The sequence below is a fragment of the Planotetraspora sp. A-T 1434 genome (assembly GCF_025420585.1).
GTDB lineage: Bacteria > Actinomycetota > Actinomycetes > Streptosporangiales > Streptosporangiaceae > JAOEGB01.
Genome location: NZ_JAOEGB010000042.1, coordinates 1 through 41,468, shown reverse-complemented (window position 1 = coordinate 41,468; position 41,468 = coordinate 1). Strand labels below are relative to the sequence as shown.

38 protein-coding genes are annotated in these 41,468 nt (G+C 69.3%); 13 read left to right on the top strand and 25 right to left on the bottom strand.

The window, feature by feature from the left end; all coding sequences use genetic code 11:
• Positions 1-18: 18 nt before the first annotated feature.
• The 11 genes from N5079_RS33585 to N5079_RS33535 form a co-directional block, all read right to left on the bottom strand.
• Positions 19-558 carry an AAA family ATPase gene (locus tag N5079_RS33585; RefSeq protein WP_261588247.1) on the bottom strand — a complete coding sequence of 180 codons (540 nt, stop codon included), beginning with the start codon at positions 556-558 and terminating at the stop codon, positions 19-21.
• A 102-nt stretch (positions 559-660) separates the two neighbouring features.
• Positions 661-1,014 carry a hypothetical protein gene (locus tag N5079_RS33580; RefSeq protein WP_261588246.1) on the bottom strand — a complete coding sequence of 118 codons (354 nt, stop codon included), beginning with the start codon at positions 1,012-1,014 and terminating at the stop codon, positions 661-663.
• Positions 1,015-1,272: 258 nt separating this feature from the next.
• A complete protein-coding gene (locus N5079_RS33575) occupies positions 1,273-3,567 on the bottom strand; it encodes a glycosyl hydrolase family 95 catalytic domain-containing protein (RefSeq protein WP_261588245.1) in 2,295 nt (764 codons plus the stop codon).
• Between the two features lie 280 nt (positions 3,568-3,847).
• The gene (locus N5079_RS33570; protein ID WP_261588244.1) at positions 3,848-5,485 is read right to left on the bottom strand and encodes an alpha/beta fold hydrolase; all 1,638 of its coding nucleotides are present in this window, start codon (positions 5,483-5,485) and stop codon (positions 3,848-3,850) included.
• On the bottom strand, positions 5,482-6,123 hold the full coding sequence (locus N5079_RS33565; protein ID WP_261588243.1) for a LysR family transcriptional regulator substrate-binding protein: 642 nt from the start codon (positions 6,121-6,123) through the stop codon (positions 5,482-5,484). The genes N5079_RS33570 and N5079_RS33565 overlap by 4 nt, the downstream gene beginning before the upstream one ends.
• 47 nt (positions 6,124-6,170) lie before the next feature.
• Positions 6,171-6,905 carry a DUF6182 family protein gene (locus N5079_RS33560; RefSeq protein WP_261588242.1) on the bottom strand — a complete coding sequence of 245 codons (735 nt, stop codon included), beginning with the start codon at positions 6,903-6,905 and terminating at the stop codon, positions 6,171-6,173.
• Entirely contained in the window at positions 6,902-8,017 is a 1,116-nt protein-coding gene (locus N5079_RS33555; RefSeq protein WP_261588241.1) for a hypothetical protein, read from the bottom strand. Before N5079_RS33555 ends, N5079_RS33560 begins: the two co-directional genes overlap by 4 nt.
• A complete protein-coding gene (locus tag N5079_RS33550) occupies positions 8,014-9,465 on the bottom strand; it encodes an NAD(P)/FAD-dependent oxidoreductase (RefSeq protein ID WP_261588240.1) in 1,452 nt (483 codons plus the stop codon). The genes N5079_RS33555 and N5079_RS33550 overlap by 4 nt, the downstream gene beginning before the upstream one ends.
• Complete coding sequence (locus N5079_RS33545) at positions 9,462-10,319, bottom strand: class I SAM-dependent methyltransferase (protein ID WP_261588239.1); 858 nt, start codon at positions 10,317-10,319, stop codon at positions 9,462-9,464. The genes N5079_RS33550 and N5079_RS33545 overlap by 4 nt, the downstream gene beginning before the upstream one ends.
• A gap of 13 nt (positions 10,320-10,332) precedes the next feature.
• Positions 10,333-12,018: a GH3 auxin-responsive promoter family protein gene (locus N5079_RS33540; RefSeq protein ID WP_261588238.1), complete on the bottom strand. Its 1,686-nt coding sequence runs from the start codon at positions 12,016-12,018 to the stop codon at positions 10,333-10,335.
• Positions 12,015-12,635 carry a hypothetical protein gene (locus N5079_RS33535; RefSeq protein WP_261588237.1) on the bottom strand — a complete coding sequence of 207 codons (621 nt, stop codon included), beginning with the start codon at positions 12,633-12,635 and terminating at the stop codon, positions 12,015-12,017. The genes N5079_RS33540 and N5079_RS33535 overlap by 4 nt, the downstream gene beginning before the upstream one ends.
• A 489-nt stretch (positions 12,636-13,124) precedes the next feature.
• Here N5079_RS33535 and N5079_RS33530 point away from each other — a divergent pair, with 489 nt between their 5' ends.
• From N5079_RS33530 to N5079_RS33515, 4 genes are all read left to right on the top strand, one after another.
• Positions 13,125-14,069, top strand: coding sequence for an RNA polymerase sigma-70 factor (locus N5079_RS33530; protein WP_261588236.1), 945 nt, complete (start codon positions 13,125-13,127; stop codon positions 14,067-14,069).
• Between the two features lie 93 nt (positions 14,070-14,162).
• On the top strand, positions 14,163-15,359 hold the full coding sequence (locus tag N5079_RS33525) for an NAD(P)/FAD-dependent oxidoreductase (protein WP_261588235.1): 1,197 nt from the start codon (positions 14,163-14,165) through the stop codon (positions 15,357-15,359).
• Between the two features lie 49 nt (positions 15,360-15,408).
• Positions 15,409-15,825: a hypothetical protein gene (locus tag N5079_RS33520; RefSeq protein WP_261588234.1), complete on the top strand. Its 417-nt coding sequence runs from the start codon at positions 15,409-15,411 to the stop codon at positions 15,823-15,825.
• 270 nt (positions 15,826-16,095) lie between these two features.
• Complete coding sequence (locus N5079_RS33515; RefSeq protein WP_315967904.1) at positions 16,096-17,475, top strand: pentapeptide repeat-containing protein; 1,380 nt, start codon at positions 16,096-16,098, stop codon at positions 17,473-17,475.
• A gap of 29 nt (positions 17,476-17,504) precedes the next feature.
• Here N5079_RS33515 and N5079_RS33510 read toward each other — a convergent pair whose 3' ends face one another.
• Both N5079_RS33510 and N5079_RS33505 read right to left on the bottom strand, forming a co-directional pair.
• Positions 17,505-18,281: a hypothetical protein gene (locus N5079_RS33510; protein WP_261588232.1), complete on the bottom strand. Its 777-nt coding sequence runs from the start codon at positions 18,279-18,281 to the stop codon at positions 17,505-17,507.
• A 9-nt stretch (positions 18,282-18,290) separates the two neighbouring features.
• Positions 18,291-20,162 carry a glycosyltransferase gene (locus N5079_RS33505; protein ID WP_261588231.1) on the bottom strand — a complete coding sequence of 624 codons (1,872 nt, stop codon included), beginning with the start codon at positions 20,160-20,162 and terminating at the stop codon, positions 18,291-18,293.
• 509 nt (positions 20,163-20,671) lie between these two features.
• On the opposite strand from N5079_RS33505, the gene N5079_RS33500 reads away from it, so the two are divergent.
• Positions 20,672-21,052 (top strand): YciI family protein, encoded by a 381-nt coding sequence (locus tag N5079_RS33500; RefSeq protein WP_261588230.1) that lies wholly within the window; start codon positions 20,672-20,674, stop codon positions 21,050-21,052.
• The gene (locus N5079_RS33495) at positions 21,052-22,266 is read left to right on the top strand and encodes an RNA polymerase sigma factor (RefSeq protein ID WP_261588229.1); all 1,215 of its coding nucleotides are present in this window, start codon (positions 21,052-21,054) and stop codon (positions 22,264-22,266) included. Before N5079_RS33500 ends, N5079_RS33495 begins: the two co-directional genes overlap by 1 nt.
• 253 nt (positions 22,267-22,519) lie before the next feature.
• Here N5079_RS33495 and N5079_RS33490 read toward each other — a convergent pair whose 3' ends face one another.
• The 5 genes from N5079_RS33490 to N5079_RS33470 all read right to left on the bottom strand — a co-directional run bounded on the left by N5079_RS33490 (position 22,520) and on the right by N5079_RS33470 (position 26,321).
• Positions 22,520-22,909, bottom strand: a complete 390-nt coding sequence (locus N5079_RS33490; RefSeq protein WP_261588228.1) for a signal peptidase I — start codon at positions 22,907-22,909, stop codon at positions 22,520-22,522.
• 17 nt (positions 22,910-22,926) lie between these two features.
• Complete coding sequence (locus N5079_RS33485; RefSeq protein WP_261588227.1) at positions 22,927-24,456, bottom strand: carboxylesterase/lipase family protein; 1,530 nt, start codon at positions 24,454-24,456, stop codon at positions 22,927-22,929.
• 255 nt (positions 24,457-24,711) lie between these two features.
• On the bottom strand, positions 24,712-25,344 hold the full coding sequence (locus N5079_RS33480; protein WP_261588226.1) for a hypothetical protein: 633 nt from the start codon (positions 25,342-25,344) through the stop codon (positions 24,712-24,714).
• 264 nt (positions 25,345-25,608) lie between these two features.
• Positions 25,609-25,830, bottom strand: a complete 222-nt coding sequence (locus tag N5079_RS33475; RefSeq protein ID WP_046086987.1) for a helix-turn-helix domain-containing protein — start codon at positions 25,828-25,830, stop codon at positions 25,609-25,611.
• Positions 25,830-26,321: a DUF2975 domain-containing protein gene (locus N5079_RS33470; RefSeq protein WP_261588225.1), complete on the bottom strand. Its 492-nt coding sequence runs from the start codon at positions 26,319-26,321 to the stop codon at positions 25,830-25,832. Before N5079_RS33470 ends, N5079_RS33475 begins: the two co-directional genes overlap by 1 nt.
• 326 nt (positions 26,322-26,647) lie before the next feature.
• On the opposite strand from N5079_RS33470, the gene N5079_RS33465 reads away from it, so the two are divergent.
• The gene (locus N5079_RS33465) at positions 26,648-29,758 is read left to right on the top strand and encodes an ATP-binding protein (RefSeq protein ID WP_261588224.1); all 3,111 of its coding nucleotides are present in this window, start codon (positions 26,648-26,650) and stop codon (positions 29,756-29,758) included.
• 6 nt (positions 29,759-29,764) lie between these two features.
• Here N5079_RS33465 and N5079_RS33460 read toward each other — a convergent pair whose 3' ends face one another.
• Together N5079_RS33460 and N5079_RS33455 are read right to left on the bottom strand one after the other, a co-directional pair.
• Complete coding sequence (locus N5079_RS33460; protein WP_261588223.1) at positions 29,765-30,616, bottom strand: ABC transporter permease; 852 nt, start codon at positions 30,614-30,616, stop codon at positions 29,765-29,767.
• Positions 30,613-31,581 (bottom strand): ATP-binding cassette domain-containing protein, encoded by a 969-nt coding sequence (locus N5079_RS33455; RefSeq protein ID WP_261588222.1) that lies wholly within the window; start codon positions 31,579-31,581, stop codon positions 30,613-30,615. Before N5079_RS33455 ends, N5079_RS33460 begins: the two co-directional genes overlap by 4 nt.
• A 266-nt stretch (positions 31,582-31,847) precedes the next feature.
• On the opposite strand from N5079_RS33455, the gene N5079_RS33450 reads away from it, so the two are divergent.
• Positions 31,848-32,834: an NAD-dependent epimerase/dehydratase family protein gene (locus N5079_RS33450; protein ID WP_261588221.1), complete on the top strand. Its 987-nt coding sequence runs from the start codon at positions 31,848-31,850 to the stop codon at positions 32,832-32,834.
• 13 nt (positions 32,835-32,847) lie between these two features.
• Here N5079_RS33450 and N5079_RS33445 read toward each other — a convergent pair whose 3' ends face one another.
• Positions 32,848-33,027: a hypothetical protein gene (locus N5079_RS33445; RefSeq protein WP_261588220.1), complete on the bottom strand. Its 180-nt coding sequence runs from the start codon at positions 33,025-33,027 to the stop codon at positions 32,848-32,850.
• Between the two features lie 120 nt (positions 33,028-33,147).
• Complete coding sequence (locus N5079_RS33440) at positions 33,148-34,473, bottom strand: hypothetical protein (RefSeq protein ID WP_261588219.1); 1,326 nt, start codon at positions 34,471-34,473, stop codon at positions 33,148-33,150.
• A gap of 103 nt (positions 34,474-34,576) precedes the next feature.
• Between N5079_RS33440 and N5079_RS33435 the strand changes: the two genes are divergently transcribed.
• Genes N5079_RS33435 through N5079_RS33415 form a run of 5 tightly spaced genes read left to right on the top strand, consistent with a single transcriptional unit; the run spans position 34,577 to position 37,989 of the window.
• Positions 34,577-35,227 carry a glycosyltransferase family 2 protein gene (locus tag N5079_RS33435; RefSeq protein WP_261588218.1) on the top strand — a complete coding sequence of 217 codons (651 nt, stop codon included), beginning with the start codon at positions 34,577-34,579 and terminating at the stop codon, positions 35,225-35,227.
• Positions 35,224-35,874 (top strand): TIGR04282 family arsenosugar biosynthesis glycosyltransferase, encoded by a 651-nt coding sequence (locus N5079_RS33430; protein WP_261588217.1) that lies wholly within the window; start codon positions 35,224-35,226, stop codon positions 35,872-35,874. Before N5079_RS33435 ends, N5079_RS33430 begins: the two co-directional genes overlap by 4 nt.
• Positions 35,871-36,488: a class I SAM-dependent methyltransferase gene (locus tag N5079_RS33425; protein ID WP_261588215.1), complete on the top strand. Its 618-nt coding sequence runs from the start codon at positions 35,871-35,873 to the stop codon at positions 36,486-36,488. Before N5079_RS33430 ends, N5079_RS33425 begins: the two co-directional genes overlap by 4 nt.
• Positions 36,485-37,582, top strand: a complete 1,098-nt coding sequence (locus N5079_RS33420) for a molybdopterin-dependent oxidoreductase (protein ID WP_261588214.1) — start codon at positions 36,485-36,487, stop codon at positions 37,580-37,582. The genes N5079_RS33425 and N5079_RS33420 overlap by 4 nt, the downstream gene beginning before the upstream one ends.
• Positions 37,579-37,989 (top strand): hypothetical protein, encoded by a 411-nt coding sequence (locus tag N5079_RS33415; protein WP_261588213.1) that lies wholly within the window; start codon positions 37,579-37,581, stop codon positions 37,987-37,989. Before N5079_RS33420 ends, N5079_RS33415 begins: the two co-directional genes overlap by 4 nt.
• Before the next feature lie 528 nt (positions 37,990-38,517).
• Here the strand turns inward: N5079_RS33415 and N5079_RS33410 are convergent.
• The 3 genes from N5079_RS33410 to N5079_RS33400 all read right to left on the bottom strand — a co-directional run bounded on the left by N5079_RS33410 (position 38,518) and on the right by N5079_RS33400 (position 41,325).
• Positions 38,518-39,303, bottom strand: a complete 786-nt coding sequence (locus tag N5079_RS33410) for a hypothetical protein (protein WP_261588212.1) — start codon at positions 39,301-39,303, stop codon at positions 38,518-38,520.
• Between the two features lies 1 nt (position 39,304).
• Positions 39,305-40,597: a hypothetical protein gene (locus N5079_RS33405; RefSeq protein WP_261588211.1), complete on the bottom strand. Its 1,293-nt coding sequence runs from the start codon at positions 40,595-40,597 to the stop codon at positions 39,305-39,307.
• A 554-nt stretch (positions 40,598-41,151) separates the two neighbouring features.
• Positions 41,152-41,325, bottom strand: a complete 174-nt coding sequence (locus N5079_RS33400) for a hypothetical protein (protein WP_261588210.1) — start codon at positions 41,323-41,325, stop codon at positions 41,152-41,154.
• Positions 41,326-41,468 lie beyond the last annotated feature (143 nt).

Below are 41,468 nucleotides of genomic sequence, written 5' to 3'. Positions count from 1 at the left end.
GCCCCCGCCGGAGGCGTACTAATGACCCCGGCGTATCTGCTCTGCCAGGTCGGTGATATCCACGGCCTGGGTGGTGTTCACGCGGTAGACGGAGCCGAGGCCAAGTGGTTCGGCTTGGCGTGCCCATTCGTCCCACTGGTGGTCATCCGCCGAGGAGCCGCTGTGGATGGGATGTCGATCAGCGGCTCGTTCCTCATAGCGCTGACGAGCGAGGGGGAGAGGGGTGTCGCACCAAACCTCATGGACGTGATCGATGCCCGCCCGTTGCAGGCCACTGAGGACGATCGGCCGCAGATCGGCTAGCCAGGGGCTTTCGAGTACCGCACCTTGGGTTGCGTCGGCGAGCAGAGCCCAGAGGGTTTCGGCTGCTGCGGCGCCGAGTCGTTGACTCCATTGACGGGCTGTTATGCCCGGTGGTGCCTCGATGCCAAGGGTATCCGCCAGCGACTCCTTAACCCGGTCCTTACTGAACAGGGGTGATCCGAGAGCGTGGGCGAGGGCTTTGGCAAGGGTCGTCTTGCCCGAGCCGGGCAAGCCGTTCACAAGCACTATGGGCACGCGGTGATGGTAGGTCATCGCTCCCAGATGGTGGCGGCCCCTCTGTCCGTGCCACCACGCGACTGCGGTTACCCGCTGATATCAAGGGTAGCGAGGCTCCGATCAAAGATCCGAGTTGAGAAGGATCGCGCCGGTCCGTCCGGGTTTTTCCGCGGCCTCGATGGCCTCGGCGAAGCGGGCAAGGTCGTACTCGGCTGTGACGTTGAACTGCTCGGGCACCGATCGGGCTACTGCGAGCGCCTCGGCATAGCCGGCGCGTCGCCGCTCCCGCGAACTGGTCCTCACCCAGCGCCCAGCCGAAACGCCACGGAAAGTGAGCGCTCGGTGGGCGAGCCCGATCGACGGAAGCGACATCGGCTTGCCGGCCAGCCCGCCATAGAAGAGCAGGGTGCCGCCGTCCGCCAGGAGATCCATCAGCTCGTTCACCTGCTCGCCCCCGACAGGATCGAGGATCACATTGGCAGCACGGAGCAACAGGAGTGCGGTGATCGTGTTGGCCAGTGACTGGCACGCGATCGCATCGGGAATTCAGTTGCTCGAGGACAGCGGGCACGTAGGCAAAGTGCTGCTTTTGCCGCCGAGCTGATCCTCACGGATCCTCGGGCCGCCGACTTTGCAAACAACAGAGTGTCACGGATGGTCAAGACCCTCGCTGGAGTGTGGAAGATCGCCTAGATTCAGGCCGTCGTGTAGGACTACGAGTACAGTCGGCCGCTAGCCTGGCAGGCCCCAGCGGGCCTGGCTCGTTGGAGTAACTGGGCGGATCACCGCATCGCCTCGGGCCTGGATCAGGACCTCTTCGCCGCGGCGCAGGTCGAGCTCGATGTCCCCGCCGGGCAACGTCCGCCAGGACACCTTCCTGCCGTTGGAGCGTACGGTGAACGGGCCCTCGATGCCGGTGCGAACGCGGCACGGCGCCCCCGCCAGCGAGGCCAGCCGTACGAAGTCGGTGCGACCGCCGCGGCGGGCGGCCGAGAGCAGGAACGCGCCCTGGGTGAGGAAGTCGTGTACGGTCACGTCGGGCCAGGCGGCCGGCATGGCGGGCAGGACCCTGATGACTCCGTCCCAGCTCTGGCAGATCATGTCGTGCATGGACTGGGCGGCGGACAGCGGCGTCTCGATGACAGGGCCGCTCTCCTTGTACATGGTGTTGGGCTGGACGAAGCGGCGCAGCAGCTCGTCGAGGTAGAAGCGTGCGTCGTCGCCGCGCAGCATCTGTGCGGAGATCGAGGCCGCGCCGGTGAAGCTGTAGCCCTGCAGGGCGCCCTCGAAGCTGATCCAGTGCTTGAGCGACCTCTCGATCAGCTCACGCTGGTTCTCCTGCTCCCACGTGAGTAGATACAGGGGATAGATCATCAGGAGGTGGGAGTAGTGGCGGTGCGACTTGGCGAACGGCGCACCCGCTCCGATCATGAAACCGTTCTCGTCGACCGGGTAATCGGCCAGGTTCGCCAGCACCTCCTGCCACTTCGGCAGCAGCGGGTCCCGCACGCCGAGCAGAGCCGCCGACTCGACCAGCGTCCGGCAGCCCCAGCGGATCAGCGCCAGGTCGTAGTTCGTGTCCGGCGCGTTGACCCCGTACTCGGGGGAGAACGTGGCGGGCAGGTGCAGCTTCCCGTCCGAGCCCGGTGCCAGGAAGTGCAGGTAGTAGTTGATCGCCCGGCGCAGCAGCGGGAACAGCACGTCCCGCACGATCCGGGCGTCCATCGTGTGCCTGTAGGACAGCCAGACGTTGTGGAGCGCCCACGTCAGGTTGCCGACCTCGGGGACGGGCGTAGCCTGGCCGGGTATGCCCACCGGGTACCCGCTGTTGCCGATTCCGGCGCCGTTGTCGAGCGTCATGTCCGTGGTGCGCGGTATACCCGCGGAGTCCTCGGGGAACTTCACCTGGTCGATGAGGTTCCGCCGGTACTGCGACAGGCTCCTCGTGACCGCGTCCAGTTCCAGGTGGTTCGACCCGTGGATGAGCCAGTATTCGAGCTGCACGTTGAGGTTCCACCAGGTCGCGGGCCACGGCGTCGGTTCCAGCCACGGCCCTGTGGTCGCCATCGGTGGCGCGTCCCGGCGCGCGGCGGCGCCCACCTTGTAGAGCTGGATCCAGTAGAAGCTCTGCATCCGCTGATCGGGCAGCGACAGGAAGCTCTTGCGGTAGTAGCGGTGCCACCAGTGCCGGTGATCGGCGGACAGCGCCTCGATGGGCAGCCGCGCGGCCGAGCGCACCGATCTGACCGCGTCGTCGCCTGCCGCGTCGCCCGGGAACGACCAGGCGACCGCGGCGTAGAGGGTGCGGCGTGGGCCGCGCCGTACCTCTTGCCAGGCCGTCGCATGCCCGCCACCGGCCACCAGCGGCTGGGTGATCAGCTCCAGGTCGCCGTGGCGGGTCACGGCCGGAGTGGGGTTGGTGGTGTAGCCGGGCGGAGGTTGCTTGTTGAAGATCGGGTTGGCGCGGGGGCTGATGGCCTCCTCGGGGTGGAAGGTCCAGCGGAAGTCCCGCTCGCCGTCGCTGGGGACGACCTCGACGGCCAGCACGGAGCGGTCGTTGTGGATCAACGCCCTGATCTCCAGGCTGCCGGAGGAGGTGGTGATGGCGCCGGTCAGTTCGGCGTTCCACAGGTCGAGCCGCCAGTCGACGCCGGTGATCGCGCCGACGGGTTCCAACGTTAGGTGGCCGATGGGCAGGCGGGCGAGGCCGAACAGCGCGCCGTACTCGGGACGGTGGTCCTGAACCTCGCTGTGCTGCACGTTGAAGCGCACGGCGTTGGCGTCCTGCTGGGCGTAGATTCCGGAGCCGAGGAAGCCGTTGCCCAGGAACGGCCCCTCGTACCAGGTTTGTGGCATCCGCTTCCACACCAGGTCGGCGTCGGAGAGGAAGCGCTCCCAGTCGATCTCGTCGTGGAGCAGGGGAGCACCGCCCATGGCCCGCGCTGATGCCCGCCCAGATAAGCCGCCGCCCAGCAGCGCGCCACCGGTCAGGACGCCCCCCGCCTTTAGCAGGTCTCGCCGATCCATAGACTGTCCCTCATCCTGGATAGATCGGATGTCTTAGGCACCAATGACGGTATTTCCCGCCTGGATCAAGGTCAAGTCTTCCCAAAGATCCGATCGTCTCCCTGCTGCAACATGTGAGTACGGATGTCTGGGGCAGCGAGGAGGGTATCGATCATTGGCCGCCTGCATCCGTGCGGCCGATCAGCCGCCGGGCAGAGCCGGAACGGTGCTCGGCCTCGCTGGCGTCTCGCAGGGGTTTCCACATCGAAGGGGGAAGCTCAGATGATCGGCTCAGCCGGAACTATCTGGCCACCGTACCGACGGCCAGGACGCTGCCTTCGCTGACATATCCGTCCGGCCGGCGCAGCGGATGATTCGCACCGTGCGGATCGGCGAAGGGCTCCCAGCCGGCGCCGATACCTAATGCGGCTGCCTGCCGAGCCATGCCGGCGCAGGCTCTCGTGTAGAAGTCGAGCGCGGCTGGGGACAACGGTGCGTAGTGCTCCATCAACACGGTTTCCTGCCACACTTGCGCCAGCCCAGCTTTGACCAGTCGGCGATGCAGATCACGGGCCCTCAGCAGTTGAGCCGGATACCCGCCGGATCGGCCGGCCAGGCGGAAGAGGTCAACCGCCAGGAAGGGGTCGCCGGGGCGCACGCAGACGAGGTCGGCGGCCAGATCCTTGATGGCGACCAAGCCGCCTGGGCGCACCACCCGGGCCAGTTCCTGGAGTGCCCGAGCGAGGTCCGCGTCATCCAAATACTGCGTTGTGTTGGAGCACCACACGGCGTCGAAGGTGTTGTCCGCATACGGCAGGGCCAGCAAATCGGCTTGCCGGACATCTGCTCGTCCGCGGAGGCCCAGGGCCCATGCCCGCTGCGCGGCACGCGCCGCGTTTTCCGGCGCGAGGTCGATCGCGGAGATCCGGCCTGACTCACCTACCAGTTCGGCGAGCCAGGGTAGGAACAGGCCGCTGCCGCAGCCGGCGTCAAGCACGTGCCAGCCCGACTGGATGCCCACTTTGCCGAGAGCGGCTCGGTAATGGGAGGCGCAGGCGGCGAAGTGGGACGCGACGATGTCGTCGCTGGTGAAGGCGAGACCGCTGGAAGCGGTGTGGCCCCAGACCCGATGCTCGTCACCCGTAGCGGTCGCACGGTCCCGGTCACCACGTGGTAGTCCGGCGACCTCGGCAAGCAGACCGAGCAGGGCTTCGGTGACCGCTCCAGGTGCCTCTACCGGCTGCAAGTGACCCGAGCGGGGGATGGTGACCAGCCGTCCCCGCGGGGGCAGGGCGGCCAGCACAGCGGCCTCTTCCTGGGATACCAACTCGTCCTGCTCGCCCGCGATCACCATCACGGGCGCATCCAGCTTGGCCAGTTCGCCGCTGCTGTCAGGGCGGTCGGCAATGGCGTACTGGGCCCAGGCGACCGCGGCGGGTGACGCGGCGGCGACTTGTTCGGCGACGGCCGAAAGAACCGCGTGCTGCTCTTCCCTGGTGGCGGCGCCCACCAGTCGCGGCAGGCTCTGAGACACGACCACGGCACGCGAGGCGTCGTCCAGCATCATGGCGGCGAACGCCCTTCGCGCCTCCGCGGCGGCCGGCGTGTCCGCTTGCGCGCGCGTACCCAGGAGCGCCAGACCCCGGACCCGTTGGCGATACCGGCGCAGGAACGCGAGTGCCACATAGCCGCCCATCGAACTGCCGGCCAGGACCGCATCCTCCAGGTCGTGCTCATCCAGGAGGTGAGCGAGGTCGTCGGCAAGCAAGTCGAGGGAGGGCGTGGCGGCGTGCGGCGGGGCTGCCCCGAATCCGGCGAGGTCAGGGACTATGACGCGATACCCCCGAGCACGCAGCGCCTCGGCCTGCTTCGCCCACATCCAGGAGGACAGCGGTAGCGCGTGCAACAGCACGACGGCCGTGCCAGGAAGCGGGTTCACCGGTCGCCCCCCAGCTCGATGGCCGCGATCAGCCGCAAGGTGGCCGCAGGCAACGGTCGATCGCGCAGCCACGCGACCGACACAGGGGCCGGAGGGAGGTCGTGCACCGGCACCGCGACCGTGCCCGCCGGCAGCGACTCGGCAAGGGACAGGAACGACAGGTGAACTGAGCGCCCGTCGGCGAGGATCGCGGCCATCGCCTCGAGCGTGGTCATCGGGTGCACCCGGCGGATCGTCCGGCCGCCCGGGGTCACCCTGGGCACCACCAGGTCCCACACATAGGACGGGAACGTGCCCGGTTTTTCGAACGCCTCGTAATCGGCGGCCTCCTCGACCGACACCGTCCGTCGTTTCGCCAGCGGGTGTCCGGCACCGACGATCAGGGCCCGGGCATCCAGTTCCACCGCACGGCTGAACGCGATGTCCCGTTCGTGGAGCGTGTACTTCACCAGCATGGCGTCTGCCTGGCCGTCCCTCAAAGGCCCGAAGGGATCACGGACGTCGTACTGAACGAACTCGACCTCGCTGGGCGGCAGTCCGGCCCGGGTGAGGATCGATTCCGCAGGCCCGGACGAGCCGTGGATGCCGAGGCGGAGCGGGCGGGCCACGGGCACGGGGGCGTTCAGGAGATCTGGCATCGTTGGGTTCCTCTTCTGGTCTTCGCGTCGCCGTGCGTCCGCCCGATTCACCGCTGGGGCAGCGGCTCGGTCAGCGCCGCGTACGCCCGCAGCCTGTCGGGGTTGTCGTGGTCGATGTCGACGCGCAGGGCCTCGACCGGGGCTCGGAGACCGTTCAACCGGGGCACATGGCGCAACGTCAGCCGGTCACCGCCGTTGATCAGCCCGTCCTGCACGGCCTCGACAAGTAGATGGTTGAGCTGGATGAGGGTTTCGCCGACCGTGTGACCGGACACTGCGAGGTACAGGTCGCGGTGAAGGGCATGGCGCGCTGCCCTTCCGCCTGGCGTCGGCAATTCGACGACAGTCGGGGGCGCGGCGTCGACCGGCCGGTCGGCGACGAAGGTCTTCAGCAGCCGGCGAAGGGTCCGCGTAGCCGCGACGGGTGCCGGGCCGACCCACGCCACCGAACCGTCGGGCGCCACCCGGGTGAGGGCAAAGCGTTCGCGGAGGTTGCCGGGCTGCCCCGCGAGAAAGATCGTTCTGGTGAAGGAGCGACGCCAGGCACGGGCCGTCGCCTCGTCCAGGGAAAGCGCGAACAGGCAGGTCTCGCGGACCCATCCGGGCAGGTCGACGGAACGTATCACGGACACAACGGCCAGCTCGTCGGCTTCGTTCAGCGAGTTCCGGACGGCTGCCAAGCCGGCGGGAGAGGAGAGGTCGCATTCTGCCACCAGCTCCGGCCGTGACGTCAGCATCCGCCGCACCGCAGTGTCGAGCAGGAGCTCGGGAGTGAGGGTCACAGCAGCACCTCCGAGAGCAGTCCGGGGTCCGGTGCCGACCGGCGCCGGTCCAGCAGGGAGGACACCAGTCGGTAGGGGTCGATGTAGGAGTGGCCGCTTCGGCACCGGTCCAGCAGCGCCGTGCCGGTCCCGGCCGGGGCCGTGCGAGAGCGGTCCAGCAGCCGCTGAGCGCGAACCGTCCAGTGCACAAGCCGATCCAGCCGGAATGACTCCTGCTGCCCGCGCCCCAGCGAGGCCACGAAGTAGAGCCGCATGCCCAGCCGGAAGGACTCCGGGCTGCAGCGGCCGTCCATCACGCGGAGCAGGGCGCCGAAGGAGTGGTCGTGCCAGTCGCCGTGCCGGGCCGAAGTGACCCGTCCGTTGACGGGCACTCTGCTCACCGAGATACGCCGGACCGCTGGACCCCTGAGGCTCAGCAGCCGTGCCACCAACTGGTAGTCCCGCTCGAGACCGCTGTCGTAGAGCAGGACGACCTCGTCGTACTCGGGGGCGAGCGGCAGGAGTTCGCGCAGGGCGCAAGCCAGGTAATTGGGGCGCCCATCTGCCGTGACGATCTGACGCAGCGGCAACCCGTAGCGTGTGGCGTCCAGATAGACGGGGCCGCCATCGGCCCGCTGATCGAGCACCGCCCCTGCCGGCTTCAGCTGTTCGAGGGTTTCTTCCAGGCCGAGACCTGGCGGCTGGTGGACCTCGAGCCCCGGATCGTGCAGTCCAAGCAGCGCGTAGTGCCCGGTCCACAGCTGCAGCACCCGTGCGCCGGCGGGGTGGACCCAGCCTGTGTTCTCCACGGCATCGGCGTACGGCCGCAGCGCAGCCGCTGAGACTTTCGTCGCGCGGGCCCGATAAGCTACATACAGATCACCGATCTCCTCCTCGGACATCTGCGAGTAATCCACATCCCCGTGATGCTGATCCAGGTAGTACCAGAAACCGAGGGTCTGCTCGGTGGGGTGATATGTGGTCGGGCTGTACCGATAGGTCGTGTCCGCCACCAGCGCGGTCGCTCGATATAGCACGTCCGTCCAGAGCAAGCCCTTCAGGTGACTCGGTGTCAGCGGCTTGGACGGAGTCACCGTGACGGGGGCTACCAGTACCCGAGGGAGTGCGCTCATACTCCGGCTCCTTCTTCGGCGGCGGCGATGATCTGCAGGAGCTCCTTCCTGGTCGGGGGCGTAGGCATGTCCACGGGCCTGCCGGCGGCACTGCGAACTTTGAGAGCCCTGAGAACCCTGTCGCGAAAGCCCCGGTCGTCGAAGACCGCTTCCGGAGTGCTCATGCTCATCAGCACTCGCGTCAACCCCCGCCAAACCATGGGATCGTGGTGTGCCGCCGCGGCGATTTCCGTGAGAGTGGGACGTTCCGCGGGCAAGACGGGTAGGGCGACTGCTTCCGGTAAGCCGGCCGCAGAGCGCCACGAGCGAATGCGGGCCGCGCTGTCCCGCTCGGCCTGCTGGTACCAGGGGCGGAACAACTCCTCGGTGAGGCTGGTCACTCGCGCGTGCTGGGCGGCGTCGGGCACCGGGTGGGCGGCCAGCAGGTCCGCGAGTTGGAAGGCATGTGTCAGGGCGAGTGACATGCCGCGCCCATACAGGGGGTCGGTGATACAGGCGGCGTCACCGACAGGGTAGATCCCATGGGGCTGGCCGTCCTGTTCCTGGCCGGTGCGCAGGGTGTTGGGCGGTGAGGTGATCGCGCGGACTGCTGTCAGCGGTTCGGACACCCCCGACGCCAGCCAGGGGCCGATGCCAGGCGACAGCCGGGCCGCTGCGGTAAAGGCGCGGGCGCCGCGCAGAGGCGTGGTCGCCGGATCGCCGGTCAGAGTACCCAAGGAAACGGCGAACAGTCCCCGGCCGGCGGGGTGCAGCACCGCGGCGTAGTGGTCCCAGATGCCGCCGGCCGCGTTGCCTCGGTTGAGCGGTCCCGGCCGTGCGGAGGAATCGGTCAGCCGGTAGAAACGAGTGAAAATGCGGACGGCTGTCGGCCCAGTACGGATGCCGCCTGCCGCACCCGTCCATGTGCGGGAGAGCGCCCGGCGGCCGGTCGCGTCCAGGACGATCGCGGCGGGCACCAGTTCACCGGTGCCGGTGACCACCCCGGCCGGTCGCCGTCCGCGACCGTCCAGCCGCACTCCTCGGACGGCGGTGCCGTAGGAGAGCGTGATGCCGTCCCGAGCGGCGGCCGCCCGGTGCAGCACCTCATCGAGCACGATGCGACGGACGGCGAGGGCGGCCAGTTCGGCATCGGCCTTTTCCCGTGCGAAGACGCCGGGAGCCGAGGGAGCCGCCACGGTCAGGTCGAGAACCTCAGCTCCGGCCTCCAACGCGGACCCCAGCACGTCCGGCGCGCGCCTCCGCAGCAGGCACAGGCCCAGGGAGGTGAGAACGTGTGAGTGGCCGGTCTGCGGGGCGGAGGAACGGACCGGCCAGCCGGCCTTTCCCAGGGGCGCAGGAGCCGGTGCTCGCTCCAGTACACGGACTGTGAAGCCGTGACCGGCGAGAGCGAGCGCGGCGGCCAGCCCGCCCAGGCCGCCACCGATCACGGCGACGTCAGTGTCGTTCAACGCCGGTGCCCGTGAACGAAGAACACCCGCCGTACATCCGGCACCGACCGGTCGGGCACGGGATCCGGCCATCGGCCGAAATCCGCCTCCGGGTCGCCGGGTTGCACGGCCCGGACATCGAAGCCGAATTCGGCGAACAGCTGCTCAGGCGTGTCGCTGCCGAAGAGCCACGGGCAGCCCCAACCTGCGAATACGTCCAGCAACCCGCGCATGCTGGGGAGGGTCAGCGCCGCCGGGTTGACGAGGTCCGCGGCGATCAGGCTGCCGGGGCGGCTCAGCGCCGCGACCCGCGCCAGCATGCGGCGGGTGTCCTGCTCTGGAATGTAGTAGAGAAGGCCCTCCAGCAGCCAGACGGACGGTTCGTCCGGTGCGTAGCCGGCGGCGATCAGGCGTTCCTCCCAGTCGGGGGAGGTGAGGTCGGCCGCGACGGCGCGGTGCGCCACCCGCGGGGCGACGCCCCCCAGCCGCGCGTCCTTGAAGGCCAGGACGTTCGGCCGGTCGACCTCGAAGAACCGGGTGTTTCGCGGCCAGCCGAGGCGGTAGGCGCGGGAGTCCATCCCGGCCGGCGCCAGCACGACCTGCCGGACCGCCGGATTCCGGACGGCCTCCTGAAGGTAGTCGTCGAAAAAGCGGGTGCGGATGGCGTTGTAGTCGGGGGTGCTGGGCAAGCTCCTGGGCGCGTTCGGAGGGAAGGTCGCCGCCCGGATCTCGGCCAGCAGCCCGAGTCCGGCCTCGCCGGCCAACCGGGCGGCGTACGGGTCCTCGTACAACCGGTCTTCCCGGAGCGTCTCCGCCGCCCGGAGTGCGGCGGTCAGCAGCGCCGTACGTTCGACGGGGGTGAGAAGGTCGGTCAAGGCGACTCCTTCGTTAGGAGGGTTCGGATCGGAGCAGGCGTTTCCAGAGCGCCTCGTCCTGCCGGAACAGGCGGTCCTTGACCTGCGTCGGTCGCACGCCCTCCGCCACCACCCGCAGCCATTCATGCCGGAAGGCGTCCGGGGCCAGCAGACGCAGCCTGACGGGGCCCAGGCGCCCGTCGGCCCGGACCCGCCGGTAGTCGGGGGACTCCCCGGCCAAGGTGGCGTCCAGCAGCGTGCGCACGCGTGCGGACTCGTCGGCGTGCCATGGCGTTCGGGGGGAGATCGCGAAGGTGTAGGCAAGACCTTCGCCCGGCACGTCCTCGACACGGCAGGCGGCGTTGTGCAACTGGAGACCGGTGGCGTCGAGCGCCGCCCGCAGGGCGCGGATGACCTGGGCCTCGCGCAGCCGTTCGCCGGCCGCGTCGGAGCGGTTGGCGCGTCCGGCGTACTCCATCCTCGGGAGGCCCCCGACCCGGTCCACGACCCTTACCACGTCGCCCACCGCGTACCGGTAGAGTCCGCCGACGTGGCTGAAGACCACGTGGTAGTCGCGGCCCGGTTCGATCTCCTCGGGCAGGAGTGTCGGGGTGTCCGGGGCCAGATCGACGCCCGCTTCGACGAACTCGTAGAGCGCGGCCGAGGCGACCAGGCTGCCGGCCGTGGCATGACGGTCCAGCGGTACGGCCACCGGCCCCTCGGACGCCGCGGTCGGGGCAGGGAGAGCGGTGACGCCGGCGCCGAACTCCTCCCGCAACACGGGAAGGTAGAGCGAGGCCATCCCCGTCGTCCAGCAGAACAGCGCCCTCATCCGCGGCCACACCAGCGACGGACGCACCGCGCCGTGGTAATCGGCCAGCGCCTCCAGATGGGCGGCCCGGTCGGGATCGGGAGCGACACAAGGCACCCCGCCGAGCGTGCCGTCGCGGACCTCCTTCACGATCCGGGACCACCACAGGTTGAGTTGGTAGGGGAGCGCCGTGATCATCGCCGGGTTGATGCCGATCACGCATCGCACGTCGCTCTGTACGGCGAGCCGCAGGCGTAGGTATGTCTTCTCCAGATGATCGCCGGGAGGGACATCGGAGGGGAGCGTCGCCCATGGGGCCGCTGTCCCCGGCTCGGCCGACAACGGTTCACCGAACTTCTGGCCGAAGTCGACCTGGCTGGCACCTACATGAGGCTTTCCTCCCGCCGTGGTCGGCGGGGCCGTCAGCGGGTCGTGCTTGAGGTTGAGCACGGCATCCGGCCGGGCCAGCACGTCGGGGAAGTGCTGGATCAGCGGAGCCCAGGCCGCGTAGTAGAAGGGAAGGAAAGTCGTACGCATGAAGCGCCGGGTGACTGGGATCTTCTTGTGCTCCCCGGTGCTCCCGCTGCTCGTGAAGTACACCACCGGGTCGTCGGCGGACAGCACGCCGGATTCGCCCGCCGCCGCCCGCTCAATCCACGGCGCGAGTGCCGCGTAGTCGTTGATCGGGACCGCGCGGCGGTACTCGTCGATCGTCCGGATCCGGTCGAACCCGTGCTGCCGGCCGTACTCGGTGCCGGCGTTGAACCGCAGGAGGTCCGCCAGCACCTCTCGCTGACGGCCGGCCAGGTCCGCGCCCTCCGCGGCCAGTCGAGCGCGCTCGGAGAAGACCCGCTCGCGGTAGCGATCCTCGTGTCCAGGGGTGCCCCAGCCCCCGCTGCCGGCGGTCACCACGCGAGCGCCCGGAGTACGGCATCGGCCGTGCGCGCCTGTTCCTCTACGAACGTGACCGGCAATCGTTCCACCTCTTCCAACATGAGTTTGCGGAGGTTCCTCTGGTACAGCTCGAAGCCGGCCCGCTCGGGTGCGGGCCCGTAGTACTCCATCGGGTTGAGGGACCTGCCGGAATGGCTGCGGCGCCATGCGGACTCCGGCGTGACATCGAGATAGATGACCCGGTCGGGCTGCGGGAAGGAGCGCCACCAGTCGTACATTGGGGTGCCCTCGATACCGGCGAGGCGGCACTTCGCCAGGATCTTGTAGTAGTAGGAGTCCACTACTACCGGCCCGGCCTGGCCGGCGGCCATGGCTTGGTCCCGCAGGTACACCACGGCGGTCTGCAGCAGGGAAGCCAGGAATTCCGGAGAGTACGTGTGGCCGAGGCCCGGCAGCACCTCGTCTACGACACTGTGGCGCAGCCGCGCGATGAGAGCATGTTCGCTCGGGACGAGGTCCGCATCCGTGGACACCAGGCGAACGGAGGGCAACCGACGGGCGATCTCCCTCATTACAGTCGTCTTCCCGGCGCCGTCCGGGCCGAGCAGGACGAAGAACCCAGCGTCACGCATTCGCCGACACCTCCGGAACAGCGCAGGTCCAACCGAAGCCCGCGCCCACGCCAACCAGCGGCACACGCTCGCCCGCCGACAGACACCCGGTCTCCAATGGCCGGTACAGCTCCGCGAAGCGGTCGCCGGCGCCGAGGTGTCTGGCGTCGACCCCGTACTCCGGCTCGACCCCTTAGCCAGTGAAATCAGTGCGCATCCGTCTCTTACAGGAAGATTGTCTGGAGGAGGGTCGACGAGTCATCCTGCTGAGTGCGCAACCGCGGCCCGCGGCCGATGTCACAGGGTCCAGCGCCGGTTCGAAGCTCGAGTTCCGCTTCGGTGTGGGTGACATGCCGAAGTCCGGCTCGATCCGGTGACCTACAGGGTGGCCCCCTAGCGCGCTGGCGGCCTGGCGGTCCCGGGCGGCGGTGGAGGCGCCCTCGCACATGCGTAGGCTCCCGCGCGAGCTGGCGGCGGCCGATTCGCGCCGCGCGGCACTAGCATCGGGCCATGCCCTTGACCGCGAACGACGTCGACCGGTTCGAGGCCTCCAGGCCGCGCCTGGAGGCCATCGCCTACCGCCTCCTCGGCTCCGCCGGGGAGGCCGAGGACGCCGTGCAGGAGACATTCCTGCGCTGGCAGGCCGCCGACGTCGACCGCATCGATGTCCCCGAAGCCTGGCTGGCGAAGGTCCTCACCAACCTGTGCCTCAACCAGCTCACCTCCGCGCGGGCGCGCCGCGAGACCTACGTGGGCCAATGGCTTCCCGAGCCGCTGCTCGCCGGGGACCCGATGCTCGGCCCGGCCGACACCGCCGAGCAGCGCGAATCGGTTTCGTACGCGGTCCTCACCCTTATGGAGCGCCTCTCTCCCAAGGAACGGGCGGTGTACGTGCTGCGGGAGGCCTTCGACTACCCGCACCGGGAGATCGCCGAGATCCTCGAAATCACCGAGGCCGCCAGCCAGCAGATCTTCCACCGCGCCAGGAAGCACGTCGCGGACGGCAAGGCCCGCACCGAGATCGACGAGGCCGCCGCCCGGCGGATCGTCGAGGAGTTCCTGGCGGCCGCGACCAGCGGCCAGATCGAGCCGCTCGTGCGCCTGCTCACCGAGGACGCCATCTCGATCGGCGACGGCGGCGGGAAGGTCCCGGCCCGCGCCAAGGCGTTCGAGGGTGCCGTCGCGGTGGCGAAGTTCCTGAGGGGCCTGTTCAAACCCGGCGAGGCCAAGCGTGCGATTGTCGGGGGCGCGCCCCAGGTCTACGCCTGGACCGCCAACGGCGACCCCGCCGTCGTGGCCGTCGTGGACGGCCGGGTCATCGGCGTCATGTGCCTGGAGGTCACCGCCGAGGGCATCGCCGCGTTCCGCAACCAGGTCAACCCCGACAAGCTCGAACGCGCGACCGCGCACTGGGCGGCCACCGACCACGGGGAGCCCCTGTTCAAGGCCTTCTAACCGCCATGTGAGGTGCTTCACATCGCGTTCCTGTCAGGAAACGGCGTGCCGCCCGGTTCAAGTGGCGAACCCGCGCAAGACAGGAGCAAGGAAATGCGGCACCGCATCATCGTCCTCGGAGCCGGATACACCGGAGCCATCGCCGCCGGCCGCCTCGCCAAGCGGCTCCGCCGCGAGGACGTCGCCATCACCCTCGTCAACGCCGAGCCCGACTTCGTCGAACGCGTCCGCATGCACCAGCTGGCGGCCGGCCAGGACCTCAAGCCCCGGCCACTCAGCGAGATGTTCGCGGGCACCGGCGTCGAACTGAGGCTCGCGAAGGTCACCGGCGTCGACGTCGACCGCAAGACCGTCGCCGTCATCGACGCGAACGGCGCCGAAGAACTCGCCTACGACACGCTCGTCTACGCCCTCGGCAGCGGCTGGAACGCCCAAGGCGTCCCCGGGACCGCCGAGCACGCCTATGAGATCGCCAGCCGCCCCGGAGCACTCCGGCTGCGCGAGCGCCTGGCCCGCCTCGACGCCGGGCAGACCGTGGTCGTCGTCGGCGGCGGCCTCACCGGCCTGGAGGCCGCGACCGAGATCGCTGAGGCCCACCCGGACCTTGACGTCGCACTCGCCGCCCGCGGCGGCCTCGGCGACTGGCTCTCGCCTAAGGGCCGCGAGCACCTGCGGACGGTCTTCGGTGAGCTCGGGATCACCGTGCACGAGCACGTCGCCGTCACCGGCGTCGAAGCCGACCGCGTCGCCACCGCCGACGGCAAGGCCATCCCGGCCGCGGTCACCGTGTGGACCACCGGCTTCGCGGTCCACCCGATAGCGAAGGCGACCGCCCTGGAGGTCACCGGCACCGGCCAGATCGTGGTCGACGCGACCATGCGCTCGGTCTCGCACCCGGACGTGTACGCCGTCGGCGACGCGGCCAGGGTGATGGGCCCCGGGGACAAGCCGCTGCGGATGTCGTGCGCCTCGGGGGTTCCGACCGCGTGGCAGGCCGCCGACGCGATCGGGGCGCGCCTGACCGGCGGGAAGCTCCCGAACGCGCCGATCCGCTACTTCAACCAGTGCATCTCACTGGGCCGCAAGGAGGGCTTGATCCAGTACGTCACCGCCGACGACCGCGCCGTGCAGGCGGTCCTGACCGGACGGCTCGCCGCCGTCTACAAGGAGCTGGTCTGCAAGGGCGCCGCCTGGGGCGTCGCCAACCCGACGCTCGGGCTGCCGACCCGGCGCCGCCGCGTCACGCGGGAGCGGGCCGCGGCGGGCTCGGCCGTCAAGGCGCCGGCGTAGACCACGAAGCGAAGCGGGCCCCTCGATGCGAGGGAGAAAGGGTCGGCCTTTGCTCACCGATATCGAGGCTTACTATGCGGACCTGCTCGAGCGCGCCGATCTCTTTGGCGAACTGTGTGTGACATGGTGCCGGGCGGCCTCGGCCGACCTGGTGATCCACGCGCTCGACGTCGACGTGTTCGATGTCACCGTGGGCGGACTGCAGGACCTCATATATGCGTCGTACGAGGACCTGATGGAGGGCACGCTGCCGAGGTTCATGCTGTTGGCCGAGGAACCGCCCTGGTTCTTCACGGTGGAGTACGGCAGTGACCGGGCTTTTGAGGCGCTTGAGCGACTCTCCTCCGAGACCGCGGAAACCACCAGGTCCCCGACCCATAGGGCCGTGCGGAACACCGGGGCCCCGCAACCACAGGGCCCCACCCCGCGCCGCCGCGCCACCCCGGCGCGGCGGTTCACCGTGTGATCGAGGTCGTCAACGTGGGCGTGTGCAGGCAGGCGCCGGTCGGCGCATGGGTGGAGACCCCATCGATTCGACGATCCCGGGTGCACGGCGGTTCGTTCAGAGCCGGTTTCATCCGTTTATCATCTTGGTGGCACAGCTCACCCTTTCTTTGTTACAGCTTCATTCCCAGGAGCCGGAGGACGGTTGACCGCACAGTCGAATGAGCGCCGTAAGCGAGTGAGCTGGCCCGAACGTTGGGCTTCCGAGCAGCAGCCATGGCGAAGAGAACCAATGGTGCCCGCCAGGCGGAGGCACCAACTGGCCGCCCGGCATGCGGAGGAAAACGGCTCCTGTGCCTACGATCTCGCACGCCTGCGATTGACCCGGGCGGACATCGAGTGGCTCATCGCCTGCCACCGGGACATGCCGTGCGGCACGCGGTTACGACTTGTGAATGCGCTGATGTCAGGGCTGGACATGTCGAACCTGCCGATGGAGGGCGCCGACCTGAGAGGGGCCCGGCTGGAGCACGCGAACCTGCAACGGATCGTGCTCCGCAAGGCCGACCTGCGTGGTGCCTACCTCACTGGGTCCGAGTGTCAGGAGGCGGTGTTCGAGGAAGCGAACATGGAGGGCATCCACCTCGAGGACGCGGGCTTGATGTGGGCTCGGATGGAGCGTGCCCGGCTGGCTCACGCGCACCTCGAGCGTGCGAGCCTTCCCGAGGCGCATCTGGAGGGCGCCGACCTCTTGGAGGCCCACCTGGCGGACGCCTATATGGGTGCGGTCTACCTGTCGGGGGCGAATCTGCTGGGTGCGGACCTGCGGCGCAGCCGGCTGCTGTGGGGCCGCCTGGACGGCACGCGGCTCGTGGGGACGAACATCGCGGGAGGTGCGCTCTGGCGAGCCCAGATGAGGGGCGCGAACCTCGCGGGAGCCGATCTGGAGGGCGCCGACCTGACCGAGGCCCATCTCGAAGGTGCGGACCTGGCTGAGGCGCGCCTTCGAGGCGCGAACCTGACCCGTGTATACCTGGACAGCACGACCAACCTTGAAAGCATCTCCGCCGGCGGGGAGAACGGCGGCATCACGGTTGCCGACGCCTACTGGAACAACGTCAACCTGGCGGCCTTCGACTGGTCCGTAATCAAGGTCTTGGGAGACGAGGACCGTGCGCGGGAAGCCGACAGGGGAGAAGGGCCGATGACGCCTCCCGTGGCGTACTCCACCGCGGCTCGGGCAAGCCGTCAGGTCGCCCAGGAGTTGCGGGCCCGAGGTATGGACGACGAGGCGCACCGTTTCGCCTACCGCGCCCAGGTGCTCCAGCGGCTGTCCTTCCGGCGGCAAGGCCTCTCCAAGCTGCCGAGCTACCTTTTCTCGTCAATGCTGGCGGTCCTGGCGGGATACGGCTACCGCCCCGGCCGGAGTTTCGTCGCTTATGCCCTAGTCGTGACGGTTTTCATGCTGGTGTACCACAGTCTCGGGCCGGGCCTCACCTTGCTGGAGTCGATGGTCATCAGCGTCACGGCCTTTCACGGCCGGGGGTTCTTCCCCGGCACGTTCTCGCCCGGAGATCCACTCGCGCTCGTCGCCGCGGCCCAGGCCATTATCGGCCTGGTCATCGAACTGGTGCTCCTGGCCACGGTCAGCCAGCGCCTGTTCGGCAAATAAGCCCCACCGCCTCCGCGTGGCGCTGGCCGTCAACGCGGACCTCGCACGGTGAGATGCGCGATCGCCGGGTCGGGCTGCCAGCTGTCCGGCCGGTGGCGAGGACGCCACTCCTCAGTCCACAAGCCGATCACTTCATAGGCGTCGGTCGCGACCCTGGGCGCGGCGCGCATGATCATGGCGCCCCATGGAACGACACCGCAGAACCCCCTGAAGTGGCAGATGTCGGATGCTCCGAACTTCACGGGTCGCCCCTCCGCGCTGAGGTTTCCGATGAAGGTGCCGAGGTGTAGGTAGTCGATACCCCGCCATTGCCCGGCCCCGAGCCAACTGCCGCTGCTCAGCATGCAACGAATGCCGGCACCTGGAGTGCCGTCACGGTTGCGTACCAGATATTCGGAGAAGCCGCCGCCCACGCGGGTCAGCGGAGGGAAAGGGCTGCGGTAATCGAGGATCACGCTGCCGTCGATGAGATTCCATTCCTCACGCCGATCGCCCTCTACCCTCACATGTCGCGGCATATCCCGATCATGGGTAGACACGGTGAACGTCAGACGTTCTGGCGTGTGGGCGCCGTCGTCGAGTTCGGCTGAGTGACCAACCAGGCCGGCTCCGGGGATCCCGGTGACGAAGGCCTCCCCGAAGTGCCGGGAGGTGCCATGGTCCTCGCCGTACCAGACGAACGCCACCCCAGGATCACCCGGTTGGTTGAGGAGGTTCGCGTACTTCACGCACCGGATCCCGAGAGGGGTGCCGTCGTCGGCGGAGTTGGCGCGATAACTGGCGACGTACGGCCCGGCAACGAACACGCAGCCTCCCTAGGAGTCGTGGTTTTCCAGGAATCGCATCGACTCGCTGGCTTCGAACTTGGTGAGCCACAGATGGGCGAGCTTGAGAGCCAGGTCAACGCCCTGCGGCTCCAGCAGGTCGCCGTGCTTACGCATCAGATACTGGAGCAACTCGACGCGCGCCGCGTTGCTGTAGCGAAACACCATAGAGCCGGAGTGGCGCCGGTAGAGAAAGAGCGCTTCGGGGATGATGTCGCCGAGCAGCCCGGCTTTGTGCATCCGGATCTGCAGGTCCCAGTCCTCGTACGCGGGCATCTCCTCGTCGTAGCCGCCCACTTGGTCGAAAACCGATCGGCGATAGAGACTTGTGCACCTGGCGTCGGTATGAAGGAACGGCATGAGACTCGCCACGTTTCCCAGTGGAGCGAAGACGCCCTCGAACAGACCGAAGTTCCTGGAGTAGCAGGAGACGTACGACAAGGCGGCGTCGTGGAGCAGCGCGTGCAGAGCCTTGCCCAGGAAGGAGTCGCTGACCAGATCATCGGCGTCGAGAGGCGCCACGAACTCACCGGTCGACGCGAGGACCCCGGCGTTGCGCGCTCCCGCCAGGCCCTTGTTCTCCTGGCGGACTTTCACGACTCCGCTCAGCTCGTCGAAGACCCGCCTGGTGCGATCGTCCGTCGAGCCGTCGTCCACCACCACGATCTCGACCTCGGCGTCATCGCGCCGGCCGGCGCGTGCGGCTGCCACCGCCTCCTGTACAAACGCGCCCTGGTTATAGAGCGGGATGACGAATGAGACACTGTGCCGCTTCGGCGCGCGGCGAGCGCGGGAGGGCGGCTTGCACAAGGCCCGGTACAGGCGCTCCGCAGCCTGCGCCACCGCCGTCGGGTGGCACCGGTTCAGGGTGTCCCGCCGGACCGCGCGAGACCGCGCCTCCAGTTCCTCTGGCCGATCCGACCACGCCTGTACGGCATTCGCAAGGGCCTCAGGTGAGGTGTACGAAACGGCGAGCACATGCGGGTGCGTCGACGTGCCACCACCAATGATCACCGCCCCACGCGCCGCTGCCGCGTCGAGGATCTCAGGAGGGGCCAGCGACAGATCGGGGACGAGCAGGATGGCGGGCCTCGCCAGCACTTCGTCGAGATCACCGGTGTCCTTCAGAATCGTCACAGGCGAGCGCAGCGAGGCGGCGTAGGACCTTCCGAAGGGATCGGTCGGAGTGTCATGACCGGCCACTTCCACGGTGAACGAGGCAAGGCGGCCGGTGGCGTCAAGAAAGGCCTCGACCCCGCTCGTCCTGCTCAGCTCACCGAGAAAGACGACCCTGCGGACAGGATCGGTGATTTCGGCCCTGGCTGGCGTCTCGGTGATGAGAGGCGTCGGCCACACACCCCATACGCGGCCCCGATCCCCCTCCCCGGCAGGGAGCGAGATCGCATCGCAGTGGCGCAGAACGTAACCCTCGGCGAACTTCCGGACGTCGTCATGGAAGCTCACTGGCGGCGCGGTGGCCGACGTCGCCGTCACCCTTGCGACGACCGGCGGCCCCTGGTGGCCGAGAAGCCGCCTCATCCGCACCGCCGTGAAGGCCTCGCCGCCAACCACTGGAGCCTCGATCACGTCGACCGACTCATCCAGGCTCGCGAGAGTCTGGCTGACGCGGTCCGCGTACTCGTGTCCCGGGCTCAGGTACCACCAATCCGGCTTGCTCGGCACTGGAGGAAGGACCCGGACACCGGCGCCGGTGAGCGACGCCAGCCGGGTGGCGGGGGTCTCGGTGATGACGATGACCTCATGGCCGGCACCGGCCATCAGAGTGGCCATCGCGCGGACGTAGGAAGAAGCGCTATCAGTTGGCTCGGGCCGGATGGTGCGAAGAGCGTAGGCGAGACGCACAAGACCATAGCCTGCATCAGTGGTTTACCCCCGGCAAGGGTCTTGTCGTGAGCCTCGGGCGAGTAGGAGCGGCGGTCAGGCCGAGTCGCTGCGTGTGCCGTACGGCGACTCCAACTGCCTCAACCGGCACGCAGGCCCCCCGCCCTCCGCTTTCGGCACGAGCGCTGATCGCGGCAAGAGAGTGCGCCGCGGGCGAAACGCCGCTGAAGATTCCCATCGTCCTCTCTTCAGCCAGGTAGCGAAAGAAGTCACTAAGCGCATACCGAATGGTTTCCCAGATCCGTGTGAGCGTCGCCGCCTTCCAAAGCTGCGACGATAAGCTTTCTGATCAGCAGGGCGTCCGCGTCAGCCATCGCTCAGGGCCAGGTCTGACGGGCGAAACGCGGCTCGGACGGATTCGGCTGCGGCGCGGCGAGAGATTTCTCCGAGGCCGTGTCGATCCGCGGGCCGCTCGTTCGACGTGTGGGTGCGAGGGCCGAGAGGCGGCCCCGCCGGATGAGGAGAACGCGATGCCGAAGTACCTGCTGATCATGCGGGGCACCGATGAGTCGAACGCCGCCATGATGGCCTCGATCGAGGAGGGGATTGCCAGGACCCGCCTCTTCATCGAGGAGATGATGAAGGCCGGCGTTCTCCTCGGGGCCGAAGGGCTGGACGATCCGGGCCAGGGCGCCGTGGTCGACTTCAGCGGCGAGGCCCCGGTGGTCACGGACGGGCCGTACGGAGAGACCAAGGAACTGTTCGGGGGCTTCTTCCTGCTCGATGTCGCCTCGAAGCAGGAGGCGGTCGAGTGGGCCAAGCGGGTCCCGGCGGCCCCCGGGTCCAAGATAGAGATCCGGCGGGTGCCCGGGGAGGACGAGGTCCCGCAGGACAGCACCGTCCAGCGCTGATGGGTACGGCCGACGTCGAGGCCGTCTGGCGGATCGAGTCGGCGCGGATCGTCGCCGCGCTGACCCGGTTCACCGGCGATTTCGGGCTGGCCGAGGACGCGGCCCAGGAGGCCGTGGCCGAGGCGCTGGTGTCGTGGCCGCTCGCCTCTCCGGCCAATCCGGCCGGCTGGCTGATGGCCACGGCCCGGCGGCGGGCGATCGACGCGATCCGCCGCCGGACCGCCCTGCAGGACCGATACGCCCTGCTGGCGACTGACCCGGCGGTCGACGAGGAAATCGACCCCGACAGGATCGACGACGACGTCCTGGCGCTGATGTTCGTCAGCTGCCACCCGGTGCTCTCCCCTGAGGCCCGGGTGGCGCTGACCCTGCGCGTGGTCGGCGGCCTGTCCAGCGAGGAGATCGCCCGCGCGTTTCTCGTACCCGTGCCGACCGTGCAGGCCCGCATCACGCGGGCCAAGAAGACGATCGCGGCGGCCGGGGTGCCGTTCGAGCTGCCGCCGGCCGGTGAGCGCCGGGAACGGCTGGGCGGCGTGCTCAGCGTCCTCTACGTGATCTTCACCGAGGGATCGACGGCCACGTCGGGCGACCGGCTACTGCGCCCCGACGTCGCATACGAGGCGATCCGGCTGACCCGCACGCTGGCCGCGCTGCAGCCGGACGAGCCGGAGGTGCACGGCCTGCTCGCGCTGTGCGAGCTGACGGCCGCGCGCTTCCCGGCCCGGACCGGCCCGGACGGTTCGCCGATCCTGCTCGAGGACCAGGACCGGCGGCGGTGGGACTTCTCGGCGACCCGCCGTGGGCTGGCCGCGCTGGCCAAGGCGTCGACTCGCGGCCTCGGCCCCTACGGCCTGCAGGCCGCGATCGCCGCCACCCACGCGTCGGCGCCCTCGGTCGAGGCGACCGACTGGGACCGGATCGTGGTGCTCTACGAGGTGCTCGGCCGGGTCGCGCCCTCGCCGGTGGTCGAGCTCAACCGGGCCGTCGCCGTGGCCATGGCCTCGGGGCCGGCGCAAGCCCTGGCCATCGTGGACGAGCTGATCGCCTTGGACCGGCTCCCCGGTTCGCATCTGGTGCCGACCGTACGCGGGGAGCTGCTGGCCCGTCTCGGCCGGCGACCGGAAGCGCGCGCCGAGCTGGAGCTGGCGGCCCGGCTGTGCGCCAACCAGCGCGAACGCTCAGTGCTGCTGCGCAAGGCGGCCGCGCTGGGCTGACTTTCTCCAGCTCGGCAGGCCGGGACTCAAGCGCGGCCCGGATGCCGTCGATCGCATCGGCCCCGACGGCCAGGCGCGGCGGCGGCTCAGTCATGCCGGCGATCGCGGCGATCGCGACGACCGCGACGATCGCGACGGCCGAATCCCGAACGCGGACGGCGGGAGCGCGGAGAACCCGGTGAAAACTCGCCCATGGCCGGCGCGTAGACCTCGTCGGGCGCGACGACGTGGGTGGTGCTGGCGAACTTCGCGGTTAACCATGCAGCCGTGCCCGATCCTCCTGTGCCACTGCGTATCCGGGCACGGACGGCCACCGAACCGTTAAGACCACCGACTCTTCCTCTGCGAGCCAGGAGTGGTCGACTCCGCGCCCCCACACGACGTAGTCACCCTGCTGTTCCAGGAGAACACTGCGGCCGGGGAGTTCAACGCGGAAGCGACCGCTGATGAGCACCAGGAGAGCCGTTCGTTCCTCGCCCCTTACCCACTGCGTCCGCTCGTCACCACGCGGGTGGACGCCCCATTTGATCTCTACAGCCTCGCTGTGGCGGAGATCATCAGCGTTCTTGAAATGCCCGAGGAGCCATCCCCTGTCCAGCGCCGCATCCTTGCCTGCGTTGCCTACATACACTCTGTCGTTCACGCACCCGGACGCTACATTTACCGCGCGAGCAGCGGGAGCGCCGGGAAGGTGTGGTCCTGCCACAGCAGCCGCGAGGTCTCTTCCGGGTAGGTGGTGACCATCGACGGCGTGTCGAAGAGCTGTGCGAGGCGGTGGTCGGCGTCGTACGGAGGCCAGCCCGGGTCGCCGTGAGCGGCGAACGCCGTCCACGCCCTGCGGATCTGCGCGGACAGCTCCTCCGCCACAGGGGAGGGCGGGTCGCCGATCAGCATGGCGGGCTGTCCGCTGCTCAGGTTGCCGAAGACGAGCGGCACGTCCAGGCCGTGGCAGGCGCCGAGGCCACCGCCCAATCCCGGGGCGGACCAGGTCAGTTCGTAGAGGTGGGCCTGGCCGCCGCCGGCGATCTGCGCGTCGGCGAGGTGGAGGCTCGGCATGCGGAACAACCAGTCCGCGTTGACCAGTTCGTATAGCTCCTCATCGGCCGCGGCCGGGAATGCCTCCCGGTACCGGCGTGCACCGTCCGGGTCGGGGGCGAGCAGGTGCAGAGCGGTCTCGGTCTGCTCGTGCGTGACCTGGCCGAGCACACCGTCGATCAGGCTGAACAACCGGTGCTCGTCACGAGTGTGCCCGACGAGAAGTCCGACGTCCCGGGCGGCGCCGTCAGCCAGCGCCTGCCAAGGGGTCGCCGGCAGGACGTCACCGTCGACAACCGGTGCGAACGGGATCGGCCGGTGTGTGATCTGCCCCCAGCGCTCCCGCCACTGGACCGTCTTGGCGAAGATCGCGTCGCCCGCGGCGGGCAGCCGGGCCGGGGCCACCGCCGACAGGCCGGACACCGTGGGCCGTACCCCCAGCTCGGCGGCGCAGGCGGCGGCGATGTCGGCGGCCAGCTCGGGGGAGAAGAACGTCCCCGGCACGCTCTGCGCGACCGCCCGGCGGAAGAGCCCGGCGGCGCGCGGCATGGCGAGCAGCGCGGCGACCGATCCGCCGCCGGCCGACTGCCCGAGGACCGTGACCCGGTCCGGGTCGCCGCCGAACATCCGGATGCTGTCCCGCACCCACTGCAAGGCCGCGACCTGGTCGAGCAGTCCCCGGTTGGCCGGGGCTCCGCCGATCTGCGCGAAACCCTCAATACCGAGACGGTAGTTGAGGGTCACGACTACGGCTCCGCTCCCGGCCAGGTGCCCTGCGTCGTATTCCGGGAGGCTGGAGTTGCCCATGGCGTAACCGCCACCGGGGATCCACACCATCACCGGGAGCCCTGCCGCCGGATCCGGTTCCGGTGTCCAGACGTTGAGCGTCAACCAGTCGTCGCCGGCGGTGTCCTGGGACACCCCGAGCACGCCGGACTGCGGGGGCGGCGGGCCGTACGCGACCGCCGGGCGCACACCGTCCCAGCTGCGCACCGGTTGCGGCGCGGCGAAACGGAGGGCGCCGACCGGCGGCTCGGCGAACGGGATGCCGCGGAAGACCGCCAGACCCGCCTCCCGGCTGCCGCGCAGGACGCCGGCCGCCGTGCGGACTTCCGGTTCGGACTCGGACGGCTTGCTGGATGCGGTGACGGCCACTTTGCGGTTTCCTCCGTTCCTGCTCGGCCGAGCATCTCAGCGCGCGCCATCTGCGGGCAAACCATTTAGGGGGCCCCGCTCTGCTGGACGCGTTCGTGGTCCACCGAGCCCGGCCACCCAGCGGCGGCTGCTCGGCCTGGTCTTGGGGGCACCGGCGATGTGCTCGTTGGTCTACCTGAAACCGGCTCCCGACTGGCCTTCGGCAGCGCTGCGAACGCGGCCGCGTGCCCCGAATTCTGGTCAGCAGGTTCTGAATCAGCGCCGTCCGGTGCGCCACAGCTCCACGCCGAGCCAGACGCCGCCGACCGCCATTAGCGCGCCATGCGCGATCCGGAGCTCGGCCGTACCGAAGAACTGCGGGATGAACAGCGCGAATCCGGCGGCCAGCGGAACCGCGCTCCACCGCTGGAGCACACCGGAACGCCAGACGGCCACGGCGGCGAGGACGGCGCCCACCCCGAGCAGCAGCAGTCCGGCGGCGAACGTGCTGATCGCCACGGAGCCGTACCGGAACTCGTCGACCAGCGCGAGCAGCGAGGCGTCCTGGTTCCGGACCGCGCGCGCCGCGATCACGTTGAGCCCGAAGTCCTCGGCGCCGTAGTACGGGAGGGTCAACCCGGCGCCCAGCCAGGTCACCACAACGGCGGGCAGCGTGAGCCGCCGGTCCAGGACCAGGTGCAGGGCAAGCAGGCCGAGTGCGGCCAGGATGAATCCGATCATCGCGAACAGGTGCGACGCCACCCAGGATGAGGACGCCATGCCCCGCAGGCCGTCCATCGTCGTCTCGTCGGCCCATGGCCGGACCAGCGGATAGAGGAGGAAAAGGACTCCGGCCGCCACGAGGGAACCGGCTCCGAGGCGTGCGCGGGACGAACTGAGCGTCGACATGGGGCTCCGATCCGTTTTGGAAACGCCGCTATGTTTCGAGAGCAATGCTCTCGTATAAGAGCAATAAGCGTCAAGGGAAGCGGTGTTCCATGAGTCGCACGGGTGCGACTGACCCCGCCGGGCACACTTCAGCCGGGCCGCGGGGCCGGTGACCAGCATCGGTAGTAGGACAGCGAGCGGGTGATCGGCGATCCACGTCCATGCGGTCCACGTACCGTTACGGGCCGGTGGTGCCAGGCGTTTTCACGCCCACCCTGGGGCACGTCATCCGCCCGCGGCGTCCTCGGCCTCCCAGCGCAGCAGGTCGCCCGGCTGGCACTTGAGCACCTCGCAGAGCGCCGCGAGCGTCGCGAAGCGCACCGCCTTGGCGCGGCCGTTCTTGAGTACCGCCAGGTTGGCGGGCGTGATCCCTACGCGGTCCGCGAGGTCGCCCACGGACATCTTCCGCCTGGCCAGCATCACGTCGATGTCGACGACGATCGGCATCAGATCACCTCGTCCAACTCGGCCTGCATCTGCGCCGCTTCGACGTCGCGCGCGACGGCCTGGGCGAGCAGCGTCCGCAGCACGAGCACGATGAGCGCGACCCCCAGGATGGCCAGGCCAACCCCGCCCATGATGACGGTGACGCCCGGGTCGGCCCGCTGGCCCGGCGCATTGAGGGCCGTGACCGTGAACCACAGGAGGGCAGCCGCCACGATCGCGCCGATCACGGCGTCCACGTACCGGAAGGCGGCGTGGGAGAACACGGTTCCGCGTCGCACCATCGTCACCAGCCGCCATACGCTGACCAGGGCGACCTGGACCGACACCATGCCCAGGATCGTGATCACGCGCAACGGGGTCAGCGGAAGCGACCCGTCCTCCGGGTCGCTCCCGCCGATCAACACCCACACCATCCCTGCCTGTACGAACACGGTGCCGGCGAGCACCACCACGAGCACGGCGCGCAGCGCACGCACTGCCAGCTTTCCCATAACACACCCTTCCATCGAATTGCGATGTAAATCTATCGAATCTCGATAGGCGAATCAAGGGCTGGCGCGGAGGGCGGGCGGTGGTTTCGCACCGTGGCGGGACGCAGTCGCCCCCTCCCATGACATGGCGTTCGCGCCAACCGTCTTGATCTTGTCGAAGTCGGCCTCGCTTGAGCACAAATCGGACGCCCACCGGCAGCGCATCCGCTTCAAGCTCCAGAGTTCCGGCCGGCACGGGCGTGCCCGTTGCGTGCCCGACCGGTTGGTGATCAACAGGGTTACAGGCGGGAACGGGCGGGTGGCTTGGCGGAGCCTAGACTTAGGCCATGCCGATCGACCTGAGTCTGCTCGACGGTGTGCGGTGGCGGGGGCAGCCGGTGGTCGGTGAGAGGGCTCAGGCGCTGCTCGCAGCCCTCGCGCTCGCCTGCCGCACCGTGAACGCGGACCGGCTCGTCGCGGAGGTGTGGGGGGACGACGAGCCGGCCAATCCGGCGAAGGCGCTGCAGGTCCTGGTGTCCCGGACCAGGTCGGTCGTGGGGGCGGAGGCGCTGGCCACGGAAGTGGGCGGCTACCGGCTCGAGGTTCCGCCCGACCGGGTCGACGCCGGTCGGCTGCACGGTCTGGCGGGCCTGGCGCGGGTGCTGCTCGTCGAGGATCCGGCCGCGGCGGCCGCGGCGGCGGAGGAGGCTCTCACGCTGGGCGCCGGAGCGCTGCCCCCCGAGGGCGGCGGCCCGCTGGCCGAGGTGCGCCGTCGCGCGGAACGCGATCTGGCGTCCGCGCGGGTCGTGCTCGCCCGGGCCCGGAGCCGGAGCGGCGACCACGGCCCCGCCCTGCCCGAGCTCGAGGAGGCTGTGCGCGTCCCCCCGGGGGACGAGGGGCTGCTCGCCGACCTCCTGCGCAGCGAGGCGGCGGTGCGCGGGACGGGCGCCGCGCTGGACCGCTTCGAGCGCTACCGGTCGGACCTGCGTGAACGGATCGGCGCCGACGTCGGCCCGGAGCTGCGGCGGGTCCACCAGGAGCTGCTGGCGCTCGACAGTCCCGTACGTACCGGCGTGCGGTTCGACACGACCCCGCTGCTCGGCCGCGACGACGACCTCCGACGGGTGCGGTTGCTGCTCGCCACGTCCCGGGTGGTCTCGATCCTCGGCCCGGGCGGGCTCGGCAAGACCCGGCTCGCCCATGCCGTAGCCCGCGAGGCCCCGCAGCCGGTGGTGCACTTCGTCGAGCTGGTCGGCGTGACCGCGGCCGAGGACCTGGTCGGCGAGGTCGGGTCGGCGCTCGGCGTCCGCGACTCGGTGACCGGACGTCGCACGCTTACCCCGCAGCAGCGCGCCGACGTCCGCGCCCGGATCGCCCAGCAGCTCGGCCTGGCCCCGACGCTGCTGGTGCTCGACAACTGCGAGCATCTGGTGGAGGCGGTCGCCGACCTGGTCGCCTATCTGGCCGCGACCACGCGGGAGCTGCGCATCCTCAGCACGACTCGCTCGCCGCTCGCGATCGCCGCCGAACGTGTCTACCCGCTGCCCCAGCTGGGAACCGGCGACGCGGTCGAGCTGTTCCGCGACCGCGCGACCGCGGCCCGGCCCGGCGTACGCCTCGACGGGGAGGAGGTGCGCGCCGTCGTGGCCCGCCTGGACGGCCTTCCGCTCGCGATTGAACTGGCTGCCGCGAAGGTTAGGGTGATGTCACCGGTCGAGATCGCCCGCCGGCTGGACGACAGGTTCGCGCTGCTGCGCGGCGGCGATCGGAGCGCCCCCTCACGGCACCAGACGCTGCTGGCGGTGATCGACTGGTCCTGGAACCTTCTCGGCGAGCGGGAACGCCGGGCCCTGCGCCGCCTCTCGGCCTTCCCGGACGGCTTCGCCCTCGACGCGGCGGAGGAGGTGCTCGGCGGCGACGCTCTCGGCGACATTGAAGAGCTCGTGGAGCAGTCCCTGCTCACCGTCATGGAGACGGCCGACGGCGTCCGGTACCGCATGCTCGAGACGGTGCGTGAGTTCGGCCGGGTACGGCTGGACTCGGCCGGCGAGACCGCCGAGGCGCGAGCCGCCGTGCGCGCGTGGGCCGTCGGTTACGCCGACCGGCACGGTGTCCGGCTGTACTCGCCGGAGCAGGTCGACGCGATGGACCGGCTGCGTTCGGAGGAGACGAACCTCGCCGACATCCTGCGCGAGGCCCTCGCCGACCCCGACCCGGAAGCGGTGGTGGTGCTGTTCTCCACTCTGGGCGGCTACTGGATGATCTGCGGAGACCATCCGCGCGGCATCGTCCTCACCCCGGCCGTCGCCGCCGCGCTGACCGGCTGGACGCCGCCGCCCCGGCTCCTCGACCGGACCCGGGTGGCCCTGAGCATGGCGCTGTTCAACACCGTCATCGTCTCCTCCGAAGAGATCGGGGGGCTGGCACGGATGCTGTCCGCGCTGGGCGCCGCCTCGGCGAACCCGGGCGTCCGGGCGCTGGTGACCGTGCTGCTCACCGTGGTGTCGGACCCCGAGAACGGCTTCGACACGCTGATCGCCGATCCCGACCCCATGATCCGCCAGATCGCGCTGCACTGGCTGAGCCACGGCCGGGAGAACGCCGGCGACCCGCCCGGCGCGATCGAAGCTGCCCTGGCCGCCCTCCAGTTCGTCGATGACGACGGCGGTCCCTGGCGCCGGGCGGTGTTGCACACCCAGCTGGCCGGCCTGTACGCGCACCTCGGTGAGTCCGCGTCGGCCTCCAGACATGCCACCGAGGCGCTCCCGGTGCTCGAACGCCTCGGGGCGGTGGATGACGCCATCCAGATCCGCGCCGCCCTCGCCATGGCGGCGCTCACTGAGGGGCGCCGCGACGAGGCCGCACGAATGATCGACGACCTGGAGGAGCTCGCTTCCCAGGGCACCTACGGCGAGGTCCTGTCGGTCGCCACCGGCAGAGCCCAGCTGGCCCTCGTCGACGGCGACATCTCCGAGGGACTGCGGCGGCACCGCGAGACCGCCGAGTTGCTCCGGAACCTGCACGTCCCGGGCGCGCCGGACGGTTTCACACCGTGGGCCCTCCTGGGCGAGGTCATCGCGATCTCGGCGTTCGCGCAGTACGGCGAGGGCGACGACGGCGTGGACCTCTTCGAGTCGCTGCGGACCAAGGTGCTGATCATGTTCGACCCGGACCACACGTTCAGGGACTACCCGCTGATGGGGATGGTGCTCGCCGGACTCGGCATCTGGGGCCTGCTTAAGGGAGCGCTGCCCGCCGAGGAGGGGGTCCGGCTGCTCGTGCTCGCCGACCGGTTCGCCTACAACCGGTTCACCCCGACGATGCAGTGGTCGGTGCTGTCCGCGCACGCCGAACGGATCGCCCCTGGCGTCATATCCCGGATCGAGGCCGGATACGGCGAACGCCGCGGCCTCGACCTGCTGGCCGAGGCCCGCACCGTCCTGGAGCGGGTGGTCTGACACCGTCTACATCTTGCGGGAGTACGAGCGGACCGCCAGCGGGGCGAACACCGCGACGACGACCATGCAGCCGATGAGCGCCCAGCCGACCTCGGCCGTCACGGCCCCGTCGTTGAACAGGTCGCGCACCGCGGAGACGACGTGCGAAACCGGGTTGACCTTCACGAACGCCTCCAGCCAGCCGGGCAGCGTCTCGGCGGGGACGAAGGCGTTGGACAGGAAGGTGAGCGGGAACATGATCATCATCGAGATGCCCTGGACGCTCTGCGCGGAACGCGCCATCGTGCCCAGCCAGGTGAAGATCCACGCCAGCGACCAGCCCGCGATCACGGTGAGCGCGACGCCGCCGACGCAGCCGAGCACGCCGCCGCCGGGGCGGTAACCGATGACCAGGCCGGTGACGAGCGTCAGCACCGACGCGATGCCGTAACGGATCAGATCGGCGATCATCGGGCCGGCTAGAGGGGCGATCCTCGCGATCGGCAGGGACTTGAAGCGGTCGAAGACCCCCTTGTCCATGTCTTCGCGCAGCTGCACGCCTGTCGCCATGCAGACGGTCAGGGCGGTCTGGGCGAGGATGCCGGGGATCAGTACCGGGAGGTAGTCCGACACGCTGCCGGAGATCGCGCCGCCGAAGATGAACGCGAACATCGCCGTGAACAGCAGGGGCTGGATGAGGACGTCGAAGAACTGCTCGGGCTTGCGGCGCATCTTCTTCACGGCTCGCCATGCCATCGCCAGGATCTGGACCCAGGACTCCTGGACCGAGCTGTGGGACGTGGTGCGGGCCACCACGGCGGACGGGTCGACGCGCTGAGGGTTGAGGGTGGTCGGGCTCATGGTGCTCGTAGTGGTCATCGGACCGCCTCTATCTGGGGTTCGTCGGCGCCGTGGCCGGTCAGCGCCAGGAAGACCTCGTCCAGCGTCGGCTTGGCGACGCTCACCGAGGAGATGCCGAGACCCGCTTCCCGCAGGCTGATCAGGACGTCCGCGGCCCGGTTGGGGTCGGGAAGGGGGATGTTCATGCGTCCTGATTCCGGGGTCAGGACCGGTTCCTCGCCCAGCAGCCGGCGGACGACGTCCGCGGCTAGGGCGGTGTCGGAGCCGTCCGCGAGGCTGAGCTGCAGACTTGAGTCGCCGACCTGGGTCTTCAGGGCGTCGGGGGTGTCTTCGGCGACCTTTCGGCCTCGGTCGATTACGGCTACGCGGTCGGCCAGTTGGTCGGCTTCGTCTAGGTATTGGGTGGTAAGGAGGATCGTGGAGCCGTCGGTGACCAGCTCGCGGATGGTGTCCCACATCTGGCCCCGGGTTCTTGGGTCGAGGCCGGTTGTGGGCTCGTCCAGGAAGATCAGGGGTGGGCGGGTGATCAGGCTGGATGCGAGGTCCAGGCGGCGGCGCATGCCACCGCTGAACTGGGACAGGGGGCGGTCGGCCGCCTCCTGGAGGCCGAAACGTTCGAGTAGGTCGCCGGCGATGGTCTTGGCTCGGGCGCTGGTCAGGCCTTGTAAACGGGCGAACAGCCAAAGGTTCTCCCGAGCGGTCAGGTCGTCGTCTACCGAGGCGTACTGACCGGTGACGCCTACCAGTTGCCGGATGCGGTGGGGTTCCCGTCGGACGTCGACGCCGAAGATCTCCGCGTGGCCGCCGTCGATCGGGAGCAGGGTGGCGAGCATTCGGAGCGTGGTGGTCTTGCCCGCTCCATTGGGGCCCAGGACTCCGAAGATCTCACCTTGCCGTACGTGAAGGTCGATTTCGTCCACGGCCCGGAAGTCTCCGAAGTTCTTGACCAGGCTCTCGGCCCGGACGGCACTGAGGTCCGCCATGACGCGTCTCCTCTCTCCGCCGGGTACCTCCCGGCGTCCATGGAGAGCTTCCGCGTTGCCGGCTTCATCGCGGCTTCACGCTGGTTTCATCCCTGACCTGGCGGTTTCACCGGCTCCGGTGACCTTCTCCACTACGGCATGTCTGCCTGCCGCGTCGCGTGACCAAGGAGGCGCCGTCTGTCGAGGCTCAACGCACTTCTTACAACCTGCGAACGGCTCGCCTCGTAGGGTGCTGTCGCGGGACACCTCGGCCTAGTCTCGCGGGCGTGAAAGTCCTTCTCACCGGTGCGGCCGGGTTCATCGGAAGTCATGTGGCCGAGGCCATGGCGCGAGCCGGACACGAGGTAATCGGTCTGGATCTGCGTGCCGGAGCGGATGTGCGCGACGCCGACGCCCTTGACCGGATGTTGCCGGACGTCGATGCCGTGGTGCACCAGGCGGCCAAGGTCGGGCTGGGTGTGGACGTGGCCGACCTGCCCGACTACGCCTCCGTCAACGTGTACGGCACCGCCGTACTTCTGGCCGCGATGGCCAGGCACGGCATCGACAGGCTGGTGCTGGCCTCCTCGATGGTGGTCTACGGCGAAGGCGCCTACGGTTGCACCGAGCACGGCGAGGTCCGGCCCGGCGCTCGGGCCGAGGCCGATCTGGCGCGTGGCTACTTCGAGCCGCGCTGTCCGCACTGCGGGGCCGGGGTGAGACCGATTTCGATCGGGGAGGACGCGCCGCTGGATCCGCGCAACGCCTACGCAACGACCAAGCTCGCCCAGGAGCATCTGGCCGGCAACTGGGCCCGCGAGACGGGCGGGTCAGTCGTGGCGCTGCGCTATCACAACGTGTATGGCCCGCGGATGCCCAGAGACACGCCGTATTCAGGGGTAGCCGCGATCTTCCGATCCGCGCTGGAGGCGGGCCGGGCGCCCAGGGTCTTCGAGGACGGCGGACAGCGCCGTGACTTCGTGCACGTCCGAGATGTGGCCGAGGCGAACGTGGCCGCGCTGGAGGTTGGCCGGTCCGGCACTCTGTCTGCCTTCAACATCGCCAGTGGCGAGCCGCACACGGTGGGCGAGATGGCCGAGGCGCTCGCCACTCAGCGTGGCGGTCCCGCACCGGTCACGACGGGGGAGTACCGGCTGGGCGACGTGCGCCACATCGTGGCCTCGCCATACCTGGCGGAGAAGGAGCTCGGGTTCCAGGCGCGGATCGCCTTCGCCGAAGGCATGCGGGAGTTCGCGACCGCACCGCTCGGCTGACCGCAGTCCGGCCTCACCAAAGCGAGGCGATCAGCCCCTGAAGCAGCAGCCCGGTGACCGCCTGCGCCGCGAGCCAGGGCCGGCCGGGCAGTGCCCGTCTGGCCGCCTCCTCACCGACCAGTCGCCGTACGACCAGCGCGATCGCCACCGCGCGGAGCAGCCACAGCCACCACGAGCAGCAGGCCCGAGGCACCCGCCACCGCCTCTGCCCATGCCACCAGCACGGGCAGAGGCGGATGGTCGCGCACGTGGGTGGGATAGGCGGGCAGGTGTTTAGGTGAAGCCCGCCAGCCCGCCAGCCAATGTCAGGTGGTCACCAGGGCGCCTGAAGGGTCGCCTGAAGCAGCAGGCCCACGCCTACCTGCGCCGCCAGCCACGCTCGTGTTCTCCCCTTGGGCAGTGCGGCCGCCACGGGGACGAACCAGACGGCGTAGGGAATCCAGATCCGCTGGACCTCGCCGCGGGTGTAGCCGGACAGATCGAGCACGATCATGCCGAGCAGCGCCGCCGCTCCAAGTAGCGCGACCGGGCGGGGGAGGGACCGGATTCTCGGCACTGCGGCGGCGACCGCCGGACCTGTGATCAGCCCTAGGACCGCGAGGTTGCCGATCAAGAAGAAGGTGTACGGCCGCAGCGCCCCGGCATCCAGCTCCCACGCGATGCGCGTGGCCGAAACACCGTCCGGCCACCAGAAGCCGCCCGCCGCGAACAGGGCAGCCACCGACACGGCCCCCAGGACGGCACCGATGAGAACGCGCGTCGCGGGCCGCGCGACCAGCAGCACGACGAATGGGATCGCGGCGAAGGGCACCAGGCCGTAGCTCAGATAGGGCAGGGACCCGAGCAGTACACCTGCCAGGCTCGCCGGCGCCATGCCCTGCTGGGCCGTACGGTGTGAAGCGAGCGCCAGGAGAGCGGTCCCCCAGGCCGCGACGCCGAGGAACAGCGCGTCCATGCTTGTGGCCACGGAGATGGCCCAGGGCCCCAGCACGAGGTACGGCAGCGCCCGCCGTGCCAGTTCCTCTCCCGCCACGGAACGTACGGTTACGGCGACGGCCACGACGGCTGATGCGCCCACTGCGATCGCCAGGGCCGCAGCGGGGCCAGGGCCGCGGGCGCCGACGCGATCCAGTGCCCACAGGATCAGATCCGGCAGCGGTGGATGGCCCTTGACGTGCGTCGGGTACGCCAACAGCTCGCCGGTGAAACTCCGCAGCCAAGACAGCGGGCGGTCGCCCATGGCGGGAAGCACCGGCAGGTACTCGTTCCGGGCGGCGAACGGCGCGGCCAGTTGGGAGACGCCGTCGGACAGCGCGAGGGCGACCGTCCAGCCGAGTGTCGCCAGCCAGGCGGCGAGGAGGAGAGGGCGCCAGGACAGCCGGGCCGTGGCCGCCGGCAGGGCAAGGATTACCCCCACGCCGGCAACGAGTGCCGGGATGAGCTGCCAGGTCTGGAGGCGCAGGTGGCCGTGCAGTGGCGGGAAGGCGTCCAGGTGCAGCGCGTCGTGCGAGAGCAGCACCGCGCCCCAGCCGAACGCGACCACGATGAGTCCCGCCCACAGGCCCAGGGCGATCGTGGCCGCCCGCCTATGCCCGACAGTGATGGGCGGCTCTGTGTAGACCTGCTGGGTGATGGTCACGTGTCTCACGCTAGAGCTGGTCAACGGCTCCGCATGAGCCTGGAGACGATCCGTCATCGCTCCGTAAGGGTTGATCATGACTACTCGCTGTAGCGTCGCGATCATGACCATCGACGTGGTGCTCCCGTGCCTGGACGAGGCGGCGGCGCTCCCCTGGGTGCTGTCGCGCATGCCCTACGGTTATCGCGCGATCGTGGCCGACAACGGATCCACGGACGGCTCCGCCGAAATCGCCGCCGAACACGGCGCATCCGTGGTCCGGGTGCCCCAGCGCGGGTTCGGAGCGGCCTGCCATGCGGGGCTGCTCGCGGCGACCAGCGCGATGGTCTGCGTGATGGACGCGGACGCGTCCCTCGATCCGAGAGATCTGCCGGCCGTCTCCGAGCCCGTCGCGGCCGGATCCATGGATCTCATGCTGGGGCGGCGTGAACCCACGCGCCACGGTGCCTGGCCCCTGCACGCCCGGCTCGGCAACGCCGTCCTGGCATCGGCCCTTCGGCGCCGCGCCGGCACGGCCCTGCGTGATCTGGGGCCCATGCGCTGCGCACGCCGTGCCGATTTGCTCGCACTCGATCTGACCGATCGGCGGTTCGGCTATCCCCTGGAGATGGTGGTGCGGGCCGCCGAGGCGGGCTGGCGGATTGGAGAGGCAGGCATCCCGTACCACCCGCGGGCGGGGAGGTCGAAGGTCACCGGCACAGTCCGTGGCACGCTGCGCACGGTCAACGACATGCGGCGGGTGCTCGCGTCATGAAGGGGCAGATCGTCGTGATCGCGAAGGAGCCCCTGCCGGGTCGGGTGAAGACGCGGCTGACCCCGCCCTACACTCCTCAGGCGGCGGCCGCGTTGGCGCAGGCGGCCCTGGAGGACACCCTTCACGCGGTCGCGGCCACACCTGCCATCCGACGGGTGCTCTGCCTGGCCGGTGAACCGGGCCCGTGGCTGCCTCCGGGTTTCACCGTGCTGCCGCAACGCGGTGACGGCCTCGACGAGCGGATCGCCGCCGCGTTCGCCGACGCGCACGCGACCCTGGCCTGTCCGATCGTCCTGATCGGAATGGACACCCCGCAGGTGACCCCCCTACTGCTGGGGAGAGCCCTACACGCCCTCGGGTCTCATGACGCGGCCCTCGGTCCCGCCCGGGACGGCGGTTTCTGGCTACTTGGCCTGCGGCGGCCTGACCAGGACCTCGTGCGGGGGGTTCCGATGTCCCGCGCCGACACCGGGCACGTGCAGCTCCTGCGGATCAGGCGCGCGGGACTGTCCGTCCAGCTGTTACCAGAGCTCACCGATGTGGACACGGCCGCCGACATCGATGAGGTCGCCCGCCAGACGCCCGGGAGCCGGTTCGCGGCCGCCCTCGCATGTCACGCGCCGCCAACCGCCGAGGGGGCGGCGTGATCGGGGAGCTGTACGCGCAGGCGCTCGCCGGGCAGGCCGATCCCGAGGTCGAGTACCGCGATGGCCGCAGGGTCCCCCTGCTCGCACGCCGATGGTTGCAACTCCTGCCGGGAGACGAATCGCTGCTGCGGCGGTGCTCCGGCGCCACTCTGGACGTCGGATCCGGGCCGGGCCGCCTCACCGCCGCCCTGGCCCGGCGCGGCCTGCCCGCCCTGGGAATCGACATCAATCCCTACGCGGTCGAGCTGACCCGCGACGCCGGTGCCAGCGCCCTACTCCGCGACGTCTTCGATCATGTGCCGGGCGCCGGACGGTGGAGCCGCGTACTCCTGGCGGACGGCAACATCGGCATCGGCGGTGATCCCGTCGCCCTGCTACGGCGCGTCGGCGAGTTGCTCGCGCCGGACGGCCTGGCGCTGATTGAGCTGGACCGACCCGGTGTTCCCCTCCGGCGTGAGCGCGTACGGCTGCGCCACGGCGACGAGCTCGGGGCCTGGTTCCCCTGGGCCCACCTCGGCGTGGACCACATCGGGCGACCAGCCCGGGCAGGCGGCCTTAAAGTAGCCGAGCTGTGGACGGAGGCGACGAGATGGTTCGCCGCATTACACCGATGAACTTCACCAGCCGGCTCCACGACGAGCGGACCGCCTCCTGGCTCGGCATCTGGCTGGGCGTCAGCTTCACCGTGACGTTCATCACCGGCCTGATCAGCCACTTTCTCCAGGCTCCACCGGACTGGATGCTGTGGCCGTCCCAGCCCGTCAACCTCTACCGCTTCACCCAGGGTCTGCACGTGATCGGCGGGCTGGCCACGCTCCCACTGCTGCTGGCCAAGATGTGGACGGTCTACCCGAAGCTGTGGCAGCGCCCCGTGGTCCGCTCCGCCGCCCACGCGCTGGAACGAGGCTTCGTCTTCCTGCTCGTCGCCGGTTCGCTGTTCCAGTTGGTGACAGGGCTGTTCAACATCTCGTACTGGTATCCGTTCCCGTTCTTCTTCACCGCGGCGCACTACTCGACCGCCTACATCGTCTACGGCGCCCTGCTGGTGCATGTGGCCAACGAATGGGCCAAGGTCCGCCGGGCGCTCGATCCCCCTACCGCCCACGATGCGTCGCAGAGCGGGCCCTCGCGGCGCGGATTCCTCACCGCTGTGGCGGCGGCCTCCGGGGTCGTCGCGCTCACCACGGTCGGCGAAACCTACGCGCCGCTTGCCTCCCTGGCAGTGCTGGCGCCTCGTCGGCCCCGGGTGGGGCCGCAGCGTCTGCCGGTCAACAGGAGCGCCAGGGCAGCCCGTGTGATCTTGCCCGCCGACTACCGCCTGACGGTCTCCGGGGCCGTCCGCCGCCCGCTGGCGCTGTCCCTGACCGACCTCGCGGCCCTGTCCCAACACACCTCGGCGCTGCCGATCACCTGCGTGGAGGGATGGAGCGCGGACGCCACCTGGACCGGCGTCCGGCTTCATGACCTGCTCCAGTTGGCCGGGGCCGACGACGACGCACGCCTCAGGGTCGAATCCCTGCAGACCCGCGGAGGCTACGGAACCTCGATGGTTGGTCCACCCCATTGGCAGGACCCTCTCACCCTCCTCGCCCTCCGCCTCAACGGTGAGACCCTGCACCTCGACCACGGATACCCGTGCCGGCTGATCGCCCCCAATCGGCCGGGGGTTCTGCAGACCAAATGGGTCACGCGGGTGGTGGTCCTATGAAGGCACGCCTCGTCGTCTACGCCGTCGGCACCGGCCTGGTCGCCATCGGCGGGTACGGCATCCTGACCACGGCGTCCGTCGGCCCGTTCGGCTGGGCCCTGTGGTTCGCGGGCGTCGCGGTCGCACACGACTTCCTCCTGGTGCCGGTGGTCATGGCCGTCGGCCTGCTCATGAGACGTACAGTAGAGCCGTACCGCTCCTGTCTGGCAACCACGCTGATCATCATGGGTGCGGTCACTGTGGTGGCGTTGCCGTTGGTCCTCGGCTTCGGCAAGCGGCCGGACAACCTCTCACAGTTGCCACTCAACTATCCGCTCAACCTCGTGCTGGTCCTCCTCGTGATCGCCGCGATATCTACCGTCGTGCTGGCCCTCCGCGTGAAAGGTCCTGTGGAGCGGCGCAAGTAGCGTTCGACGCCCGCCCACATGCGTGGAGGCCCCTCCTCAGTGCCTGACGGTCCCGCATGCGGCGCGTTGGCACTGGCCGCCAGATGCTCCTGGGCGAGCTTGGTCGTGGCGTAGGCGTTGCGCGGGTCGAGTGGAGTGCCCTCCCAGATGACCGCGCGGTGCACCGCGGCATGGCACTCCCGGTAGGTCGGCTCGAAGCACCCACGCTGGAGGTCCTTGGCGGAGCGCGGGCCTGGTCGAACCCGGCCGTGCTCCGGACAGTCTGCGGGCGTAGGGCCGCGAAGCGCCGCCCTTGACGGCACGGCGGGCTTACCCCGGGAGTCCTCTTGGCGCTCCTGGATGTCGGACTGCGCTTTCGGCTGAGCCTGCTCGTCTCGGAAGCCGTCGCGGCCAGCGGGAGATGCAGCCCTGGTCGCTGGGGCTGACCAACCGGCAAATCGCCGACCGCCTGCACCTTTCGATACGGACTGTTGCCAATACCTGGCAGCGCTCCACGCTGCGACCGTGCGGCTTTCTTGGGAGAGATTCTCAGCCATTTCGATTGAGCGGGATCGGTTGTCCTGAGGGTGGTTTCTTCTGCTGGGCGGGGCGGCAGGTCGTTGTCGGTGCTGTCGAGCCGGGTGGCTGGTGTCGCAGAGTGTGGCTCGCCGGCCCAGCGGTGGACGGGCAGTCGGTGTGCGGCTTCGGGGGAAGGAGCCACACGACTGCCAGGATCGCGACGATCGCCAGTGCGGCGGTGAGCAGCAGGAGACGCCCGAGGCCTGCGGGCACCGGGCGGGGGCCGTCGTGGCCGACCGCGGCGAATAGTTGCGGGGGTTGCCGCGGGGGTGGAGAAGCCCGCCGGATGACGGGCGACCGTAGCAGGAACTTCCCCGCGGGTTCCACTGTGAACGCGTCCTCGTCTTTGAGGAATCGACGGTAGGTGGCGAGGGCTGTGTCGCGGCAGATGCGCAGGTCGTCGTCGTGGGGTTCGGAGATCGGCCCGTCGACGCAGACGAATCCGTAGATGAGTTGGAGGGGCCGGCTGTGCTGGTCACGCGGTGCGTGGTCGGCGGGTTCGGTTCCCGGTTCCGCGATGTCGGCGGAGGTGACCAGGTGGGTGCCGTGGACGACTGTGAGCGGGCGTCCGGCGCGGGTGGTCACGCCGATGACGTTCGCTTGATCCTCGTTGGTGCTCGGCACCACCGTGTCGTCCAGGATTCCGTAGTCGCGCTCGGCGACGAGGAAATCGGGGGCTAGGAGCGTGCGGTATCCGCGGTACCGCCCGCGGGCGACGAGGAACGGCCATGCCCGCGCCGATGAAATATCGCTCATGTCAGTGACCGTCGGACAGGCGGGAGTGCGGCAAGCGGCCTTCCAGACTGTCCACCTTGCGACGCATGTCGTGGAGGACACGCCGGCGCGCGAGGCGGAATTGTTCGATGCGCTGCTCGGCCTCGCTCAGCTCCTGGTCGAGGCGCATCTGTTCCTGGCTGGGTGCGTCCATCCGGGAATCGAGGAAGAAGCCGAGCAAGGAGTCGCCGACCACCGCTGCTGAGGGGCCGAAGGCCGCAAGCAGGGTGCGCCCGGCCATCTGGCCGGCGAAGGTGCTCAGGGAGGCCAATGCCTCCAGCGTGCTCTGCTGGGTTCGCCGGCGTACCTCGGACCTGAGGGCCGTGATGCTTTCGCGGTCGAGCCGGCTCTCGACCTGCTCGAACATGTCGGGGACGACAGCCGAGAGGGGGACGTCCACGTTGGTGGGGTGGACAGTGCCATCGGAATTCTTGACGATCTCTCCCGTGGTGTCGATCTTGGCGAAGTCGGGGCCGACAGCGCTCACCGGTATGAGGCGGACCACGCGGGTGGCGCTGTGAAGGTTCACCAGCGACCTGAAGTGATCATTGGATGTCAGCACGTTGTGAACGATGCTCAGGCGGGTGCTTTCGTCCGGGTGGAGGTCCACGAGGAGGTCCCATTTGGTGATGACGAAGCTGATGGGAGCCGATGCCTCGATCATGATCGGCAGCAGGGCGTTGAGAGTCCGCTCCAGATGGATCGGTCCTTCGGGGTGCCCGTCCAGGTGCTGCCTTATGTGGTAGCCGTCGATGACGCCGATGAGGGCGTCGGCCGTGTCGATGTGATCGAAGAGCTCTTTTTGCTTGGTGGAGCCGGCGTCCTGGAGTTCAGTGAGAAGTTCTCCGGCGTACTCCAGGTATTTCAGGTGGAGGATGGTGTGCGGGGTTCCGTTGATGCGGGTTTTCACGGTGAAGGTGAAGTGCCGCGTCTCCCCCTTCGCCGTGCCACGGGGCCAGGCGCCGGAGGACGCCGTGTCGGCCATCTGGATGTACCACTGGTTGAGTTGCAGCACGTCGTCGTGGGTGGCGGTGAGGAAGTAGCACTGGCCTGCGGGCGTCTTGAGCCGGTGATACATGCTGGCCAGCAGCAGCGTCTTTCCTGAGCCTTGCAGTCCCAGCGCCACGACTTGAAACGTCGGGGCTGTCTCTTGGACGACCAGCGGTCGGCTGGTCCGTGTTCTGCGAATTCTTCTGGCGAACAGGGTGAGGAGGATGGTCAACACAGTTACCGGTATGAGGGATATCCACCATGTCGTCGCCGTCCCGGTGGCCACTGATACGGCTCCTTAAGCGCGAGTATCACAGTTCCGAGGCGAGCGCTTTCCGCGCATCGCCGAGATTTCTTCCGTTTCCGGATCCTTCTCCGGTTGAGGAAGCACCGCATGAGTAGGGTCCTACTCATAACCGGGCTGTTTCTGGACGCTGAAGGGGGCGGACGCCTCTCGGGTCCGAGCAGGGCCTCGGCATGGTGACGTGATGTCCGGTTAGGGCTCGGCTTGGTGAGGGTCTGCGGGTGCCGAAAATTCCTCCGTGCGGGTCACGGAGGCGACGGGCGATTATGCGCTTCGAGTCTGGCGGCGCGGGGTAGCCCAAGGAACGGCATGATGATCTATCGTGCTGCTGCGCTTGGCCTACCTCGCTGTCACGAACACCTTCTCGTTATACGGCTATTGCCGATGACCGAGCGTGACAAGGAGATCGAGATTCTGGTGCTACGACATCAGCTGACGGTCTTGCAGCGAGGTGGCCAAGCCTGTGTTCAGGCCGGATGACCGGTTTCTGCTCTCAGGATTGCTCCATCATCTGTCGATGGACAGGCTCCGACACCTTACGTCACCCCGAGCAGGGCCACCCCGGTGACCAGGAGGATCGCAGCGAGCGCCAGCCGCACCAGGCCGGTGGCCGTGTGTACGTCGACCGCGGCATCCGGGCGCAGCGCCGCCAGCGGGCTCACCCGGACCACACGCCGGGTCGGCAACCAGGACGCGACCATCGTGACCACCAGGCCGACGGCGAACCCCCCAGCAGCCAGAGCGTGGGCAGCTCGGCGATCTCCGCGGCGCTGCATTAGGTCGTGGCGGGGGCGGTGCTTTCGCGGACGACCAGTTTGGTGGCGAGTTCCACCCGGGTGGTGTCGAGGTCGTG

What these genes read in the sequence shown, in the direction of transcription:
- N5079_RS33535 (WP_261588237.1), bottom strand. Translation starts at nt 12,635, where the DNA reads ATGCGTGACGCTGGGTTCTTCGTCCTGCTCGGCCCGGACGGCGCCGGG.
- N5079_RS33460 (WP_261588223.1), bottom strand. Translation starts at nt 30,616, where the DNA reads ATGACCACTACGAGCACCATGAGCCCGACCACCCTCAACCCTCAGCGC.
- N5079_RS33515 (WP_315967904.1), top strand. Translation starts at nt 16,096, where the DNA reads ATGGTGCCCGCCAGGCGGAGGCACCAACTGGCCGCCCGGCATGCGGAG.
- N5079_RS33415 (WP_261588213.1), top strand. Translation starts at nt 37,579, where the DNA reads ATGAAGGCACGCCTCGTCGTCTACGCCGTCGGCACCGGCCTGGTCGCC.
- N5079_RS33475 (WP_046086987.1), bottom strand. Translation starts at nt 25,830, where the DNA reads ATGCCGATCGTCGTCGACATCGACGTGATGCTGGCCAGGCGGAAGATG.
- N5079_RS33565 (WP_261588243.1), bottom strand. Translation starts at nt 6,123, where the DNA reads ATGCCAGATCTCCTGAACGCCCCCGTGCCCGTGGCCCGCCCGCTCCGC.
- N5079_RS33495 (WP_261588229.1), top strand. Translation starts at nt 21,052, where the DNA reads ATGGGTACGGCCGACGTCGAGGCCGTCTGGCGGATCGAGTCGGCGCGG.
- N5079_RS33410 (WP_261588212.1), bottom strand. Translation starts at nt 39,303, where the DNA reads ATGAGCGATATTTCATCGGCGCGGGCATGGCCGTTCCTCGTCGCCCGC.
- N5079_RS33470 (WP_261588225.1), bottom strand. Translation starts at nt 26,321, where the DNA reads ATGGGAAAGCTGGCAGTGCGTGCGCTGCGCGCCGTGCTCGTGGTGGTG.
- N5079_RS33530 (WP_261588236.1), top strand. Translation starts at nt 13,125, where the DNA reads ATGCCCTTGACCGCGAACGACGTCGACCGGTTCGAGGCCTCCAGGCCG.
- N5079_RS33525 (WP_261588235.1), top strand. Translation starts at nt 14,163, where the DNA reads ATGCGGCACCGCATCATCGTCCTCGGAGCCGGATACACCGGAGCCATC.
- N5079_RS33420 (WP_261588214.1), top strand. Translation starts at nt 36,485, where the DNA reads ATGAACTTCACCAGCCGGCTCCACGACGAGCGGACCGCCTCCTGGCTC.
- N5079_RS33435 (WP_261588218.1), top strand. Translation starts at nt 34,577, where the DNA reads ATGACCATCGACGTGGTGCTCCCGTGCCTGGACGAGGCGGCGGCGCTC.
- N5079_RS33480 (WP_261588226.1), bottom strand. Translation starts at nt 25,344, where the DNA reads ATGTCGACGCTCAGTTCGTCCCGCGCACGCCTCGGAGCCGGTTCCCTC.
- N5079_RS33430 (WP_261588217.1), top strand. Translation starts at nt 35,224, where the DNA reads ATGAAGGGGCAGATCGTCGTGATCGCGAAGGAGCCCCTGCCGGGTCGG.
- N5079_RS33455 (WP_261588222.1), bottom strand. Translation starts at nt 31,581, where the DNA reads ATGGCGGACCTCAGTGCCGTCCGGGCCGAGAGCCTGGTCAAGAACTTC.
- N5079_RS33555 (WP_261588241.1), bottom strand. Translation starts at nt 8,017, where the DNA reads ATGAGCGCACTCCCTCGGGTACTGGTAGCCCCCGTCACGGTGACTCCG.
- N5079_RS33575 (WP_261588245.1), bottom strand. Translation starts at nt 3,567, where the DNA reads ATGGATCGGCGAGACCTGCTAAAGGCGGGGGGCGTCCTGACCGGTGGC.
- N5079_RS33500 (WP_261588230.1), top strand. Translation starts at nt 20,672, where the DNA reads ATGCCGAAGTACCTGCTGATCATGCGGGGCACCGATGAGTCGAACGCC.
- N5079_RS33465 (WP_261588224.1), top strand. Translation starts at nt 26,648, where the DNA reads ATGCCGATCGACCTGAGTCTGCTCGACGGTGTGCGGTGGCGGGGGCAG.